The organism is Breznakia sp. PFB1-19 (assembly GCF_029893935.1).
GTDB classification, from domain to species: Bacteria; Bacillota_I; Bacilli_A; order Erysipelotrichales; family Erysipelotrichaceae; genus Breznakia; species Breznakia blatticola.
On record NZ_JARXXJ010000014.1, the window covers coordinates 1 to 57,671 of the forward strand.

The window sequence follows — 57,671 nt, forward strand, 5'->3', positions numbered from 1 at the left end:
TCAAAACAAAGTAAAAGCCTGATTACTAATGTGTAACCAAGCTATATAGAATTCTTTATTTATTTCGCCTGTCTACTTGACAGGGGGTACATCATAATACCCGTTGCTTTTTAGTTGGAAATTGAAACCCTCTATATAAATAATATCCAAGTACAGCATTAAAAAAAGTCGCTGATAAAACGCTGAACCGTTCAGGAATTCCAAAGAATTCTGAAGGGACAATACCTACTCCGATTGCTCCAAACGTCATAAATAGTAGCGAAGTAGCAGCCCATCTAGATAAATTGATATAGGTTTTATCTTTATATCCACCTATGATAATACATATCAACGACGTAATAGACAATAAAACAACAAGTAGTGTAACTACATATGTATGCATGAAGTCCGTAAATGTACCTGCATATCCTTTTTGTGATAATGGAAATAATTGATAGCCTATACAAGAAATCCAATTCATTAAAGTGAATAATCCGATACCTAATTGAATCCATTGATTTAACTTATTTTCTATATACACATAAACAAGTGTGATACTAACAATTCCACTTGCCATATATACAATGGTTAGTTGATTCCACAAACCAAGAGCAGGAGAATCTAATGCAAATAAATCGCTTACTGCTTGTGACATCCAATTATAATTAGGATAAGCAAAAGTTGAACATGTAATTGTCATAACATACGCTATAAAACTCACAATACCCATAAGCCCAAAATATTGAATTCTTCTACGTTTCATAATTGATGCTCCTCTACTCTATATAACGCATTGAACTGTTGTAAGTGTTGTTCTAGTAATACAAGCGCTTCATTTTCAAATTGAGCATCTGAATCGCATAGATCAATTAACTGTTTTATAGGTGCATAAAAATGCATAGCAATAATTTTTGCATTATATACATGCATTTGATTGTTATCCATCATTGATGAAAATAATGACTCCAAATAATTAAGTGGATCCTTGAAATACTGATTCGTATAATGCTGTGCAATATCTCTATTATGAAACTGTTCCAAAACAAGTAACTTTCGATACTGTTGTATCCACTCATCATGTATAAAGAACGAAAAGAGGTATTTCCCGATATTTGTAAGTTGTTCATTGGAAATGATAGATAATTTTGAAACATCCATTAAAGCATCACTTCCACTGATATTTAGTTTATGCATAGTTTTTATGTAACGACAATTCATTTCATCAACAATCGCATCAAGTATTGCTTGTTTTCCTTTGAAATGTTTATAAAGTGATGGAGCTTTAATACCCACATTTTTTGCAATTTCTTCAACACTTACAGCACTATATCCTCTTTTAGAAAATAGTTGTAATGCACATTCAACAATTCGATCTTTTGTATTCATACATCCTCCAAGCTAATTATCATTAGCTACATCCATTATAGGCTAACAATCATTAGCCGTCAATAAAATATAAAAGTCACAGAGTATTCTGCAACTTTATATAATCGATTTACTTAGTCAGCTTACAATACTTAGTTGTTTGCACTTGTTTTACATGAGTAGCCTTTATATGTTAAATATTCTTCAAGTTCATGTAAATCAAGATCAGTAGCTCCTTGATATTCAGGAAGAAATCATATAATCTTAACTTGCAAGCACTTATTTCCTTCGTGATTTCATTGCTAAGAAGTACATATATTAAAAAGGTTTTCCATTACGCAATGCGTGTTTAGAAAACCTTTTATTATGTTTTGTTATACAAATTGATTAAGAATATCTCCTAGTTTTGTAAGACCTTCTACTATACGGTCTTCACTCATATTTGAGAAATTGATTCGAAACGTATTTTCATGTCCACCGTTTGGAAAGAATGAGCCACCAGGTACAAATGCAATATTTGATGCTAAACAAGTATCTAACACATCACGTGCATTAATATGTTCTGGTAACTCTACCCATGCAAACAATCCACCTTCAGGTTCTGTAAAATGTACATTCTTTGGAAATGCTTGATGCATTGTTTGAACCGCTAAATCACGTCGTCTTTTATATACTTTAGTGATGGTTTGAATATGCGCATCAAGATCATATAATTCAACAAACTTTGCAATCGCTAATTGGGACATCGTATTACACTGTAAATCTGAGCCTTGTTTGACAAGCACATATTGCTTAATTAAATCACTATTTGCTGCAACCCATCCAATTCGATATCCTGGACAGTATGTTTTTGAAAATGTTCCAGTTACAATACATGTTCCCTTTTTATCAAATGATGCAATCGAAGGTAAATATTCACCTTCAAATCGTAACTCACCGTATGGATTATCTTCGATAATCGGAACATCATACATATTAGATAGTTGGGCAATACGTTTACGCTTTTCTAGACTCCAAGTTCTTCCTGTTGGATTTTGAAAATCTGGGATGACATATATATACTTAATCTTTTGGTTTTGTTTTAACTGCTCTTCTAGGGCGTTCATATTCATTCCTGTATCATCACAGTCAATTTCTATGAACTTGGCACCATACATCTTAAATGCACTGATTGCAGCTAAATATGTAGGACTCTCACAAACTACATAATCACCTTCATCTAAGAATACTTTACCACTTAAATCAAGTGCTTGTTGCGAACCATGTGTAATCAGTATCTGATCTGCATCAAAACTGGTTTGTAAACGTTTTTTCATACGGTTTGCTATCCAAGCTCGTAGTGGTTGATATCCTTCAGTCGTTGTATATTGCAGTGCTTTTTGCCCATCTTCTTCTAAAACAATTTCATTAATTCGTTTAATTTCTTCAATTGGAAATAATTCAGGTGCTGGAAGTCCACCCGCAAACGAAATAACTTCAGGATTTTCAGTTATTTTCAATATTTCACGTATTTCTGATGCCTTTATATGATTCATTCGTTTTGCGTATTTCATAATGTATCCCCCAAAATATTTTTCTAATTATATCACCCAACGAGTGAAGATACTAGAAATATTTAGCGTGAAAAAACTTTGTCGTATATTTCATTTTGATCTTCATCGTGTATTACATAGCCAATAGCTATTTCGCCAGTTGTTGCTTCTATAACCTTTTTTGCACCTTTTTGTGTAAATGCGCCACATAGTTCAATACAACTAATTCCTTCTTTTTGTAGACGTTTAGCGACTATACACGCTTCTTCAATTGTTTTTACACCAATGATTTGTGCTTTTTCATTGTGAATAGATGCACGATCCACATCACTTTGAAAAGGTCCCATAATAATATATGCAAATTTCATAATCTTGTACCTCCTACATCTTCAATTTCATTATAGTAAAAAGTTACAGGAATGTCAGAAATTCCTGTAACTTATATTTTATCCTCTTAACTCTGCATTGAATTTTTGTTTTACTACATCTCTTGCTTGGTTATACAAGTTTGTAATTTCTTCATCGGTTAATGTGTGGTCTTTTGCTTGGAATGTAATCGAAATCGCTAATGATTTCTTTCCAGCTTCCACATGTTCTCCACGATAGTCATCAAACACTTCAACATCTTGGATTACATTTTTACCTGTGGTTTTAATTGCTTTGATAATTTCTCCAGCAGGTGTTTCTACATCAACTACAAATGCTAAGTCACGAACTACATTTGGATATTTTGAAATCGCTTCGAATTTAACTTTACTTGTTTTATTTTTTAGAATTACTTCAAGTTTTAATTCTGCCATTACGGTTGTATCTACACCATATGCTTTTGCCATCGTTGGATGAATGACTCCAATAATACCTAATAAGTCACGACCAATGTATACAGCAGCACTTTGGTATGGGTGGAAATGTGTTGTATCTACATCATTTTCTTTGATCATGACACGACTTGCATTATAACCAAGTTTATCTAGTAATGCTTCAATTAAACCCTTCATTGTATAGAAATCAGGTTTGATTTCATAATGTAAGTGACGGTTTTGTTGAAGATCTCCTTGAATTGCAAGTGCTAGACGTTCTTCACTATCTTCATTTGAATATACTTCAGAGATTTCAAAGAATGCTACATTTTTTACACTACGCGCTTTATTATACGCAATACAGTGTAACATGCTTGGTAAAATGCTACCACGAATAATTTTGCGGTCTTCACTCATTGGTGAAGCAACTGCAACATTTGTAGCTTGTGGCATAATTGCATCACGATTCATATCATCACTAATTAATGTATAAGTAACGACTTCTTGTAGTCCTTGTGCACATAAGGTATTACGTAATAAACGACGAAGTTGTTGGCGTTTATTTAACTTTCCTTCTGTTTCCGGCATTAATGGAAGTGTAGATGGTAAGTCATCAAAACCAATTAAACGTACAAGTTCTTCAGCAATATCTGCTTCAATTTTAATATCTGTACGGTAACTTGGAATGACAACATGAATCATATCTCCATTTTTTGTTGGTGCAAAATCTAAGCGTGTAAGTACTTCCATAGCTTTTTCTACGCTGATTTCTAATCCTAACAATTCATTGATAGCATGTAAATTTACATCAAATGCCGTATCTTCATAAGCTATATCTGCAGAATATTTTGTTTCTTCAATACCTTTTGCATCTGCGTATTCAACAAGTAGTTGAACTGCACGATCCATTGCTTTATATGGAGCTAATGGTTCAATACCTTTTTGGTAACGAATACTTGCATCTGTATTTAGATTTAAACGACGTGCTGTATTTCGAATACTTACATGATCAAAACTTGCTGTCTCGATTAAGATTGCAGTTGTATCATCATCAATTTTTGAATCATCACCACCCATGACTCCACCAATTGCTACTGGCTTATCATTGATCGTAATCACAATATCTTCTGGTTCTAATTGGTATGTAATTCCATCAAGCGCAGTATATGTTTCATGCAATCCATCTTTAACGATAATTTCTTGTTTTTCTAGTTTTGATAAGTCAAAGAAATGTAGTGGTTGTCCTGTTTCTAGCATAACTAAGTTTGAAATATCAACTACATTATTAATCGATTTAATTCCACTTGAATGCAAAAGTTCTTGCATCCATTTTGGACTTTCTTTAATTGTTAGTGAATTGATAATTTTTCCTGAATATAATGGACATTTTTCTGTTTCACTTTTAACTACAAGTTGTGATGCATCTCCACCATTTGCTGCCCCTTCATAAGAAGGCAACATAACTGGAGTATCTAGGATTGCTCCTGCTTCTTTTGCCATTGAAAATGCTGCTAAACAATCATTACGGTTAGGTGTAAGTCCAATATCTAATACTTCGTCATCAAGACCTAAATAGGCAAGTACATCTGTTTGACCAACTATAGCATCGCTATCTAATTCTTCAATTCCAGCTTTTTGTTGTTCCGTTAAACTTTTTGCATCTACTCCAAGTTCAAGTAAACTACAAAGCATTCCATTACTTTCGACACCACGGATATTTCCTTTTTTGATTTCGATTTCTGGAAGTTTTGCCCCTACTTTAGCAACGATTACTTTTAAACCTTTGCGCACATTAGGTGCTCCACAAACAATTTGTAACACTTCATCTTTTACATCGACTTTTGTAACAGATAAATGATCACTATCTGGGTGAGGATTACATTCAATAACTTCCCCTATTACTAAATTTGTTCCACTTGCAAGGACTTCAATTCCTTCGACTTCAAGACCTGCAGCAGTAATTTTATCAGCCAACTCTTCAATGGTATATGCTTGAATATCCATATATTGGCTTAACCATTTTCTACTTATTAACATGAATCCTCCTACTCAAAACGACTGAACGTTTTTAAGAAACGAACATCGTTTGTATATAAATGACGGATGTCATCAATTCCATATTTCAGTAATGCAACACGTTCCATTCCAATTCCAAAGGCAAATCCACTTGCTGTTTTTGGATCATATCCTGCCATAGATAATACATTTGGATGTACCATACCTGCTCCAAGTATTTCAATCCATCCGGTTCCTTTACATGTTGGACATCCTTTACCACCACAGATATGACAACTTACATCGACTTCTACACTTGGTTCTGTGAATTGGAAATATGATGGACGGAAACGAATCTTTTTATCATCACCAAACATCTTTTTAGCAACAAGTTCAAGTGTTCCTTTTAAATCCGATAAACGAATCTTTTCACCAACTACCAATCCTTCAAGTTGCGTAAATTGGTGAGAATGCGTAGCATCGTCATCATCACGACGATACACTTTACCTGGACAAACAACTTTAATTGGCAAACTTGGTGCTTTCTCTTCTAAAACACGCATTTGTACAGCTGTTGTATGCGTACGTAATAAACGATCTGCATCAATATAGAATGTATCTTGCATATCACGTGCAGGGTGTCCTTTTGGAATGTTGGCACGTTCAAAGTTATATAGATCAAGTTCTACTTCTGGACCTTCAGCAATTTCATATCCCAATCCAATAAATAAGTCTTCTAATTCTTGTTGGACCATAATAAGTGGGTGTAAATTTCCTAGATTTGGTTTTAATCCACTTAATGTAATATCAATTTTCTCATTGATCAGTTTTTCGTTAACCTCTTTTTCTTCAAGAATTACTTTTTTCTCTTCAATTTTTGATGCCAACAACTGTTTAATTTCATTTACTTGTTGTCCAAACTTTGGTTTTTCTTCAGGACTTAAATCCTTCATCATTTTCATTACTTCTTGTATTGGACCTTTTTTTCCTAGATACAATACACGTACATCTTGAAGTTCTTTTGTTGATGTACAAGCTTCAATTTTCGCTATACCTTCTTGGCGTAACGTTTCTAATTTTTCCATGATTCTTTCCTTTCTGCATAAAAAAAACAAGTTGATATAGGAACGCTATTGCGCGGTACCATCCTATTTCATCTTGCGACACACTTAATTAACCAATAACCGTGGTAACGGGAGAGTATTAATCTCACTCCTAGGTGAATTCCTATTTACTTTCTTAAGTTGCTTACAGTCAAGGCAACTATTCCCTATCAAGAAAGCGTACAATAGTACTAGTCCTAATCAACGTTTTACCACGTTATTATAATACAAAGCATACACTTAATCAAGGATACAAAAAAAGATGACCTAGTCTTCTAAGTCATCAAATCATAATACGTTTGTAAAAACTCATGAACAATAAATTCATAGATATGCAAGTTGCTATAGAAACGTCCTCGCTCTGCTCGAAATTCCAAAATACAAAAGGAAGGATCATTAATACCAAGTTTAAAATATTCATCATCTTGGCTTTCATAATATTGAATGGATTCTTCATGTCCCAATACACGCATAGACCCTTGTAACATTAAAGTACGTACAAAGTTTGCATCATAAAAATGAATTGCTGCTTTTGGATTGTTCAAGTAATTCAATGTACGAAGTGCATTTCTAGTTGTCGCAAAATAAAATGTTTGAATGCAATCATGACAACGTGCTGGACGCATCGTTTTAATGGTAGGATATCCATCGTTGCCAACAGATGAAATGGTTGTTTCATCTGCATGATCAATTAAGTAATTCATTGTCTTCATTGCCCGTTTTACATCGCTAAAGTGTTCTTGTGTAAACATAGTTCCCTTTCCTATTCCCTGCTTTAGTGACTAAATTCGTACATGCAAATACCAGCTGCAACTGCAACATTCAATGATTCAAATTGCTTCATTTCAATCATCACTTTTGTATTTGCTTGTGCCAGAATTTCTGGACAAACCCCACTTCCTTCATTTCCAAAGACTAATGCAAATGGTGTCGACACTGCAATACTTGATAACATTTTTGCCTGTTTATCCAATGCGGTTGCATACACATGCACACCATGCTCTTGGTGTATTGACATCATCTCAAGTAAATTGCCTCGTATAATCGGCATATGAAAGAGCGCCCCTTGGGTTGCCCGTATCACTTTTTCATTGTAGAGATCCACACTTGTATCACTCATATAAATCGCATCATATCCTAGTGCATACGCAGTACGAATGATTGTTCCAACATTTCCTGGATCTTGTATATTGTCCAAATAAACAATGCGTTCTAAAGACTGCGCTTTATGTGTAAGTTGTTTACATATCCCAATCATCGATACACTTGAAACATGAGTAGATAGTTTATCAAGGACTTGTTGACTTACTTCAATATACTCTACTCCTTGATTACATGGTACTTCTTTTCCCTGTAAAACAAGTAATGTTTCTAATACATTTGCTTGTAATGCCTCTTCAATCAAATGTGCTTCTTCAACCAAAAAGCGTTGATCTTGATCGCGATATTTCTTTTTTTCATATTTCTTCCACTGCTTCACGCGTGGATTATTTACTGATAATATTTCCATGTAGATAGTATACCATAAAGTAGTATATCTTTCTATATCATTATGAATTAATAACTATGTAATATCAATTCATATAAATGAAAAATGTAAAAAGAAAACGATGAATAATCCACCGTTTGCTTGAATTCTATATTGTGTATACCTTAAATAAGTGAGGTTGATAGATCATGATTTACTAAAGCATTTGAATGTTCATCTAGTAACTGACGAGCATAATATCTAATATCATCATAAATTAATTCCCATGATGTTTCATCTATTAGTGCACCCTTTGCGAAGAATTTATCTATTAGTGCATCGATTAGTACTTTATTTGCATACCCATGTGGATGATTTGGATCACTACTTTGTTGTTTTACGAAAGTTAATAAGCGTGTTTCATCTGTACCATAAATAAGTTCTACTAGTTTTGCACGATATTCCAAATCTGTACTTTTCATATCTGGATACATTTGTAAATCATAGTAATGTTGTCCTTCATGCTTCAATAAACTAACTTGAAACTCTTCAGATTCTATATCATACATATCTTTAAAATAGTATGCACCATCATCACTAACCCAGCCTGCGGTTCCACCATGTTTTAATGCTAGATAGTGATACCAACCATGACTAAGTATATCATCCATCTCATATACTTGCATTTCTACATTTCCATAAGGCAAAGAAACATTTTCTGTACGTTGTCTTTGGGTTTTCCATGCATATAAATCAGGAAATGGTGGGGTTATCCCCAAAAGTGCATAATAGCCTCTATCTTTGAAAAACTGAACAACCTGTTCTTCTAGTTGTTCCCAAGAAGAAGCATTTGGAAATTGTGATTGTAACTTATCAAACAGAAACGCTTTTCTTTGTTCAATGCTTTCATGATGTGTAAATGCATGCCATAAGTATGTTTCATAGCTATGTAAAAACGTGTTGATTTCTACATCATCATGTTGCCAAACATACTGATGTTTTTGAAAGATATCATCATATTGTTTCTTTATATCATCAGCATCACTTACATCTTGTAAGTATGTACTGATTTCATTATAAGACCCGCTATGACATACACTTTTAAATACTGTTTTATCAAATGTCTTCATACATCCCTCTTTTGTTGAGCTATGACTATTTCGCTAATTGTTGTAATTCTGTTGTTGTCAGTCGATATGTACTCCAAGTATCCATCGCTTTAGCACCTAGAGAAAGGTAGAAATCAATACTTGGCTGATTCCAATTCAAACAGCACCATTCCATGCGTCCACATCCTCTATCTAAAGCAATCGTTGCAAGTTGTTGAAATAAATACTTTCCAATTCCCTGTCCACGATATGCTTCAAGGACAAACAGATCTTCTAAGTATAATCCTGCTTTTCCCACAAATGTTGAAAAGTTATGAAAAAACAAGGCAAATCCAACTTCTTTATTATCCACCACTGCAAAGATAACTTCTGCTGTCTTTTTTTCAAATAGCCAGTATTCAAGTTCATTCTCAGTTGCAACTACTTCATCAAGCATTTTTTCATATATAGCAAGCTCACGAATAAAGTATAGAACTTTGCTTATGTCCTCACGCGTCGCAAAACGGTAAGAAACCTTACATTTACTTGTCATAAGTCTTTAAATCTGCCACAACTTCCAGTAAACGTTCGTCACGAACTTCACTTTCAAGTACATGTTGCATGTTTTGTGGATATTCTCTCATCGTTCTACGACCTTGCAAGCCAAGGTTGATAAGAACCATAATCGCAATTAAACCTAAGACATAAAGAATTGGTAATTTAAGTAAAAATAGCATCACTACAAACAATACGATACTCATTACAACATTTACCATAACCAATTTCTTAAACAAGCTTTTCTTATTGCGTTCAACAAATGCAGAATGTTCTACCGCGTGGTCACTCAATACTTCATCATCATAAAAATATGCACTATTGCGTAGTGCTAGAAAACAAAAACCTGCTTGTTTCTTATCTTCTAAATGTTCAAAGTGCAAACCATACGCATATACGATATACGGTTGATCTTGTTTACTGTGTTCTCCATGTAATAAATCATAAGCAAGAGAATAAATCTCTTGCTTGTATGCATAATTATTTGCTTCAATTAGTTGTTTTAGTTCCATGATTATACCTTCAATGTAAGTTCTTCAAACTCTCTATCTTCGCTTACTCCACTATATGGGTGATCTTGCACTTCATACAACCCTTTCATTAAGTAGAAATGTGGTTGTAATTTGATTGAATTTGAGAAACTTGATTCACGATTCATAATACTAATTTCTGTGCTTTCGATGTGTTGTACATCATCATCAACAAACGTTAATGATTCACTTGCATCTAAAATGCGCATGTAGCGTATATAGTTTGGATTACTTTTCACTTGCTTGTGTAATAGCAATCCTTTTACTGGACGATTCATAAGTGATATTTCATCCAATTTAATTCGTTTTGTGGCTCCTGCAGTGGTTACTAGAAGTAAGTATTTAGAATGCATATTGGCAATTTGACCGCCTACAATTAAATCATCATTTAGATTCATCGCTTTTACACCTTTTGATTTTGGTGCACTTGCTGGAACTTGGTCTAATTTATAGTGTGCTCCATATCCATTGTAAGTTGCTACATATACTTCATCATCTGCATAAGCAAGTACTCCACTAACAAGTTCATCTTCTTTATGAAGGTTCATACATGTCATTGTCTTATTGTTTCTACTTACTTCAAAGTCAACAATCGCAGTTTTCTTCATCATTCCATGTTTACTTGTGAAAACAAAGTATCCATCTTGTTTAAAGTTAGGAAGAATGTAGGCATTTACTAGCTTTTCATCACCCTTCATCTTAATCTTAGTATTTAAATGTGTACCGATATCTTTCCACTTATGTTCTTCAAGTTCATACACTGGTAAATATCCGTACGTTCCTTTATTTGTGAAGAAAATTAATGTATCAAGGTTGTTACATTCGTGGTAGCCAATAATATGGTCACCTTCTTTACAACCTGTGAAGATATTTTCACTTGCTCCATAAGAACGTAAACTTACACGTTTTGCATATCCATCTTTTGAAACTGTAATCACATAACGATCATTGCTAATCATTTGTACTTTATCAATTTTAATTTCTTCAATTTCATTTTCGATTTTACTCTTACGTGGAGTAGCAAACTCTTGTTTTACTTCTTTTAATTCTTTAATCATTAAACGACGTAAGCTACGTGGATTATCAATAATATCACGAAGTTCTTCCATTTCATTTAATAATTGTGCGAATTCTTCACGTAATTGTGTAACATCTGTATTTGATAAACGATACAAACGTAAAGTTACAATATCCTCAGCTTGTGCATCGCTAAATTGGAATGCTTCAATCAATCCGCGTTTTGCATCAGCTTTATCTTTTGAACTACGAATAATTGCAATTACTTCATCAAGTACCGAAATAGCTTTAATTAGACCTTCTAAAATATGACATCTAGCTTCTTTTTTCTCTAAGTCATATTTTGAGCGACGCATAATTACTTCATCACGGTGTGCAATAAATGCATCAAGTGCTTGTGCTAAGCCAAGTTGCACAGGACGTTTATTTACGATTGCTACCATGTTGTAGTTGAATGACACTTGTAGATCTGTATGTTTATAGAAGTAATTTAAGATTAGATTTGCATCTGCATCTTTCTTTACATCAACCACAATACGTAATCCATTACGGTCAGATTCATCACGAACATCAATGATTCCATCAATGTCTTTATTGATACGTATTTCATCCATTTTACGAACTAAGTTACACTTAATTACATCATATGGAATTTCTGTAATAACAATTTTTTGAATGGTCTTAGTTGGTTCAATATCTGCTTTTGCACGAACCATGACACGACCTTTCCCACTAGAAAAGGCATCTTTAATTCCTTGTAACCCTTGAACAATCGCTCCTGTTGGAAAATCTGGACCTTGAATGTATTCCATTAATTCATCAAGAGTACAATGTCCATTTTGAATACGATAAATTGTTGCATCGATAACTTCTCCAAGGTTGTGAGTTGGAATATTGGTTGCATAACCTGCAGCAATCCCACTAATTCCATTTACAAGCAAGTTTGGATAACGTGCAGGTAATACCGTTGGTTCCTTTTCTGTATCATCAAAGTTAGGTGCAAACTCCACGGTATCTTTGTCGATATCTTCAAGCATCATCTGCGCAATTTTTGATAATCTAGCCTCTGTATAACGCATTGCGGCAGCTGGATCATCATCAATCGAACCATTGTTTCCTTGCATATCAATCAATGGTACTCGTGTCTTCCAATCTTGTGACATACGTACCATAGCATCATAAATACTACTATCCCCATGCGGGTGATAGTTCCCCATAATCAAACCAACTGATTTTGCTGATTTACGATATTTATTTTTATGTGTGTTTCCTTCTTCATTCATACAGAATAAAATCCGGCGTTGTACTGGTTTTAATCCATCACGAGCATCTGGTAAAGCACGCTCTTGAATAATATATTTTGAATAACGACCAAAACGGTCCCCAAAGATTTCTTCTAAAGGTGCAACAATTATTCCACTTTTATTTTCGAGTGTTTCTTTTTGTTTAGAGTCTCGACTCATCTTGTACCTCTCTTTCAAAATCATCTTCCATGGTAAAAGATACATTCTCTTCTATCCAATCACGTCTTGGTTCTGCTTTATCTCCCATTAAAATACTAACTCTTCTTTCCGCAACCATCGCATCATCAATACTTACTTGTATTAAGGTACGTGTTTCCGGGTTCATCGTCGTATCCCAAAGTTGATCCGCATTCATTTCCCCAAGTCCTTTATAACGTTGAAGTGCATACCCTTTATATTGGCTTGCTTTCTCACTTAATTCTTTTTCATCCCAAATGTATACTTGTTCCTTACCACGCTCTAGTTTATATAGTGGTGGAAGTGCAATATACACCATTCCTTCTTCGATTAATTCACGCATGTAACGATAGAAGAATGTTAATAATAATACTTGAATGTGCGCACCATCCGTATCGGCATCGGTCATGATAATAACTTTATTGTAGTTTGAATCACCTACAGTAAAGTTCGCACCAACACCAGCACCAATTGCATGAATGATCGTATTTAACTCTTCATTTTTTTCAATACTTTGAATACTTGCTTTTTCTGTGTTCAGTACTTTACCTCTAAGTGGCAAAATCGCTTGATATTTACTGTCACGCCCTTGTTTTGCACTTCCTCCGGCACTATCCCCTTCGACTAAATATAATTCTTTTTTACGAGAATCTTTACTTTGCGCATTGGCAAGTTTTCCAGATAGAATCTTTTCTGTTTTTCCTTTATTCTTTCCGTTACGTGCTTCATTTCTTGCTTTTCTTGCAGCTTCACGAGCTTGAGCAGCACGTTGCATTTTCTTTACCAAAGAGATTGCTAAGTCTTTATTTTCTTCTAAGAAGAATGTCAATTTCTCACTTACAATAGCATCCACTACTCCACGCGCTTCTGGTGTTCCTAGTTTTCCTTTGGTTTGCCCTTCAAATTGAAGTAAATTCTCTGGAATTCCTACAGATAGAATAATTGTTAGTCCTTCACGAACATCACTTCCATCAAAGTTTTTATCTTTTTCTTTTAATAATCCATTACGTCTTGCATACTCATTAAATACTTTTGTGAATGCAGAACGTGCACCAACTTCGTGTGTTCCACCATCTTTTGTTCGTACTAAGTTAACAAAACTAAAGATATTTTCTTGATATTCATCTATATATTGGAATGAACAATCTACGGTAATTCCATTGCTAGATGCACCAGCAAAGGATACCGGTTTATGGAATACTTGTTTATCTTCATGAAGATAATTCATGAAGTCTTCCAATCCTTTTTCAAAATGATATGTTTCTTTTTTGTCCTTACGCTCATCTTCAATGTTAATCGTAATTCCTTTTAGTAAAAATGCACTTTCTCTAGCACGCTCACAAATTTGTGAGAACGAGAAATCAACAGTTGAGAAAATCGTATCGTCTGGTAAGAATGTTACTTTACTTCCTGTTTGTTTTGTTGTTCCGATTTGTTTTAATTTCGTGACTTTACTTCCTCCATCACTGAAATTCATTTCATAACGTTTACCACCTACGCATACTTCTACATGGACCCAGCGACTCAATGCATTTACAACGCTCGCCCCTACTCCATGAAGTCCACCAGAGGTTTTGTATCCACCTTCTTCAGAGAATTTCCCTCCGGCATGTAAAATGGTAAATATTACTTCTAATGCGGATTTTCCAGAGGCATGTTTATCTACTGGCATACCACGACCGAAGTCTTCAACACAAATAGAACCATCTTTATAGATGGTTATGTTGATGAGATTCCCATATCCGTTAATTGCTTCATCAATTGCATTATCGAAGATTTCCCATACTAAATGATGAAGTCCCCTTGCATCGGTCGATCCAATATACATCCCTGGACGTTTCCGTACTGCATCCAAACCTTCCAATATTTGAATACTACTTCCGTCGTATGTTTTACTTGCTTTATCAGCCATTATTTACACCCTTTCTACTGCTTCTTGTCTTTAACTTTACTTATGATACCAATTTTATCACGCTTTTTCAATTTATGAATGAACGAATAAAAAATTTGTTTTTTTATGTGTTTAACTGTTTCTTTACTACTAAGTCGTTTATAATACGTTACATGAAAAAGAATCATATCATAAACAAAAACGAAAGCCTACCTACTATCTTACTCATCTTTGCTTTTTGTATTTTAGCTACTGATATATTTTGGTACCTGCAAAAACCAAACAGTGCAAATATAATGGTTATCCTTCAGTGTATATCAGGTATATTTCTAATCTTTGTTCCAATGCTTATCACGAAGCTATTTAAAATCCAACTTCCAAGAATTGTAAAAAACTATTACTGGTTTTTCCTTAGTATTTCAATATTTATGGGAACTTGTTTACATTTTGTGAATCTATTTGTATGGTGGGATAAACTACTTCATTTCTTAAGTCCTACCTTATTAAGTATGATTGGATATATACTTGCGATGCAACTTAGTAAGGAAAAAGAAATTTCAGTTTCTTTAGTTATTCTATTTGGATTTTGTTTTGCTGCATTTTGTGGAATCATCTGGGAATTCTGGGAATTTAGTTGGGATGGACTGTTGGATATGAACTTACAACGCTATCGATCTGGTGCAACTTTACTTCAAGGACGTACTGCACTATACGATACAATGCTCGATTTGCTTACAAATACACTAGGTGCGATTGTTTGTCTTATCTATACATATAGCAAAGCAAAAAAGAATACGAACTATATAAATCAATATGAACTAACAAACCACAATACGTAGTATGCGTATGCACTTCTCATTTTACAGTCTATTATTTTTTTAGATTTACTATACGCAATGATTTTGTTTTATGTTACAATAATCTTCTTGTTAGGAGGCATGTTATGGATATACTAAACAATTTACATCCGATGTATATAGGAATTATCGTTTCTTCTATTATTGGATATTTATTAGGATCAATCCCCTTTGCCTTAGTCATTGGTAAAGTATTCTATGGTACAGATGTGAGAGAACATGGAAGTGGAAATCTTGGTGGAAGTAATGCCGGTCGTGTACTTGGTAAAAAAGCAGCGATTTCAGTTATCGCTTTAGATGTCTTAAAAGTCGTTGCCGCTTCAGGTATTAGTGCTCTACTATTTGATTCTATGGTATCGATTTGGGCAGGACTATTTGCAGCAATCGGACACTGTTATCCTATCTTTGCAGGGTTTAGAGGTGGTAAAGCAGTTGCCACAATGTTTGGTTTCTTACTATCATGTGCAATCTTTACATTCCAAGATCCTTGGATGTTATTAATTCCACTAGCAGTATTCTTAGTAATTTTAGTAATTTTTCAAATGGTATCACTTGCATCAATCTTTGCATCTATTACCCAAGCGATCTATATCTACTTTATTACAAGTGCGGAAAGTATTCATGTTGCAAGTATCTTACTTGCAGTGCTAGTTATATTTAGACACCGTAGTAATATGAAACGTATCATTGATGGAAATGAAAATAAAGTCAGTTGGCTTAGAAAAAACAAGTAAACCTCAATCGAGGTTTTTTTATTCGTTTATATTGTAGGAAATCATATCGTATATAGTGTATAATCGGATAGCAAATACATTTAAAAACCTATATACAAGCCAATTGTATTTGTATATACTTACAACAAGCATATATTTTTTGTTAAGAGCAGCAACAAAAGCACATAATATGCACACTAATTACAAAAAAATGATGAAATACCTATGTATTCCTATTGATTCATTATGAATTAATCAGTATAGTAAGTATAAGGAATATGGTTTACATAGTAATCTATAATTATAAAGGGGACATTATATGGATAAAAAAGTAATACAAGAAGTAGAAGAACTGACAATGCGTCTTCAAGAAGACGGATTAAAATGGATGGTTCCATTTTATGAAGAACATGAGATTTCATTCAACGAATTGCGTATCTTACGTATTATTGATGAAAGTGGACGTTTGACACTAAACCAACTTGCTCAACATATGCGTAAAGCAGCAACAAACCTTTCTATTGCGGTTAGCAAACTTGAAAAACGCGGTTTATTAATTCGTGAAACATCAAAAACGGATAAACGTATCATTTTCATTGAAGTAAGTGAAAAAGGACACGAACTTTCTAAAGGAAGTTATGACTACTTTTTAAAACTAATCGAAGATAACGTTGAAGATGAGATGGTTGCTTTACATAAAGCATTAAAAGACTACTCAGATAAAATGGCATCTTTAAATCTCGGATAAAAAGCAAAACAACGTCGAACCATTATGGTATTGACGTTGTTTTTTTCTTATTGTGCCCCACTTTTTTGTAGTTGATACATCGCATAATACACGCCATGTTTTTCAATCAAACTCTCGTGGTTTCCTGCTTCAATAATTCGACCATTATCCAACACAAGAATTTTATTTGCATCTTTGATTGTAGATAAACGGTGTGCAATTGCAATACTTGTTCGACCTTGTTTAATTCTTGAAAGTCCTTCTTGAATTAAACTTTCAGTTTCTGTATCAATGTTTGCAGTTGCCTCATCTAAAATTAATATCTTTGGATTTGTGACTATCGTACGAGCAAATGCGAGTAACTGTTTTTGTCCAGTTGAAAAACTAGCTCCTCTTTCACTCACTTGATACTGATATGTGTCTGTTAGTTTATCAATAAATTGATCAGCTTGGACAAATTTACAAGCTTCTTTAATTTCCTCATCACTAATCTCTTTATTTTTCAAGCGAATGTTATCTGCAATCGTTCCATAATACATAAATGGATCTTGTAGCACCAATCCAATACGTTTGCGTAATTCATCCATTGGGTATTCTTTGATGGAAATGCCATCAATGAGGATTTCTCCTTTGGTGAACTCATAAAAACGCATCATAACATTAATAATACTACTTTTCCCACTACCTGTGTGTCCAACTAATGCAAGTGTTTCTCCTGGTTCAATCACAAAGCTAATATCTTTTAATACTTCATGCTTTCCATCATAAGAGAAAGAAACATTTTTGAATTCAATTCTTCCTTCTGTGATTTTTGCATCCTCTTTTTCATCTTGCATCGGTGCAACTTCTTGATGATCCAAAATAAAGAATACACGATACGCTGCAACGATTGCTTGTTGGTAAATACTTAATCGATCCATAATTTGAAACATTGGATCAAAGAAACGATAGATATACTCAATAAAAGCAACTACCATCCCAACGGATGCTAAACCAGCAAATGATTGAAATCCCATGTATGTTAACATCAGTGCTAACGCCAAGGCAATTAGTAAGTGAATTGTTGGTGATAATAACAATCCATCCAATCGCACATTTTTCATACTTGCTTCATAGTACTCATTATTTGTATTTGCAAATTCACTAGCAATTCGTTTTTCTTGATTGAATATTTGGATGATATTCATTCCTGAAATCGATTCTGCAAGTCGCGTATTTAACTGTGATAGTTTTTCTCTAGCAGTTAAGTAGTAACGCGTTGATAGTTTTTGGTAGTAAAACATAATTAGAACAGCCACAGGCACAAAGCATAAGCAAAATAGTGCCAAACGCCATTCCATAAAACTCATCGCAACGACACAACCAATAATCATTACGACACTTGAAACAATCACCGATAAAACTTCATTTACCATCTCTTGAATCGCTTCTGTATCATTAGTAACACGTGAGACCAAACTACCTGCTGGTGTTTGATCAAAGTAACGCATTCCCATCCCTTCTAACTTCGCAAAGAGTGTATCACGTAAGTCTTTACATAATTTAAACCCCAAACGTTTTAGTTGGATTAATTGAAAGAAACGTAAAATCGCATATAGCGAACACATCAAAGCATATAACAATGCTCCTTGGATAATAATATCCATATGTACAGTATTTCCGGTAAGTCCATTATCTACTAACCAACGCATAATAAGTGGTGCAATTACAAAACATGTAGTGGCAAGCACTGTCGTAAGTAATGCGATAATCAGTGGTTTTGTATATGGTTTTAAATACGACAATAAGCGTTTTAAAATCACTTTTTGTTCGCTACTGGTGAAGGTTTCTTTATAAAAATCATTCTTATGATTCATAAGATGTACCTCCTTGATAGGTTTCTTGTAATTTGTAGATTTCCGCATACCAACCATTTCCAGCAGCCAATTGATCATGAATACCACGTTCTGTGATTTTCCCTTGATCCATAACAATGATTTGATTTGCATGTTTAATTGCACTAAATCGATGTGCAACAATAATTGTAGTTTTGTTGTTTCGTACTTCTTTTAGTGAAGCCAAAATTCGCTCTTCTGTTTTTGCATCAACTGCACTTAACGAGTCATCTAGAATAAGCACTTCAGGATCCAATAATAAAGCTCTTGCAATTGCAATTCTTTGCTTTTGTCCTCCAGATAAAGAAACACCACGTTCCCCTACCATCGTTTCATATCCCTCTGCAAATCCTTCAATATCGTCGTGTACATTTGCAAGTTTTGCAGCTTGTTTTACTTCTTCCATGGTAGCATCACTTTTTCCAAAACGGATATTGTCTGCAATACTCATAGAAAACAGAAATTGATCTTGTGGAACATAACCAAAGGCTTGATGATACATACCTAAATCATAGCGATATGTCTCATAATCACCAAAATGTATACTTCCTTTAAAACTGTCACTTTCACGTAGAAGCAGTTTAATTAACGTGGTTTTTCCTGCTCCTGTTTTCCCAACAATCCCAAGTGTTTCTTTTGGTTTTACACTAAACTGGACATGATCAATCACTGGAGCTGTACTATCTTCATAGCGAAAATCTTGTACATCAAATGTGATATCACCAGTTGGTACTTGTTGAATCGCGTTTTTTACATTACGCACTTCAGGTGTTACATCAAACAGTTTTTGAATTCGATCATAACTTACATTTCCACGTTCTACATTATTGTATAAAAATCCTAATGCTAGCATTGGCCAAATCAATAAGTTCATATAACTTACCATCGCTGTCAATTGCCCCACACTCACTTGATGATTTTCAATCATATTCGCCCCTGTAATAAATAACAGGATATAACAAATCACCACAATGATTTCAATTAATGGGTCAAACCCAGCATCCCAAGGCACATATGCCATATTCTTTTTGTAGACATCTTGTGTTTCTTCTTTAAATGATGCTACTTCTTCTTTTTCTTGTCCAAATGTTTTTGTGACTTTAATTCCATTAATACTTTCTAAAGTTCTATTATTTAGATTTGAGAATGCATCTTGTGCTTTATGGAATGTCGTATGTAATTTCTTACTTAACATTTGTGCACCAATGATCATAAATGGCATTGGTATTAGTGTAATCAACGTCAACTTTAAATCAACGAAGAAAATCATCGCAACTAGTGTAGATAGTCCTGAAATAAGTGCATCTGCACCTTGTAAAACTCCTATACCAGCAACTCTTTGTACGCTTTTTAAATCATTGGTTGCATGAGCCATTAAGTCTCCGACACGGTTTTCTTTAAAGAAACTTGGTGACATCTTCGCAAAATGTTCAAATAAACGTAAGCGCAATAACCTTTCTAAACGAAAGGATGCACCAAAAATACAAATACGCCAAACATAGCGCATTGCAAAAATGATTGCAGCATTTATGAAAAGACCAACGACTAGAAGCAATAAGGTTTGCACCGTTAATGTTCCATTTGTCATTTCATCAATAATCGTAGCTGTAATCATCGGTGGTATTAAATTAAGCACAGCTATTACTGCAAGAGAAAGTATCCCCCAGATATAACTAGCCTTTTCTTGTTTCATAAACCAAGAAAGCTTGATAAATATTTTCATAATCCCCTCATACATGTACGATGGCAGATTTATATGCTGTTTATCACTGCCTCGTACTCACTTTGATTAATATATTTATAATCCAACATCGCTTTAAGCACCATTCTTTGGCGTTCTTGCGTTTGTGGATTATGGTTACTTAGTGCATACACACTTGGTGCCTGTGGAAGACCCGCTAGCACACTTGCTTGCGCTAAGTTTAATTCACTTGGTAACACATCATAATAACCCGTACTTGCTTCATAGATTCCATAATGATTATCACCATAATATACGATGTTTACATACATCTCTAAAATTTCATCCTTACTGTAGTTTTCTTCAAGAGCTTTTGCAACATAGGCTTCACTTATTTTCCGCAAACTTGTGTTATCTTCCATAAAATAGAAGTTCTTAGCAAGTTGTTGCGTAAGTGTACTTCCCCCTTGATTACCTGTTCCGCTTAGATTTACTACAACGCTACGCATAAGCGCATAATAATCAATTCCACCATGGTCATAAAAACGATGATCTTCAATTGCAACCACTGCATCTTGCATTGGTTGTGAAATCTCATCAAGTGTGACATACGTGTCTTGACTACGTAATTGATTTACTTTTTCTAGGATACTCACCTTATCTACAACATCTTTATAACCAACATATCCGATAAGAGCAAAAGCTCCAACAACTAAGATGGCGATGATGATAAGTGTAAGTATGACTCTTCTTATAAATTTCAACATAGGTTTATTATACGTTAGGATACTAGCCAAGTAAAATAGGCAAATGGCATCCTTGCAAACATGAAATAGCGAGGCAACAAGTAACGGTTGTCTTCTCGTATCATCTTGCGGTTTTGATTATAGCCAAAGGCTAATTTTACATCATAGCTTTGAAGTATTTCTTCGATACCAGATTTTGTTCTCCCATATGGAAAAGCAAAATAACTTTGATCAATCACACCTTGATTTGATTGGAAATCATCTGCAATATCGGCTAAAGATATTGCATCAATCTTTTTACGATCAAAGCCACTGGCTTTATGATGTAAATCAAAAGAGTGCGAATAAAATTGCATAGTTTCATCATTTTGGATATCACTTAGTTTTAAATATCCATCTAGATTTGATGTTACTTTTTTTCCAATAAGAAAGGTTGTTGCTTGCAAGTTATATTTTTTTAAGATTGGATATGCATTCGTAAGTACATTTTCATATCCATCATCAAAAGTAATGACAACACTTTTCTTTGGTAGTTGAACATTTTTATCTTCAACATATCGATACAATTCATCCATTGATAAACTATGATATCCATTTTTTGCTAGATATGACATTTGTTCATCAAATTCACTAACACTCATTTTGTAAGGATCGTTTGTGTAGATGGTTTTCTTTTGTTCATCACTAACAACTCCGTGATACCCTAAAATCGCAACACCATCAGTACGCGTGTAATGTAGAATTACTGTTTTGAAAGTAATTAGACTGAATAGGCTAAGACATACGACAAGTAAACTTTTAAGAAAACGGATCACATGTTTCATATAAAAAAAGAAAGAGGAATCACGTTATTGGATTCCTCGTTTTTAATATGAAGTGTAATGTAAATCCTAACGATTCGCATTTACAGATTTCATAATCTGTTTAATTTGTGCTTCAGATGGTTTTCTACCCATTTGAAGGAACATGGCACGGATCATTTTTTCATTAATTGGTGGATTTTCTTTTAATTCTTTTTCGAATTTTCTTTTAGTGAAATAAAAACCTAAAAATCCTCCAATAAGTAAACCTGCGATTAAACTTCCAATTGAATACCAAAAGTTCATAGTTTTGCCTCCTACATACTATATCATTATACAAATTTCATGCATATATTACAACACATTTGTTTTACTGAGCTAAAGTTTCGTTATCATTCATGTGTCGTTTCACAATTAAGCCAATATACTGTGCAGCTAGTTCAGGATCATCATTACAAACTACATATTTATAGTCTTTGATAAGTTCCATTTCCTTCTCTGCTTTTGCTAAACGTTCTTGTACAACTTCTTCCGCTTCACTTTTGCGTCCACGAATACGTTTTGCAAGTTCTTCCATCGTTGGTGGAATCATAAAGATACTAATTGCATCAGGAACTTTATCTGCAACTTGTTTTGCGCCTTGTACTTCAATTTCAAGCAGTACATTTTTCCCTTCGTTACGAAGTTTTTCTACTTGCGACATCGGTGTCCCATAATAGTTTCCAACAAACTCTGCCCATTCGAGCAATTCCCCATTTTCAATTGCTTTTTCGAAGTCTTCTTTCTCAACAAAAAGATAATCCACTCCGTCTTGCTCACCTGCTCTAGGTTTTCTTGTTGTCATTGACAACGAGTATGCTAAATTAAGTTCTGAATCTTGCATAAAGTACTTACGTACTGTACCTTTTCCGACACCACTTGGGCCACTTAGTATAATCAACAAACCTTTTTTCATATTACTCTCCCACGATATTGTTATCATTATAGCATTTTTATCGTACTTGTGAATAAGAAACTTATATAGATTATGCTATAATAACTAGAGTTTGAAAACTTTGCGGATTCGTAATCGCAAAAGCATGAATAATTAGTCAATGGAGGGCATTATATATGGCATTAGATGGATTAGTCTTACATAGAATATTACATAAGCTACAAACACTTACACCTGCTAAAGTAAATAAAATCCAACAAATTTCAAATGATGAGATTTTAATCAACTTACGCAGTGAAAGAACCAATCATAAATTGATGATTTCTTGTCATAGTGCATACAATCGAATCCATATAACAAATCGTGATTACCAAACGATGGAAAGTCCGAATAATTTTGTGATGGTCCTACGTAAATATATTGATCGCAGTATTGTAAAAAGCATCGAACAAGCAGGATTAGATCGTGTCATTTGTTTTACTATCGAAGTAAAAGATGATCTAGGTGACTACAAAGAATATAAGCTTTATATCGAACTTATGGGTAAATATGCAAATATGATTTTAGTAAATGAGGAAAATAAAATCATTGATGCTTTAAAACGCATTCCAGCATTTGAAAACAACGCAAGAACCATTCACCCTGGAGCAATGTATACACCAGTAAGACCGCATGAAGGAAAAATTGATCCATTTGTTGCGACAACATTTGATCGTGACCAGTCTCTTGTAAAACAATTTCATGGGTTTTCTCCTTTATTAAGTGATGAAGTTTTATATCGCACCAATGCAGGAGAAAGTTTTGTGGATATAATGAAGGAGATCGCAAATGCAAATACTCTATATGTACATGAAAAAGGTAAAGATACCTACTACCACCTGATTGAGCTCAAACACTTGGATGCACCATTTCATGTATACCCAATCATGGATGCGATGGATGAACTGTATTATCAAAAAGAAGAGAAAGTTCGTATTAAACAACAGTCTGGAGATATTGAACGCCTAGTAAAACAAGAATTAAAGAAGAATGTTCGTAAACTTGATAAGCTTGAAAAAACAATCAAAGCTGCTGAAGAATTAGATACCTATCGTATGTATGGAGACTTGCTATATGCATATCCTGAAAACTACGAAAAACATCTACAACAGATTCAACTACCTTCTTTTGAAGATGAAACGCTTATCGATATTCCATTGGACGCAAAAATTTCAGTAAAACAAAATGCAAAAAAATACTATCAAAAATACAACAAAAGTAAAACTGCACTTGTGGAAGTAGCTAAACAGATTGATAAAACACAAACTATGATTCGCTACTTTGAAAATCTTGAAGTACAATTACAAGATATACGTGTACAAGATGCATTAGAAATCAAAGAAGAACTAGCAAATCTAGGTTTTACAAAGCAAATTCACTATAAAATCCGCAAAAAGAAAAAACAGGCCAAACCAAACTTTTTAACACTACATATTGATGGAACGTATATTTATGTTGGGAAAAATAACATACAAAATGATTACATCACATTCGAACAAGCACGACGTGATGATACGTGGTTCCATGTTAAAGATATGCACGGAAGTCATGTTGTAGTCAGTGGAAATGATTTAAGTGAATCAATTATTCGTACAGCGGCGATGCTTGCTGCCTATTACTCTCAAGCAAAGCAATCAAGCAGTGTACCAGTAAACTACTGTCTTGTGCGACAATTAAAACGTCCAAATAAAGCTGCGATGGGATTTGTGACACTAACAAATTATAAAACGATATATATCGACCCTGAAAAAGAAGCTATTGAAGAAATCCTAGCAACATATGAAGTCTAGCATGTAGAAATTCTACATGCTCTTTTTATTACGTGCTATAATAAAATCTATGAAACATACATATACAAAAGAAATCGCGGTTTGCCAAGAAGATCTTGTGGCGTGTAATCGCCCAATTATATTATTAGGTACACTTAAAGTACTTACATTCTTTGCGATCCCAATAACCTACTTTATTGGTTATGCACAAGGAATTACCCTTTTACCAACAACTTTAATAGCTCTTGTTTGGCTTATCCTATTTTTATATGGAAGTAAAAAACAAGAACAATATAAAATTAGAGAACGAAAAAACAAAGGTTTAATTGCGATTCATGAAGCAAACCTAAAGAGATTAGATGGTTCATGGAATCAATTTATCGATACTGGAGCAGAGTTTATTGATTATGAGCATCCATATGCAATGGACTTAGATATCGTTGGTGAATCAAGTTTATTTCAGTATTGCAATAGTACACATAGCTATTTTGGTCGTAAACAACTTGCACATGATTTACTAGATGCAAACTATGACAAAGATGCAATCAAATTACGTCAACAAGCAATTGCAGAAATCTCTGATATGTATCAGTACACTTCTACGGTTGAATATGCATGTTCAAGTATTCAAAATAGTGATGTCTTTGCACAACTTACTAACCAACTGCAACAACAAGAGCCGTTTTTCAAACAAAAGAAAACCTATAGTTTCTTACGCATCTTATGTGTAACAACAATTATCGTATGCTTTATTGCTGCATTCACTGAAATTAATTATTTGATTTTGTTAAGTGCCTTACTATTAACACTTCAACTAGGTATCTGGTTTGTTCTACATAAGAAAGCTGAATCCTATGTACATGTCGTAAAGGAAGTTAGTAGTTCCATAGAAGCATATGTTCCTGTAATAGATGCAATTCTTGGTACAAGTGTGAAAAGTGAGAGTCTGCATAACATTCACACACAACTTATCAAATCAAAAGAGATAGTTAGTAAACTAGCTAACATTGCAAGTAACATTAACCAAACACAAAATGCTATGGCGAGTTTTATCCTTAATTTATTCTGGCTCTGGGATATTAAGAATGCACATGATTTAGCAATGTGGAAACAATTAAACAGTAAGCAGATGGCTTTGTGTTTTGATGCAGTAGCAACTTATGAAACCTATGTAAGTTTTGCGAATATTAAACGAAATGTTGATCACACTTGTCTACCAACAATAGAAATAAACAGTAAGAAAATGAATGCTACACAAATTGGTCACCCACTAATTCTTAATGAGAAACGTGTATCAAACGATTTCCATTTAGATGATGAAATTATGATTATTTCAGGATCCAACATGTCTGGTAAGACAACTTTCTTACGTACCGTTGGAATTAATATGGTTCTAGCAAAAGCAGGTAGTTATGTAGTAGCTGAACGCATGAACTGCCCACTTGTCCAAATACTTACTTCCATGCGGATACGCGATGATTTAAATGCAGGTGTCTCAACCTTCTATGCAGAATTACAACGAATCAAAATGATTATTGATGCAAGTAGTAAAGAAGTGAATACATGTTTCTTTATTGATGAAATATTTAAGGGCACAAATAGCGTAGATCGCTTATATGGGGCAAAAGCTGTATTGAAGCAACTAAATCAAGATGGCGTTATCGGATTTATCAGTACACATGATTTAGAGGTTTGCAGTTATGAAAAACACTACCCTCGCATCATCAACTACAGTTTCAATGAAACTTACACAAAGGATACGATGTCCTTTGATTACACTATAAAACCTGGCATTTCAAAAAGCACCAATGCACAATTTTTACTCAAAAAAGTAGGTATTGTAAAAGAACCCGTAATGACGTAATACCGGTTCTTTATTTTGTAAGCTAATCTTCATTATAGACAAGTACAACTTCTTTACAACTATATGTAAAATTTGCATACTTTAAAGCATGTTGCATAGGGATATTGTGAATATCTGTATCAGCAATTAGTAAGTCATATCCATGTTCTACACAGTAATTTGATGCTATAAGTAAAAGCATGGTTGCATAATGCTTTCCACGATATTCTGGGAAGACACAAATATAAGATATTCCAGCTTGTGTACGTGTCAATTGACTAACAATTACAAAACCAACACAGTGTCCATCCACTTGCGCACAAAGCCATGCAGCTTCATCTGGTTGATTTTCTAGCAACACTTCATAAAGTATTTCACTTGCACGTTCTATACCATATCGGTCTATATCTCTTTGCATACTTACATCAAGATGATTACTGCCCACTCGAATAAATGCATCTACCCATGTTTGCTTATTGTGATTGGAACATGGATACGCTAAAAGAGTATGTGAATTGATTGTTGGATGCAACGTGTAGCTGTACTTTTCTTGTTGTACTTTAAACCCTGCAGAAATTAATGCATCAAAAGTAAATTGATAATTTTGCTTATCACTATATAAATGCAATTCAATTTCTTTTTGTTCTACTTTGCTTATACATGCTTGTAAGAAACATACTGCATCATCATATTGTATTTCATCTTCAAATGTCAAAAGGTACATTCCATGTTTCATACATAATGCACGAGCTACTACCTTATTATGTAACACAGCAATCATAACTTGATCCAAAGCAATCGTATGATTTTTTAGTTGTTCTACTAAAAACTGATTTTGATCCTCACTACTTGCTTTCATATGCGTTACTTGTTCAATTTCTTGTTTTGTTTCAATGTGTTTAATTCTCATTTGACCTTTCTGCCCACTTGAGTGTTACACTGATTTTATGTTGATTTGGATGTGGACTTCATAAAAACAGCTTTTCTTATTTTTCATCGTATATTTCATGAAACCACCTCCTTCATTGTGTAAATTGTATCAAAAAAAACTGCATTTTGCAGTTTATTTTAATAATTGAGCAATTTTAGGTACGATTTGCTTCTTACGTGAAACTAAACCTTCCATGTATCCACCTTCTTCATGACCAATCATAAAGGCAGTATCAATCGCATTACTAAGCTTTCCAGTATACATGAATTTACTTCCCTTACCTTCGACATTTGAAAATGCCATCATCAATAAATCATATTTTAAGATTTCATTTTCTTGGTCTAAGAATTTTTGGAAGTCTTCTTCAACCGTACTTAATGTAGACATATCATAGATATATGCTTGTCCGATTGCAATTTGCTTACCAGCAAGATCATATTCTTTAAAGTCTGTATATAGTATATCGCGATTACTTTTATCATCAATATTTGCACTTGCTTTAAACATAGATGTAGCTAGTTCAGGCAAATCGATTTCGTGTAAAGTTGCAAGTTCATTTGCAATATCAATATCTGTTTGTGTACAAGTTGGTGAATTAAAGTTCATCGTATCTGAAATGATTGCACATAACAAGGCTCCAGCAATTGCTTTTGATGGTTGCTTTCCCTTTTCTTTATACATTTGTGCAACAATCGTACATGTACTACCTACTGTTTGTGCACGGAAGCTAATTGGTTGACTTGTTTCAATATCACCAATTCTATGGTGATCTACAATCTCCAAAATATTCCCGTATTCAATATCATCAATACTTTGACTGCGTTCGTTGTGATCCACAAGAATCAATTTCTTGCGATTGTATTTTAGTACGTGGTAACGTCCCATACTACCAACTAGCACTCCATTCATGAATACTGGATAATTACGGTAACGTTTTTGAAGCATCATTTTCGCGACATCTTCAACGTACTCATTTCCATTGAATTTCTGAATGGCATCTGCAGGAGTCATAATCATTCCTACTGGAATCGCACGATAAATCATTTGTAAGATTTTCATGATGTTGTACTGTGTACGAATTAAAGTAACACCTAATTCCATTGCTTTATTGATAATCTTATCTGTTGGAATGTAGCTTTCTGCAATTGCGATAACCGCACATCCTTTTTCCATACATGTCATCATAATATCTTCATTATCGCTTAATACCATAATGTTTCCAGTGATATCACGTTCCATTAACTTCTTATCAGCGATACGAACAAACCCACTACGTTCAAGTGTTCCTTTATAAATAAAGTCACCCTTCAATGATTGAACAAGGTTTTCTAATGGTGTTTCTTTCAGTAAATCTTTTGTAATATTCAAATCCTGCATTTGAATTTTCGATATATCCGATAATGTAGTCAATCCTAACATTTGATTGTTTTCATCAACAACATATACCGTATGTGTGTTGTATTCCAAACACAAGTCCCATGCGCGACGTAGTGTTGTATGTAAATCAACGCGTACGGCACAATCTAAATCAATATCTCGTAATGCAGCTTTTGCACTAATCATTAAATCAGGTTCATCAAGTTGAAACTTCTCAAGTATGAATTTTGTTTCGTTATTAATCTTACCTAATCTTGTCGCTCTTGCTTGTATGCCACATTGATTCTTTAAATCAGCATACGCAATCGCCGCACAAATAGAGTCACTGTCTGGATTTTTATGACCTGTGATGTATACGATATCTTTCATTTACGTTTCCCTCTTTTTCACTTCTTTTGCTGGTATTCCAACAACGCTTGTATATGGTGCAACGTCCTTTGTAACTACGGCGTTTGAACCAACTTTTGCATGACTTCCGATAGTGATATTTCCAAGAACCTTAGCTCCTGCTCCAACCATGACATGATCTTCAAGTGTTGGATGACGTTTGCAGTGTTCTTTTCCAGTTCCCCCAAGTGTTACTTGATGATAGATGGTGCAGTAGTCTCCTACTACGGCCGTTTCCCCAATGACAACTCCCATTCCATGATCAATAAGCAATCCTTTTCCAATTGTTGCACCTGGATGGATTTCAATTCCTACCCACCAACGAGCAATATTAGATGTAAGTCTTGCTAGAAAATACAAATGTATTTTATAAAAGAAATGCGCGATTCGATAGAAAAACAAAGCTTTCATATGTGGATATAAAACAATGATTTCAAATGCACTACGTGCAGCTGGATCGGCTTCTTTTGTATGTCGAATTTGTGCTCTTATTCCTTCAAACATATTTTCTCCTGACTATACTTAAACTATTATGCCATAAGACATAGATATATTATAGCAAAAAACACGCCTTATTTCTTAAAAAAAGAGGATTTGGATTTAAAATCCCAAATCTTCTTTCACTAGTAATAAACAAATACGATCTTTGTTTTTTGGATTTTGTTGGCGTGTTAATACATAATGTGAACACATGCGTCCGCTACTTGCACAGTCATTGCAATTTCCTGTAATTGCGCATGGTGTTTCTTTTTCTAAACGCACTCCGTTCATTGGCGTTGCTACATTACGTAAACGATCAATCGCAGCTTCAACATTAGATACAATCTTATTTTCTCCAACGATAACATAGACCTTATCTGGTCCATAAATTAAGGCAGCTAGACGGTTTCCATTTCCATCAATATTAAACAGTTCACCATTCTCAGTTACTGCATTACTACTCATTAAATAGTAATCACAAGTAAATGCTTGTTTATATACATTTTCAATTTCTTCTCTAGATAATCCAGGTGCATAACGATCAAATAATTCAATATCTTTATTACGCAACATATCGAGTGCACCAATTTGTTTGATTGTTTCTGAACCACCAAAGCTTACACGACTACCATCAGCAATACTTTCATCTAAAAATGTTAATACATCTTCTTTACATTCAAAGATACGTGCTTCCATGTTGTTTTTTTCAGCATTCTTTTTTACTTTGTTTAATTTAATATCCATGATTTTTCTTACATTTGCATCCATGACATCACCTCTACTATGTATATTTATTATACACAACTCGTAATGATATTTCTTTATATAAAGCAAAAAAGTGGATTTCTCCACTTTATGCCAATAGATTTGCTTGTCGAATCTCTGCAGTGTATGCATCACTTTCTTTATCGTAATCTAAATAAATTACATCATCTTGATTCACACCGTTTGCTAACATCTCTTTAGCAATAAGTGTTTCAATATTTCTTTGAATGTAACGACGCATTGGACGTGCACCATATACTGGATCTACACCTTGCGCAACAATTGCATTGTATACATTTTGTGTAGCTTCCAAGTGAATATCTTTTTTAAGTAAACGTGCTTGCAATTCGTGCATGAATTTTGCAGCAACTTTCACTAACATATCATGATCTAATGCATTAAATACCACAATTTCATCAATACGGTTAATAAACTCAGGTTTGAAATAGTTTTTAACTTCACCCATGTATTTGTTTTTCATATCATGTGTATCTGTATCAAATGCATATTGACTACCAATATTACTTGTCATAATCAAGATTGTATTTTTAAAGTCCACAGTGACACCTTTTGAATCTGTAATACGTCCATCATCCAGTACTTGTAAAAGTACGTTAAATACATCAGGATGTGCTTTTTCTACTTCATCAAAGAGTACAATTGAATATGGATTACGACGCACAGCTTCACTTAACTGTCCACCTTCTTCATATCCTACATATCCTGGAGGAGCTCCGATTAAACGTGAGACACTATGTTTTTCCATATATTCAGACATATCAATACGAATAATATGATCTTCACTATCGAAAAGCTGTTCCGCTAATGCTTTGGCAACTTCTGTTTTCCCAACACCTGTAGGACCTAAAAATAAGAAACTACCAATTGGCCGATTTTCATCTTGAATTTGCGCTTTACTACGCAAGATCGCATCAGTAACTAAAGTTAAGGCTTCGTCTTGTCCAACAACACGTTGTTCCAAGATATCTTTTAAAGCAAGTAATTTCTTACGTTCGCTTTCTACCAATCGACTTACTTCAACACCACTCCATTTACTAACAATAACTGCAACATCTTCTTCAGTTACTGTTTCTGAAATAAGTGAATCATTTTTCACTCGACTTTCTTCTTCTTTGATTTGTTTTTCTAAATTTGGAATCGTTTCATATTGCAGTTTTGCTGCTTCTTCGTATCGTCCATCACTTTGTGCTTGTTCCAAATCAAGACGAGCCTTTTCTAATAGAACTTTTGCTTTCTTAGATTCTTCTAGGACTGCTTTTTCATCATTCCATTTTGTATAAAGTTCATCCTTCTTTGCTTTCAATTGCTTTAATTCTTCACGAATGATTGATAAACGATCCATACTTTTTGTATCATCTTCATTTTTCAATGCCGTTTCTTCGATTTCAAGTTGCATTATTTTACGCATTAGTTCATCAATTTCTTCAGGCATGGAATCCATTTCAACTCGAAGATGTGCACATGCTTCATCAATTAAATCAATCGCTTTATCTGGTAAGAATCGATCTGTAATATATCGATTTGATAATGTAGCAGCACTGATAATTGCTTCATCTAAAATACGAACTCCATGATAAGATTCAAAGCGGTCTTTTAATCCACGTAAAATTGCAATGGTATCTTCTAGAGTTGGTTCATTTACTTGAACTCTTTGGAATCGTCTTTCTAAAGCAGCATCCTTTTCAATGTATTGACGATATTCGTTAAATGTAGTTGCACCAATACAACGTAATTCTCCACGTGCTAACAATGGTTTTAGTAAGTTTGCAGCATCCATAGATCCCTCTGTTTTTCCTGCACCTACAAGATTATGAATTTCATCAATAAATAAAATGATGTTTCCATCTGCTTTTTGCACTTCTTCTAGTACTGCTTTTAAACGTTCTTCAAATTCCCCACGATATTTCGCACCTGCGATTAGTGAACCCATGTCCAACTCAATTAATTTCTTTTCACGTAAGCCAAAAGGTACATCTCCTTTAAAAATACGCCATGCAATTCCTTCAACAATCGCAGTTTTCCCAACTCCTGGTTCCCCAATTAGAATTGGGTTGTTTTTTGTCTTACGTGATAAAATTTGAATTACTCGTCGAATTTCATCATCACGACCAATTACTGGGTCAATCTTTCCATTTTTTACATCTTCTACTAGATCTCGCCCATATTTACTAAGCGCTTCTAGGTTATTTTCTGCGTTCGGTGTATCCATTACTTTATCACCTCTTCTCTCTAATTCTTGTGTATATGCTTCTTTTTCAGTAAAGCCTGTTTGCTTTCTCAATAATTTAGAAATGTATGATTTATTTGACATCAGTGCAATCCAAAAAGATGCACATCCCAAATATTCCTCATTGTGTTGTTTCGACCATGCTTCAGCTTTACTATAAGCATCTGTTACTTCCTTACTTAAAACTGGTTCTCCAGAACTTTGGGCAATTTTACCCATTTCATCATCAATTAAAACAAGCGCATTTTGCTTGTTGATATGTAATCGTTTATATAATCCGTCTAGGACTTCACTTTCAAAAAGGATTTTTAATAAGTGAATGGTATCAATTGTTGCATGATGTTCACTTTTCGCTAACTCAACAGCCTTCATAAATACTTCTTGAAGACTTGATGACATTTTCTCAAAATTCATATCGTATCCTCCTCATTAGCACTCTACTATACCAAGTGCTAATTGTATTATACACCATCTTTTAGCACTGTCAAGTGTTAAGTGCTAATTTTATTATATATTTTTATGATATACTAAAGTTATGAATACATACAATTTTAATGCACCATTTAGCAGTGATGCATTACACCTTTTACAACTTTTTAAAAATGAAGGCTATCAAATTTTTCTAGTTGGTGGTTGTGTTCGTGATGCCATTTTGGAAAATGTAATCCATGATTATGATTTATGCACAGATGCCCTACCCGAGCAGATGATTGCTCTTGCTAGTAAGTATAATATTCTTAGCATACCAACAGGAATTGCACATGGGACAATTACTTGGATGTATCACAAGCAACCATATGAGATTACAACATTTAGAAGTGACCATGAGTATAAAGACTTTCGTCGTCCTGAACATGTAAGCTTTTCAAGTAGCTTTGCTGATGATGTTGCAAGACGTGATTTTACGATGAATGCTTTAGGTTATGATGGAACTCATATTGTCGATTATGTTGGTGGTATGCATGATATCAAACATAGACAAATTCGCACAGTTGGAAATCCTTCTTTACGATTTCAAGAAGATGCATTACGGATACTTAGAGCTTTACGATTTCAAGCAACACTTGCTTTTTCCATTGAAAATGAAACATTTCTTGCAATCCAGAAATATGCATATCTACTTCAACATATCTCAAAAGAGCGATTACAAGTTGAATTCGTAAAGATCTTACAAAGTAAACAAGTAGATACCTTACGCATACTTCGTAATGCAAATGTATTAGATACTCTGTTTCCCGTATTTAAAGAAACATATGATGTAGCGCAACACAATACATATCATATTTATGATGTATTTGAACATATGAATGCAGTAGTCAATGCCAGTATTGGCTATCCCCTAGATATTCGACTTGCCTTATTCTTTCATGACATAAAAAAGAAAGCGTGCAAACAAGTAGATGCTAATGGGATAACACATTTTAAAGGGCATGCTGCATTAAGTGCAACATACGCAAAAAAGATTTTAAAAGAGTATCGTTTTTCAAAAGCATGTTATCAACATGTGTATCAACTAATTTATTATCATGATCGTTATGTCACAAATGATATTGATGATATTCGTCAATTCATGTATGAACTACACGGTAATTATGCACTTGCTCATGAAGTACTAACGATTCAAAAGTTAGATAATATGGGTAAATCAAAAGCGACACAAATCGAAAAAAATGCAACGATTGATGAAGTAATAAAAAAACTACATATCATGGAAGAAGCAAACGAAGTATTCTCTATCAAAGAACTAGCAGTAAATGGAGAAGATATTAAAAAACTAGGATATCAACATAAAGAGATTGGTAATGTACTTAATTATTTAGTAAAATATGTAGTGCATCATCAAGAAAAAAACAATAAAAAAGACTTATTAGAAGTCGCAGGAGGAGTAAAGGATGAAATATCTAATAGCAAGTGATATTCATGGTAGTGCATACTATGCAAAAATAATCGTTGAAGCGTTTTATAAACATGAAGCAGATGCGCTTATACTTTTAGGTGATATTTTATATCACGGACCACGCAATGACTTACCAAAAGATTATGCACCAAAAGAAGTTATCGCATTATTCAACCCACTTAAAGATAAAATCATTGCATGCCGTGGAAATTGTGATAGTGAAGTTGATCAAATGGTACTAGATTTTCCATTACTCTCAACCTCACAAACACTTTTCTTAGGAAATCGCAAACTTATCATGAGCCATGGACATGTGTTTGGACCAGATAATTTACCTAAAAACTTAGTTGAGGGTGATATTTTCATGAGTGGACATACCCATATTCCAGTAATGAAAAAAAGCGATGGAATTGTTGTAATTAACCCTGGTAGTATTTCATTGCCAAAAGAAAACAATCCACATACATACGGTTTACTATGTACAAATTCATACAATTGGTATGATGACTTACACACGAAACTGGCATCAATGGAACTATAAGATGGTATATCCATCTTTTTCTTTTACATTTCCTTCATTTTCACATAGCAAAAGTGAGTACCTTTATGTATAATAACTTGGTATGAAAGAAAATAAATTATTACCAGTAACCAAACAAGAAATGTTAGATCGTGGATGGGATGAAGTGGATTTCGTCTACGTGAGTGGTGATGCATACCTAGATCACCCTTCTTTTGGAGCTGCCATTATTACTCGTCAACTTGAACATTATGGTTACAAAGTTGCATTTTTAAGTCAACCGAACTGGCGTTCTGTTGATGATTTTAAACGTTTTGGAAAACCAAGACTTGGTTTTTTAGTGTCCTCTGGAAATATTGATTCCATGGTAAATCACTATTCAGTCGCAAAAAAACGTCGCCGGAAAGACTATTACACACCGAATGGCGAAATGGGTAAACGTCCAGATCGTGCCGTTATTGTATACTCACAAATGGTGCGACAAGCATATCCAGATACAACAATTATCCTTGGTGGAATTGAAGCTAGTTTACGTAGAACAGCACACTATGATTACTGGGATAATAAAGTAAGAAAATCAATTATCATTGATGCAAATGCAGACTTACTTCTATATGGAATGGGTGAAAACAGTATTATTGAAGTTGCAGAAGCACTTGATAGTGGACTGGATATTAAAGATATTACATATCTTGATGGAACCGTCTATAAAACAAAGGATATTACCAATGCTTTTGAACCAATCATTCTACCAAGCTATGAAGAGATTGTTAGGGATAAGAAAACCTATGCAAAATCATTTATGATTCAAAATAAGAATACCGATCACTTTGTGGCAAAAACATTAGTAGAGCCTTACAAAGGTTGGTATGTTGTACAAAATCGCCCAAATCGTCCGCTTACACAAGCTGAATTTGATGATGCATATGCTTTACCTTATACACGAGACTATCATCCAATGTATAAAAAAATCGGTCATGTTCCAGCTATTGATGAAGTAAAATTCTCACTAATCAGTAATCGTGGGTGCTTTGGTGGATGTAACTTTTGTGCACTTACCTATCACCAAGGTCGTGTCATTCAAGCACGATCACACGAATCACTAGTAGAAGAAGCAAAAAAGATGATTGCAGAACCTGACTTTAAAGGATACATTCATGATGTAGGTGGTCCAACTGCAAACTTTAGACAACCCTCATGTGAAAAACAAGTGGAACATGGTGTATGTCCATCAAAACAGTGTTTGTGGCCAAAACCATGTAAACAATTAGAAGTAAATCATGAAGACTATTTACAACTACTACAAAAGCTTAGAGAATTACCAAAAGTAAAGAAGGTCTTTGTGCGTAGTGGAATTCGCTATGACTATATTATGTATGACCGTGATGATCGCTTCTTTAGAGAACTCGTTCAACATCATATTAGTGGTCAATTAAAAGTTGCTCCCGAGCATATTAGCGATAAAGTCTTAGATAAAATGGGAAAACCTAGACGTAAACTATATGAATTGTTTGTGGATGAATATTATCGCTTAAATGAAGAATACAATAAAAAGCAATTCTTAGTTCCCTATTTAATGTCAAGTCATCCAGGTAGTGATTTAGATGCAGCAATTGAACTTGCGCAGTATCTACATAAAATTCATCATCAACCAGAACAAGTACAGGATTTTTATCCAACACCTGGTACGCTATCAACTACGATGTACTATACAGGACTTGATCCACGCGATATGAAACCTGTGTATGTGGCTAAAACCAGCAAAGAAAAATCAATGCAAAGAGCCTTGCTGCAATATCGTAATCCAAAACACTATAACTTAGTGTATGATGCATTAATGGAAGCGGGACGCGCGGATTTAATTGGACAAGGAAAACATTGCTTAATCAAAGACAAAAGCCATCAATATGCAACTAAACACAAAAGTAAAAATGCATATGGTAAAGCATACTATTCAACTAAACAACCAAACCGTCAAAAAAGAAATAAATCAAGATAACTTAAAAGAGCGCGAATTGATGCGCTCTTTCTATTTATAAATGGTTATTGCGTTTTGTCCATTGTTATTGTTAACATCATCCAAAATATAAGAGACATCATAATTCACATCATATAAATAATACGCATGCTCTCCTAAATAGATATTGAATTCTTTGCCATTTGAATTTTCTACATAAAAGCAATCATCCCCACGATCAATCAAATTTCTTGGCAAATACGTTGCTTGTCCATTATGCATTTCTTCACCACCCATCATGATTGATGTCGTTTGTGAAGTTGTATCAAAATACTCACGATACATGTGTCCTTTACTGTCACTTTTCATAGTGGAATAGAGACGTTTAGGAACAATCGGTCCACTTGGATTAACAACTTGAATTTCATCAGTATCAGTTTCAGTTAAGCCATCAGATGCTTCAGAAAGTGCCTCTTGTTGTTGAACTGCTTCCTCTTTTTCCAGTTCAACTTGTAATGCTTCTAACTGTTCAAATGCAATTTCGAAAGATCTATTTCTACTAATCTTCTCATATGATACATAATAGTCTTGTAAATTAGTTATTAAGACGATTCGATTTATCGTTTTAATTTTTTCTTTCATGTCATAAACGCTTAAAGACACGATACTGATAACTGCAAGTATAAAAGCAATAAGACTGTATTTTTGTTGCTTATTTTTCATGGACACCTCTTTACTAGTATACGCTGTAGTTATCAAATAGAAAAGAAAAAAGTAAACCCGAGAGTTTACTTAAATGCTTTCTTAAATTTTTCAAATGGTGATTCATATTTCGCAGACTTGCGAAGTTTTTCATATAGATCTTTTTGTTGTTTGCTTAATTTCTTAGGCATTTCAACTTTTACATCAACATATTGATCTCCAATATATCCTTTTGGAGACTTCACACCTTTTCCTTTTAGTCTGAATTTCGTTCCTGATTGTGTACCTGCTGGAATTTTTAAACTTACATCACCATATACTGTTGGTACATCAATACTTGTTCCTAAAACTGCATCTACATCAGAGATTGGAACTTGTATACGGATATCGTTTCCTTCACGAATGAAGTTTTTATGTGGTGCTACAAGGATTTCAATATATAAGTCACCATTTGGACCTCCATTTACTCCTTTTTCACCTTTTCCAGTTACACGAATTTGTTGACCAGATTGAATTCCTGCTGGAATTTTAATATCTAACTTCATATGTTTGTGTTCATATCCACTTCCATGACATTTACTACATTTATTTTTAATAATTGTACCTGTTCCATTACATGTTGGACATACACTTTCACTTTGGAAAACACCAAAAGCTGTTTGTTGTTGAGTAACAACACGCCCTGACCCATTACATGTTGGACAAGTTTGTACATCGTCTTTACTTTTTGCTCCTGTTCCTGAACATTCGCTACAAGTTTCATCTACTTCAAGTGAAACTTCTTCACTTTTACCAAAGATGGCATCCATGAAATCCACACGCATTTGCATAAAGCGGTCTTGTCCTTTTTGTGGACCATTTCTTCTTCTAGAACTTCCAGAGAATCCGCCACCAAAGAATGAACCAAATATATCTTCAAAACCACCGAAATCAGAGAATCCTTGTCCTCCAAACCCTTGTGCACCATCCATACCGGCATGCCCAAATTGATCGTATGTGGCTTTCTTTTGTTTATCGCTTAATACTTCATATGCTTCATTTACTTCTTTAAATTTATCTTCAGCGTCTGCAGCTTTATTAACGTCTGGATGGTATTTTTTTGCTAACTTACGATATGCTTTTTTGATATCAGCGTCACTTGCACCTTTGTCTAGGCCTAACACCTCATAATAATCTCTTTTATTTGCCATCACAAACCTCCTACTTTATATTCCCTATGTATTATACACAAGAGAAGTTCTAGTTGCCTAGAACTTCTTTTACATTTTTAGTTTTTTTCTTCGAATTCAGCATCTACAACATCATCATCAGGGTTTGATTCTGGTTGAGGTTGTCCTTGTTCACCTGGTTGTTGGTACATTGAAGCACTTGCAGCTTGTGCTGCTTTTTCTAATGCATCAAGTTGTGTACGTACTTTATCCATGTCATTTTCATCTAATGCTTTTTGAAGTTCGTCACGCAATTTTTGAGTTTCTTCTTTTTGGTTAGCATCCATTTTATCTCCAGCTTCTTCCATTGATTGGTCGATTTGGTTAATGAATGCTTCTGCTTTATTTCTAAGTTCTACTTCTTCTTTACGTTTTTCATCAGCTTCTTTGTTTGCTTCAGCTTCTTTTACCATTTTTTCGATTTCATCGTCTGATAAACCTGTAGAGTTTTGGATAACAATACTTTGTTCTTTTCCAGTTCCCTTGTCAGTTGCTGATACGTTAACAATACCGTTTACGTCAATATCGAATTTAACTTCAATTTGAGGTACTCCACGACGAGCTGGTGCAATTCCATCAAGTTTGAACATTCCTAATGTTTTGTTATCAGCAGCCATTGGACGTTCCCCTTGTAGTACGTGAATATCTACAGCAGGTTGGTTATCTGCAGCTGTTGAGAAAACTTGTGATTTACTAGTTGGGATTGTTGTATTACGTTCGATAAGAACAGTCATAACTCCACCCATTGTTTCGATACCAAGACTTAATGGTGTAACATCTAGTAATAATACATCTTTAACATCTCCAGTAATAACTCCACCTTGGATAGCAGCACCCATTGCTACTACTTCATCAGGGTTTACTGAACGGTTTGGTTCTTTTCCTAATTCTTTTTTAACTGCTTCTTGAACAGCTAAGATACGAGTTGATCCACCAACAAGTAATACTTGGTGAATATCGTTTTTCGTAACACCAGCATCTTGTAATGCTTGACGAACTGGTCCAATTGTTCTTTCAACTAATGAACGAGTCATATCGTCAAATTTTGCTCTTGTTAATGTATTTTCATAGTTCAATGGACCATTTGCTCCATTTGAAAGGTATGGTAATAAGATTTGTGTTTGTGCCATACTTGATAAGTCTTTTTTCGCTTTTTCTGCAGCATCTTTTAAACGTTGCATTGCAAGTTGGTCACCTGATAAGTCAACTCCATTTTGTTTCTTGAAGTCTTCTAACATCCATTTAACGATCACATCATCAAAGTCATCTCCACCAAGCTTGTTGTCCCCAGCAGTTGATAATACTTCGAATGTTCCATCAGCCAATTCAAGGATTGATACGTCAAATGTACCTCCTCCTAAGTCATATACTAATACTTTTTGTTCTGTATCTGTTTTGTCGATACCGTAAGCAAGTGCTGCTGCTGTTGGTTCGTTGATAATACGTTCAACTTCTAATCCAGCAATTTTACCAGCATCTTTCGTTGCTTGACGTTGTGCATCATTGAAGTATGCAGGTACTGTAATAACTGCTTTTGTTACTTTTTCACCAAGGTAGTCTTCTGCATATCCTTTTAAGTATTGAAGGATCATTGCTGATACTTCTTGTGGTGTGTAATCTTTACCGTTTGCATGTTCTTTTTCATTTGTTCCCATCAAACGCTTAACACTTGAAATCGTGTCTTTATTTGTAACTACTTGACGTTTTGCAGCATCCCCAACAATTGTTTCACCATCTTTAAATGCTACTACTGAAGGTGTTGTTCTATTACCTTCTGGGTTTGTAATTACTTTAACATCGCTACCGTCCATTACGGCAACACATGAATTTGTCGTTCCTAAGTCAATTCCAATAATTTTACTCATAGTTCCTCCTATTGTTACTCACTAACTTTTACTAAACTTGCGCGAATTACGCGATCTTTTAACATATAACCTTTTTGAATTTCTTCAAGTACAATTCCAGGTTCTGCACCTTCTGCTTTTTCTGTTACTAAAGCTTGGTGTATATTTGGATCGAAAGGTTTATCTAAACATTCAATAGCTTTTACACCTTCATTTTCTAAAGCAATTTTGATTTGTTGATATACCATGTTAATACCATTCACATAGTTTTTAACATCTTCATCTTTTGCTTCAAATCCGATTGCCCTTTCAAGATTATCCATAACTGGTAAAATCTCTTGGGCAAAGCTTTGAATGCGATACTTTCTTAATGTGTCAGCATCATTTTGTAATCGTTTCTTTAGGTTTTCCGTGTCTGCATACGCTTTATAATACATATTTTGCGTTTTTGCAAGTTCTTCGCGTAACCCAATAATTTCTTCTTCTAATGCTTCTTCTTTTGATTTCTTTTTCTTAAAGAAACCTTTCTTTTCTTTCTTTTCGCCTTCTTCAAGTTCTTCATGCTCTTGAGTTTCTACTGCTTCTTCGTTATCTAACATTTCTTCTTGTTCGTTAGCTTCCGTCTCAAGAACTTCTTCTTCTTGAAGAGTTGCTTCCTCTTTGTTTAACTCTTCACTCATCGTTCCACTCCTATCTATCATTACGATATAAATCTCCGATTGCTTTTGCCATATATTCCATTAATGCAACAACTTTGTTGTATGGCATTCTTGTTGGACCTACAACCATAAGTTTTCCTTCTTCTTCATCATTAATTCGAATCGTACTTGAGACAACAGATACGTTCTCAAATGGAATGACTTGGTTATCATCATTCCCAATACGAATCGAAATATCTTCATTACTACTTCCCAGTTGACGCCAAACACTACTATCCTCTAAGAACTTCATCAGTTCACGAAGTTTTTCAATATCAGCAAATTCTGGTTGGTAAAGCATATTTGATGCACCTGAAGTATATACATTATCACTCGCAAATTTCACAAATGCGCTAACAAATGCTTGGAATAATACTTCATGACGAACCACTTGACTTGATAACAGTGGTCTAATTTCTTCTAGTTTACATGATAATTCATTAATTGGTGTTCCTGCTAAATGATCATTCAAAATATTGCAACATGTTTGAATATCATTTAAACTCACATTTTCATCAAAATGGAACATCTTATTTTCCGTGTGTCCTTGATCAGTAATAAATACACATACTGCACTTCTTTCATTAATTGGAAAAATTTGAATGTGTTGTAAGTTTTGTGAACTTGTTTCTGGACCAAGCACTACAGATGTTAAGTTAGTCATTTGCGAAAGTATATCACAACTTCGCTTTACGATTTCCTCAACACTATAATGACGTTCATGGAATACTTCACTTAATGCATTTTCAACATTACTATCTAATTCTTTTTCCATAAGATGCTCTACATAGAATCGATACCCTTTACTTGAAGGTACACGTCCACTTGATGTATGCGTCTTCTCTAATAATCCAAATTCTTCCAACGCAGCCATTTCATTACGAAGAGTTGCACTTGAAACTTTGATATTTAATAAGTTCATTAAATTTTTCGAACCAACCGGTTCTGCTGTCTTTGTGAACTCATCAACGATCGTTTTAAAGATTAATAATTGTCGATCTGTTAGTTGCATATGTACACCCTTTCTAGCACTCTTTACGAGCATCTGCTAATACTATATACCACCAAATTAGCACTGTCAAGTATAAAGTGCTAATTTTTTTGAATTATTTCATTTTCATCAATGTATACCCATTAGTAAAGATGATATGAGTGTATTCATATACGTAAAAATGGTAGAATATAGATATGAAAAAAAGAAAGAGGAAGACAAGTAGACAGCTGAAAATCATTCGCAGAAAACTATTACTGATAATGATTCTAAGTTGCTTAATTATTATTGGCTGTGTTGCAATTATCGCACTAAAAAACATCAGTGAAGACATGCTTGCACAATTTACAGAAGAGACTCGTACATCAACAAAAGGCGACGAATCACCAACCATAGAATCAAAAAGTGATTTACAAGAAAGTATCGCATATATTCTTGATGCATATGATTTTGATGACAAACAATTGTCGTATATATATTATGACCCTAAAGATGATGAGACCATTCAGGTCAACGAAGATGAAGAAATGCTAGCAGCAAGTACGTATAAGCTACCACTTGCTATGTACTATTACGACTTAATCGAGAAAGGTGTATATACAAAGGATACTGCCCTACCTTTTTATGAAGAAGCATATATGCCAGAGGAAGGCATTTCTACAATTTACACAATTGATGATCAAATTCCTTTATCCTATTTAATTAGACAAGCCATTGTGAATAGTGATAACTCCGCTTCATTAATTATGTTATATACAACTGGAGTCTTGGAAACCTATCAAGCTTTTTCTAACTATGGTGCAAAACAATACACACTTGAGGAAATCAACAACAATATAACTACTGCTAGAAGCAGTATGGAAGTACTAAAGTATCTTTATAGTCATCAAAATAAATATCAAGAGCTGATTGATTTATTAAAAATTGCCAGCCAAGGATATTTCTTACAAGCAGGAACTGCTGCTGAGCATTATGAAATCGCACACAAGTATGGAGAGTTTGCAGGTTATGTCAATGATTATGGAATCGTATATACAGAGGAACCATACTTGATTGCAATATTCACGGATGGTATAGTAGATTCACCAACGTTGATTGCCGATTTAAACGATGTCTTTTGCGCATATCATGAACAAAAATACAAATAAAGGAGTATATCATGCATATTAATTATTCACAGGTCAGCGAAGTGTACGCTGGAACTACCTTAAAAGATTCGAGTAAACTACAAGACAATAACCTTGCCTTACATACAACAGATGCTACAGATGAAGTAATTCAAAACCGTAAAGATTTTATGAAGGAAATCGATTTTGAATTAGAAAAATGTACATTTGCAAATCAAACACATAGTACAAATATTCATAAAGTTACTAAAGAAGATATCGGTGCTGGTGCTTACAGTGCAAAAGATGCCATTCCTGACTGTGATGCCTTGTATACAGATTTGCATAATGTTTTAATTGGTGTCTTTACCGCAGATTGTGTTCCTATTTTGATTCACGATCAAGACCAACATATCATTGCGGCTATTCATGCTGGATGGAAAGGTACTGTTGCAGGTATTACGAAAAAAATGTTACATACGCTTTTATATGAAGAAAACTGTGAAGCAAATGCATTACGTGTAATTATTGGACCATCAATTGATTTTACAAACTTTGAAGTTGGACAAGATGTTATTGATGAAGTACTTAAACTTGATTTTGATACATCTACTTATTACATGCCAAAAGGTAATGATAAATACTATTTAGATGTACGTGGTTTAAATTATCAAATGTTGCGAGATGCTGGTATCCCTGATACAAACATTATTATTCAACATGAAGATACATTTGAAGATAATGAAAATTTCTTTTCGTACCGTAGAAATAAGGATACTGGACGCAATTTAACCTTTATATTACAAAAGTAGGATCGTTTGACCCTACTTTTTCTTTATATCTTCATCTGCTTCTACTTCATAATCTTTCATTGGTGCATATGCACGATCCACATTTATCACTCCATAATTTGGAACTTCTCCTTGTGGTATTTTTGATTCTATTACGTCTATGATATCTTGACGCTTCATTTTACAATCAATTGGAACTTCAACATCAAATATAAAATTATTATGTGTCTTAGTTTTGACCACTCGAAAATCATGTAAGGAAAAGCGCGGATCAATATCATGCATAACTTTCTCCATCTCTTTACGCATTTGATTTGTATAAGGATCATCAATATCAATTGGATCCATGTGAATAACAAGATGAATGTTATCTTGTACAAGAAAGTCGTTTTCAATATCATCGATTGTAGAATGTGCTTCCATCATATCTTCTTTACTGCTAATTTCAACATGGATGGTCACAAAAGTTTGATCGGGTCCATAACTATGTACAATCATCTCATGTACGCCTAGTACGCCAGGATACGATAATATTTTTGCGGCAACTTTCTTTGTGAAATCAACGCTTGGTGCTTCCCCAATTAATTTTGTGAAGGTTTCACTTACAATTCCCCATCCAGCTTTTAAGACAAATAAAGCGACGATAACTCCTAAAAATCCATCCAATTGTATCGCAAAGACATGCGAGATAAGAAGTCCTATTAAGACAACACTTGTTCCTAATACATCACTAAAACTATCCACTGCAGTTGCTTGCATCACAGTTGAGTCAATGCGCTTTCCATATGCATGGTTATAAGCATACATATAAATTTTTACAACTATAGATATAATTAGTACAACAACCATCGGTATAGTTACAACAACATTCTTTGGATGAATAATATCTGTAACTGATGAGAATACAAGTTGCATCCCAAAAAACAAAATGATAAATGCAATAATCATAGAAAATATATATTCTAAACGTTCGTGACCAAAAGGATGTTCTTTATCTGCTGGCTGAGCAGCAAAGATAAAACTAATAAGCGATAGAATTGAACTACCTGCATCGCTTAAGTTATTAAACGCATCCGCTTGTATTGACACACTATGAAAAAGTAATCCAATGGTAAGTTTACTTGTAAATAAAATCATATTCCAAAATATACCATAGATACTTGCAAGTCGTCCATATGCAGAACGCACTTTTCCATCTTTGAAGTTTTTATAATCTTTAATAAATAATTTTGCTAATACACCCATAAGCGCTCCTTAATCATTTACCCATTATACTATGAATTCATTTCATTTCCTAGTCGCTAACAACATGGGTATCTATGTGTACAAACCTAGTAATGATTGATAAAATACAATTGTACTTATAAAACAGGAAAGGATTCATTTATGTATATAAAAGATCAAAAAGAAATTTGGGTAGCAAGCACGGATTCCCCTATTTACATGCTACCAAGTATGGCAAACCGTCATGGACTTATCGCAGGAGCAACAGGAACTGGAAAAACCGTAACGCTAAAAGTTCTTGCTGAAGCATTCAGTGATGCAGGAGTTCCTGTGTTTTTAGCAGATATCAAGGGGGATGTGTCTGGTCTTGCATCACCAGGAGTCAGTAATAAAAATGTCGATGAGCGCATTGCATCATTACACATTCAAGACTGGAGTTTTAGTGGATATCCAACACGATTCTACGATATTTACGGAGAAAAAGGTACTCCCGTTCGTACGACTATTTCTGATTTAGGACCTGATTTACTTGCACGCATCTTAGAATTGAATGATATTCAATCTTCCGTTCTAAAAGTTGTGTTCAAAATTGCAGATGAACAACAACTATTATTATTTGATATCAAGGATGTTAAGGCGATGTTACAGTTTGTGGATGCACAAAGAGAAGATCTACAAAAAGAATACGGAAATATCGCTTCAGCAACAATCGGTGCAATTATGCGTTCTCTTGTTGCTTTAGAAGCAAGTGATGGAAACACATTTGTCGGTGAACCAGAACTTGATATCAAAGATTGGCTAGTTTGCGATCCAAGTAGTGGACAAGGAATTATTAATATTTTACATGCCGTGAAGTTAGCACAAAATCCAGTCTTGTATTCTACATTCTTGTTATGGTTATTATCAGAAATTTATGAAACATTACCGGAAGCTGGAGATTTAGAAAAACCAAAGATGGTATTCTTCTTTGATGAAGCGCACTTATTATTCAATGATGCACCTAAGGCTTTATTAGATAAGATCGAACAAGTTGTTAAATTGATTCGTTCTAAAGGTGTTGGTGTATATTTCATTACACAACAACCAACCGATATTCCAAATCGTATACTAAGTCAACTTGGTAATAAAATTCAACATGCCTTGCGTGCATATACACCAGCTGAACAAAAATCTATCAAAGCAACTGCCGAGTCATTTCGCATCAATCCTGCCTTTAATACAGAACAAGTTTTACAAGAACTTGGAACTGGTGAAGCATTGGTATCATTTCTTGATGCAAAAGGAATTCCTACAATGGTAGAACGTGCAACAATCCTTCCACCAAGAAGTTATATGGGAGCTGCCGATAATGCAACCATCGAAAATTGTATTCGCAACAATCCTGTAGAAGCAAAATATCGCACACGTGTTGATAGTAAATCTGCATATGAAGAACTACAAGAAAAAACAGCAGAGTTAGAAGCGCAAGAAATTGCAGACAAGGAAGCAGAAAAACAAGCTAAAGAACAAGCAAAACTTGATGAGAAACAAGCCAAAGAACTTGCTAAACTGCAACAAAAAGAGCAAGCTCGACAAGAAAAAGCCGAACAAAAGAAAGCTGATCGAAGAAATAAGCAAATTGATCGTTTTGTCGGAAATGCACTAAGTTCGATTGGACGAAATGTTGGAAATAGCATTATTCGCGGTATCTTTGGTACACGCAAAAAATAAATCGAATTACCGAAACAAAGGGCATCGAACAAGTCGATACCCTTTTTATTTAGCCTATTTTGATTCTGCACGGATGGCAGCTTGTGCTGCAGCTAGACGTGCAATCGGAACTCTAAATGGACTACATGATACATATTGAAGTCCTACATTGTGGAAGAATTCAACACTTGAAGGATCTCCTCCGTGTTCCCCACAAATACCAAGTTTAATGTTTGGTCTCGTTTTCTTACCAAGATCAACTGCATTTTTCACAAGTTTTCCAACTCCTTTTTGATCCAAGCGTTGGAATGGGTCTTGTTCATAAATGTGTTTGTCATAGTAATCACTTAAGAAACCACCTGCATCATCTCTTGAGAAACCAAATGTCATTTGTGTTAAGTCATTTGTTCCAAATGAGAAGAACTCTGCTTCTTCGGCAATTTCATCAGCTGTTAATGCAGCACGAGGAATCTCAATCATTGTTCCTACCATGTAATCAAGTTTCTCACCTGATGCTTCAATGATTTCATCTGCAACTTTCTTCACAACTGCTTTTACATAACGTAACTCAGCAACATCACCTACTAGTGGAATCATAATTTCAGGAACTACATTGAAATCTGCATTGCGTTTATTAACAGCGATTGCAGCTTCAATAACTGCACGTGTTTGCATTTCTGCGATTTCTGGATATGAAATATCCAAACGTACACCACGGTGTCCCATCATTGGGTTAAATTCGTGTAATCCTTGAATGATTCCTTTTAACTCATCAACTTCCATTCCCATATCTAATGCAAGTTGTGTAATATCATATGAAGATGTTGGTAAGAATTCATGAAGTGGTGGATCTAAATAACGAATCGTTACTGGTCTACCTTGCATAGCTTCATAAATCGCTTCAAAGTCACCTTTTTGCATTGGTAATAATTTAGTAAGTGCACGTGAACGTTGCTCACTTGTTTTTGAAACAATCATCTCACGAATTGCTTTAATACGTTCTCCTTCAAAGAACATATGTTCAGTACGCACAAGCCCAATACCTTCTGCACCAAATGCTAATGCTTGTTTAGCATCTCGTGGTGTATCTGCATTTGTACGAACTTTTAATGTTCTGAATTCATCAGCCCAATTCATGAATGTTTCAAAGTCATCCTCGATTGCAGCTGGTACAGTTTTTAATTCTCTACCGTATACATTACCAGTTGAACCATCTAGAGAGATGTAGTCATATTCTTTATATGTTTTTCCGCATACGGTAAATGTTTTGTTTTCTTCATTAATTTTGATATCTCCAACACCTGATACACAGCAGATTCCCATACCACGTGCAACAACCGCTGCATGACTTGTCATACCACCACGTACAGTTAAGATACCTTTTGATGAGTTCATACCTTCGATATCTTCAGGAGACGTCTCTAGACGTACAAGAATCACTCTGTGACCCTTTTGCGCATAATTAGCAGCATCTTCTGCATTAAACACAACTTGTCCAGTAGCAGCTCCAGGACTCGCAGGAAGACCTGTTGCAATTGGTGTTTCACCTTTTATATCATCTTGATCAAATTGTGGGTGCAACAATGCATCTAATTGACTTGGATTTACCATTAAAATTGCTTCTTTTTTAGTTAATAAACCTTCACTTACTAAATCACATGCAATTTTCAGTGCTGCTTTAGCCGTACGTTTTCCATTACGTGTTTGCAACATATACAATTTTTTATTTTCAATTGTAAATTCCATATCTTGCATATCATGATAGTGTTCTTCTAAGCGTTTAGAAATTGCCACAAATTCATCATATACTTCAGGCATTACTTTTTGCAGTTCACTAATATGGTTAGGTGTACGGATACCAGCAACAACATCTTCACCTTGTGCATTCATTAAGAATTCACCAAATAATTGATTATCTCCAGTACTTGGACTTCTTGTGAAGGCAACACCTGTTCCAGATGTTTCACCCATATTTCCAAACACCATCATTTGAACGTTTACTGCAGTTCCCCAACTTGAAGGAATATCATTCATTTTACGATAGTAAATCGCTCTTGGATTATTCCAAGATTTAAATACTGCTTCGATTGCAAGAGCTAGTTGATCTTTTGGATCTAATGGGAAATCCGATTTCAACTCTGCATGGTAGAACGATTTAAATCGTCGTACCATTTCTTTTAAGTCATCTGTAGTTAAATCCGTATCTAACTCAACTTTTCGCTCAGCTTTAATATCATCAATCACTGTTTCGAATTTTGATTTTGATAATCCCATAACTACATCAGCGAACATTTGGATAAAACGTCGATATGAATCATATGCAAATCTTGGATTATTCGTTAGTTTTGCAAGACCTTCAACAACTTCATCATTTAGTCCTAAGTTTAGAATCGTATCCATCATACCTGGCATACTTGCACGTGAACCACTGCGCACAGAAACAAGTAATGGATTATTTGGATCACCAAATACCTTACCTGAACTCTTTTCTAACTCAGTTAAATGTGTAAAAATTTCATCGATGATTTTTTTATCAATTGTTTCACCATCATCGTAGTACTTGTTACAAGCTTCCGTTGTAACCGTAAAACCATCAGGAACTGGCATTCCTAAATTGATCATCTCTGCTAAGTTTGCTCCCTTACCACCAAGTAAGTTACGCATCGTCTCATTTCCCTCATGAAATGAATAAACAAATTTATCCCCCATAATAGGACCTCCTTCTCTCTATAACTGTGTAATCGCTTTCACAAGTATTATTATATCGAAAGTCCTAACGTAATGCTACTCCTAGACATGTTTGCTGGTTGGAAATGGTATATATTTGGAAATTTTGGTCCATGCAAATAAGAAAAAAGAGGAAGTATTCCCATGTCGTTTGAAAACAACCTTTTAGGAAATGTTCCTCTAATTAAATTAAGCCAATTCTGCTAATCGTTTTACAACGATTTCATATTGATTTTTATAGTTTTCTAGTTTTTCTTTTTCTGCATTTACTTTTGCTTCTGGAGCTTTATTTGTGAAGTTTGGATTTGCTAACATCCCCTCTGCACGTTTAATTTCTCCTTCTAGTTTTTTCTTATCCTGTTCAAGTTTTTTCTTTTCCTCTTCGATATCAATTAACGAAGCTAAAGGAATCGAGATTGAACCTTGATATACAGGACGTACAACCATTTCCTCATCACCAACACTTGAAACCCAGGTTGCTTTACACATTTGCTCAAGGAATGCATTGATGAATACATTTGTATCTTCAACTTGTTCATTTGTATCTTTAACAAGAATATCTACTGGTGCACTTGGTTTTAATTTATACGTTGCTTTTACTTCACGTACAGCTTCAACCATTGAAATTAAACGTTTCACTTCTTCCATCTCAATATCCATGATATCTGTAGAAATTACGGTTGGCCAAGTTTCTTCATTCATTGAATCTTTAAGATGTGGAAGTGCAAGATAGATTTCTTCAGTCACAAATGGCATAAATGGAGATAACATTTTTAGAATTCCTTCTAATACCAATAGTAATGTTGATTTTGCGGCAGTTTTAATTCCCTCATCATCACTTTGAAGACTTGCTTTACTTAATTCGATGTACCAGTTACAGAAATCATCCCAAATAAATGAGTACAATTCATTGCCAACTAGTGCAAACTCAAAACGGTCCATATTCTCACTAACATTTTTTAATGTTTCATTGAATCGTTTAATAATCCATTTATCAATTGTTGTTGCTTTACGTAAATCAATTTGTTCGTGATCAAAATCATCTGCAATATGCATTAATACAAATTTTGAAGCATTGTATATTTTATTGATGAAGTTACTTGAACTATCAACTTTCTCATCAATATAACGAAGGTCTTGTCCTGGTGTAGAATTCGTTGTTAAAAAGAAGCGCATCGCATCACATCCATGATCAGCAATTACATCCATTGGATCCACACCATTTCCAAGTGATTTAGACATCTTACGTCCTTGTTCATCACGAACAAGTCCATGAATAAGAACATCCTTGAATGGACGACTGTGTGTCGCATAACGTGCTTGGAATGCCATTCTAGCAACCCAGAAGAAGATAATATCATATCCTGTAACTAATGTATCATTTGGATAGTAGCGTTCAAAATCAGCTGTTTCTTCAGGCCAACCAAGTGTTGAGAATGGCCATAATGCACTTGAGAACCATGTATCAAGCACATCTTCATCTTGTTGCCAATTATCAATATCTTTAGGTGCTTGTAATCCAACATAGATTTCACCCGTGTCTTTGTGATACCAAGCTGGGATTCTGTGTCCCCACCATAATTGGCGTGAAATACACCAGTCTTCAATTTTTTCTAACCATTGGTTAAATGTATGTTCGAAACGTTTTGGTGTAAAGTTAATTTTTTGATCTTCAATATTTTGATTTTTAATTACTTCATCTGCTAGTGGACGCATTTTAACAAACCATTGTTTAGATAAATATGGTTCAACAATTGCATCTGTTCTTTCTGAGTGACCAACTTGGTGCATATGTTTTTCAATTTTAATAAGTGTTCCTGCAACTTTTGCATCTTCAACAAGTGCTTTACGGCAAGCAAAACGGTCCATATTTTCATATTTACCAGCTAATTCATTCATCGTTCCATCTGGATGCATACAAATTGGCATTGGTAAATGATATTTTTGTCCAATCACAAAGTCATTTGGATCATGCGCAGGTGTACATTTCATAACTCCAGTTCCAAATTCAACATCGATATAATCATCAGTAATGATTGGCAATTCTTGTCCATTTGCTGGGTTGATGACATGCATTCCAACTACGTCCTTGTAGCGTGCATCATCTGGGTGAACAACTACACAAACATCTCCAAACATTGTTTCTGGTCGTGTTGTGGCAACTTGTAATTCTTGACCCGTTTCCACTACTTTATAATTGAATGTGTACATTGCACCTTCAATTTCCTTATGGATAACTTCAATGTTTGATAATGCTGTTTTTGCTTCAGGATCCCAGTTAATAATACGTTCTCCTTGATAAATCAAGCCATCGTTGTATAAATCAACGAAGATTTTATTAACTGCTTGATTTAGTCCAGAATCAAGTGTAAAACGTTCTCTAGTATAATCAAGCGATAAACCTAGTGTTGCCCATTGTTCACGAATATGACTTGCATATTCCTCTTTCCAGTTCCATGCATGTTCCAAGAATTTCTCACGACCAATATCGTATCGTGAAACATCTTGTGCTTTTAAACGCTCATCAACTTTTGCTTGTGTTGCAATTCCTGCATGGTCCATTCCAGCAAGCCATAGTACATCAAAACCTTGAAGTCGTTTATATCTAGCTACAATATCTTGTAACGTTGTATCCCATGCATGACCTAAGTGTAACTTACCTGTTACGTTTGGTGGTGGTATCACCATTGCGTATGGAGTTTTACTTGTATCTCCTGCAGTGAAATATCCTTTTTTCACCCAATGATCGTAATACTTACTTTCGATTTTACTATGATCATATTTTGCTTCTAATGTGTTTCTCATCTGATTCTCCTTCTTTGTTAATTTATATGTAACGTGTCGCATAGTTACACCACGATAGTGTTTATCAAAGCTACGTTCACTTACTTCTTTCATCCCCAGCGCTTTTGCCACACGGATACTGGCTTGATTGGTATCGCGTATTAAAGCGTACACCGTGTCGACGTTTAGTTTTGTAAAAGCATAAGTAACACAAGCACGCGCCGCTTCACTTGCATACCCACGATTCCAATACGCATAGGCAAATTGATAGCCAACTTCTAATACGGTCTCCCATGGTGTTTGCTGATAAGTTAAACCACAGTTTCCTATCATCTTCCCTGTCTGTTTAAGCACAACTGCCCACAAACCAAAACCATCGTTTTGATAGCGCTCTTGTTGCTTTTCAAACCACTGTTGAATTTCAGTATCGCTAAAGCCACCTTCATAAGCATACATCACTTTTGGATCAGCCAATATGTCCTTTAGATCATCGTAATCTGAAGCATTCATTTGTCGTAAAAGTAAACGATCTGTTTCGATTTGAAAAGTTTTCTTCATATGTGCTCCTTGTTGAAAATAAAAAGCACTCATCCCAAAGGACGAATGCTCGTGGTACCACCTTAATTTGCATACAATGTATGCCTTAAACAGATAACGGCTGTAACCGGATATTCTTACTAAACTCAGAATATCTACTCCTAGACTACCTTCCATACATTCATTTATTGTTTTTCACCAATCAACAACTCTCTATAAAACGTTTGTATGTACTCCTTCTATTCACTGTATTTATTTTCTTACTTATTATACCAAGTTTTTCACTTTAATCAATAAGCGCTTGTGCAAAGTTTTTCGCATATGCACGGATTTCTTCTTTTTGTGTATCACTTGGTTTAAATTTAATACGTAATCCTTCATCTACAAGTTTCATTTTTTGTTGCTTCAAACGGACCATCATATTTGGTACAGCCTCACCAGACCACCCATAACTACCAAAAGCACTAGCAACTTTAATTCCATCATATGGCGTTAGAATTCGATTCATCATATGCCATACTGGAGGTAATGCATCTCCGACAATTGTACATGAACCATAAAGCACTCCATTGGCTTGTTTAATTGCTTCATATACTTCTTCTTGGTCTGCATCTACTAAATCATACAACTTCACTTCTAAATGATGATTCTCTAATTCATCTTTAATAATTTCTGCCATTTCGCGCGTATAACCATATGCAGTTACATAAGCAATTGCTACTTTTTTCACATCGTTAGTTTTCACTTTCGCAAAGTCTGTATAACGTTGAATGAAATCATCAATTTCTTGATCAATCAAACATCCATGCCCAGTTGCAATATAACGAATTGGTAAATCACGAATTTTATCCATCGCCTTAGCAACAAATGGTTTAAATGGACCCATAATCATTTCTGTATAATATGCGAATGCTTTTTCATAGTTTTCACGATTTGCGACCTGTGATAATAACACCTCATTTGTGGCATAATGTGCACCAAATGAATCGCAAGTAACAAGAATTTCTTCATCAACAATGTATGTATACATCGTGTCTGGCCAATGTAAATTTGGTGCCATAATAAAACGTAGCGTTTTATTTCCAACAACAACTTCTTCTTGGTCTTTTACAACACGTCCATTAAACGGTTTATTTACAATTTCTTTTAAATTGTTTTGTGCGGCAATGGTTGAAAGTATCTCAATATTTGGATTTAATTCAAGAAACTTCTCTAATGAGCCAGAATGATCTGGTTCTGTATGATTACAAATAATGTATTTGATATCTTCTACTTTTACTAATTCTCTAACTTTTTCGATATATTCATCAAAGAATTTATCTTTTACTGTTTCAAACAATACAACCCCTTGACTTGTTTTTAGTAAGTATGAATTGTATGTTGTTCCAAACTCAGTTTCCATAATAATATCAAAACGTCGTAAATTTGGATTTTCTACCCCAATCCAATAAAAATCTTTTGTGATTTGTAAGTATTTCATAATTATCTACTCCTATCTTTACCTTTAAGTATAGGCAATAATAAGGTGCAATTCAACCATATTGCACCTTTTCACAGCTGATTTACCAAAAGAAAAGAAAGTGCTATGCAACACTTTCCAATAATTCATCAATTTTTTTCCAGACAGCTTCTCTTCCCTTTGATGTTTCACTTGAAAATTGAACAATTTCCGTTTCAGGGATTTCAAGCGTACTAGCAATTTTACCCATATTTTTACTAATTTCACTACGTTTAAGTTTGTCAATTTTTGTTGCTACAACAACTACAGGTAAATGATGATATCTCGCATATTCCATCATGGTAATATCATCCTCACTCGGCTTATGACGTGCATCAACAAGTAGAACCAGTCCAATCTTTTGTTCACGAGTACCAAAGTAGTCTTCCATCATTTGACCAAAGGCTTGCAATTGTCGTTTGCTTATATTGGCATATCCATAACCTGGAACATCAACAAATAAAAATGTGTCGTCGATGTTAAAGAAATTTAGTAAGCGTGTCTTACCAGGTGTATTTCCAACATAGGCAAGTTTTTTACGATTGACCATCGTATTGATAAAACTACTCTTTCCTACATTACTACGCCCTGCTAAGACGATTTCTGGAAGTTGTGACTCAGGCCAAAAACTTTTGTCTGGAGCCGAAGTCACAAGTTCACAGTATTGTATCGTTCTCATTATTTCACGAGTGCAGCATTAAGCACTTGCGAAACATGATCAACTGGAATAAATTTAATTGATTCTTTAACTGTTTCTGGTAAATCATCAAGATCTTTCACATTATCTTTAGGCATAACGATTGTTGTAATACCTGAGCGATGTGCAGCCATTGATTTTTCTTTCAATCCACCAATTGGCAATACATTTCCACGCAAAGTAACCTCTCCAGTCATCGCTAAATCACTCTTTACTGGTTGATTTGACAAAGAAGAAATAAGTGCAGTGGTTAATGTCACACCAGCACTTGGTCCATCTTTAGGGACTGCACCTTCAGGAACATGAATATGTACATCTTGTGTTTTAAATATTTCAGAATCAATGTGATATTTTTTTGCGTTCGCTTTTACATAGTCATATGCAATACTAGCACTTTCTTTCATCACATCACCAAGTTGTCCAGTCACAACAAGTTTACCAGTACCATCAAAATGGTTTACTTCTACTTGAAGAATATCTCCACCAAATGAAGTATATGCTAATCCTGTTACTGTACCTACTTGGTCTTTTTTCTCTTTACGTCCATAGTCAAAGATTTCTTTACCTAAGAACTCTTGGATTTTCTTTTTCGTCATAGATAGTGATTTCTTTTCATCTTTTAAAATCACAAGAACCGTTTTACGGATTAACTTAGCAATCACACGTTCCAATTGACGCACTCCACTTTCTCTAGTGTAGTGTTTAATTACATACATAAGCATTTCATCAGAGATTTTAAATTGCTTATCTGTTAAACCATTTTCTTTTAATTGTTTTGGTACCAAGTGACGTTTTGCAATTTCTAGTTTCTCAATTTCTGTATAACTTGATAATTGAATAATTTCCAAACGGTCTTGTAAAGCGTGTGGAATATTATCCAAGTAGTTTGCAGTTGCAATAAACATAACTTTGCTTAAGTCATATGGTTCTTCTAAATAGTGATCTGAGAACAATGAATTTTGTTCTGGATCAAGTACTTCTAACATCGCACTTGCAGGATCACCTTTATAATCAGCACCCATCTTATCAATTTCATCAATTAAGAATACAGGGTTTACGGTACCTGCTTTTTTCATACCTTGAATAAAGCGACCTGGCATAGAACCTAAGTATGTACGACGGTGTCCACGAATTTCCGATTCGTCTTTTACCCCACCAAGTGAGATTTTAACGAATTCACGATTCAATGCACGCGCTACAGATTTAGATAAAGAAGTCTTCCCAACTCCTGGAGGACCTACTAAACAAATAATTGGTGCTTTTAAAGAATTTGTCATGGTTTTTACCGCAAGGTATTCCATGATACGTTCTTTTACTTTTTCTAGTCCATAGTGATCATCATCTAACACTTGTTGTGCAACATTTAAATCCTCATTATCTTGACTTTCTTGCCACCAAGGAAGTTTCAATAACCAATCTAAATACGTTTTTACAACTCCACTTTCTCCTGATGCACTTGGTAACATTTCATAACGTGAAAGTTCTTCCAATGCTTTTTCTTTAATATTTTCAGGGTATGGATTTTCATTAATCATCTTACGGTATTCTTCTGTATCGCTATCGCGATCAGCAACATCACCTAATTCTTCTTTAATTGCACGAAGTTTTTCTCGTAAATAGTATTCACGTTGATTTTCATCAAGACGTTGTTTTACCTTATCGTTGATTAAGTTATCTAAATCACTAATTTGTTTTTCATTTTCCATTTCTTGAATAATGTAAAGTAAACGATCATTTACTTTTTCAGCTTCAAGAATACGTTGCTTTGCTTCTACAGAGAATGGGAATACTTGTGCAACTTGGTCAGCAAGCTGATTTGCACTCAA

Annotated in this window: 46 protein-coding genes and 1 other annotated feature (1 of these 47 running past the window's edge); of the genes, 11 read left to right on the top strand and 35 right to left on the bottom strand. The window is 34.5% G+C overall.

Annotated features, from left to right (window positions below; all coding sequences use genetic code 11):
- Positions 1–91: 91 nt before the first annotated feature.
- The 13 genes from M2098_RS07655 to parE form a co-directional block, all read right to left on the bottom strand.
- A complete protein-coding gene (locus M2098_RS07655) occupies positions 92–742 on the bottom strand; it encodes a DUF998 domain-containing protein (RefSeq protein WP_134168870.1) in 651 nt (216 codons plus the stop codon).
- Entirely contained in the window at positions 739–1,365 is a 627-nt protein-coding gene (locus M2098_RS07660) for a TetR/AcrR family transcriptional regulator (RefSeq protein ID WP_134168868.1), read from the bottom strand. The genes M2098_RS07655 and M2098_RS07660 overlap by 4 nt, the downstream gene beginning before the upstream one ends.
- Before the next feature lie 353 nt (positions 1,366–1,718).
- Positions 1,719–2,897: a PLP-dependent aminotransferase family protein gene (locus tag M2098_RS07665; protein ID WP_280683326.1), complete on the bottom strand. Its 1,179-nt coding sequence runs from the start codon at positions 2,895–2,897 to the stop codon at positions 1,719–1,721.
- Between the two features lie 62 nt (positions 2,898–2,959).
- On the bottom strand, positions 2,960–3,244 hold the full coding sequence (locus M2098_RS07670; RefSeq protein WP_280683327.1) for a DUF6506 family protein: 285 nt from the start codon (positions 3,242–3,244) through the stop codon (positions 2,960–2,962).
- A 78-nt stretch (positions 3,245–3,322) separates the two neighbouring features.
- On the bottom strand, positions 3,323–5,713 hold the full coding sequence (gene pheT, locus M2098_RS07675) for a phenylalanine--tRNA ligase subunit beta (protein ID WP_280683329.1): 2,391 nt from the start codon (positions 5,711–5,713) through the stop codon (positions 3,323–3,325).
- 8 nt (positions 5,714–5,721) lie between these two features.
- Entirely contained in the window at positions 5,722–6,756 is a 1,035-nt protein-coding gene (gene pheS / locus M2098_RS07680; protein ID WP_280683330.1) for a phenylalanine--tRNA ligase subunit alpha, read from the bottom strand.
- 293 nt (positions 6,757–7,049) lie between these two features.
- Positions 7,050–7,526, bottom strand: coding sequence for a pyridoxamine 5'-phosphate oxidase family protein (locus M2098_RS07685; protein ID WP_280683331.1), 477 nt, complete (start codon positions 7,524–7,526; stop codon positions 7,050–7,052).
- Positions 7,527–7,549: 23 nt separating this feature from the next.
- Entirely contained in the window at positions 7,550–8,284 is a 735-nt protein-coding gene (locus tag M2098_RS07690; protein ID WP_280683332.1) for an RNA methyltransferase, read from the bottom strand.
- A gap of 143 nt (positions 8,285–8,427) precedes the next feature.
- Positions 8,428–9,372 (bottom strand): hypothetical protein, encoded by a 945-nt coding sequence (locus M2098_RS07695; RefSeq protein WP_280683333.1) that lies wholly within the window; start codon positions 9,370–9,372, stop codon positions 8,428–8,430.
- Between the two features lie 25 nt (positions 9,373–9,397).
- A complete protein-coding gene (locus M2098_RS07700) occupies positions 9,398–9,883 on the bottom strand; it encodes a GNAT family N-acetyltransferase (RefSeq protein WP_280683334.1) in 486 nt (161 codons plus the stop codon).
- Entirely contained in the window at positions 9,873–10,397 is a 525-nt protein-coding gene (locus M2098_RS07705) for a hypothetical protein (RefSeq protein WP_280683335.1), read from the bottom strand. Before M2098_RS07705 ends, M2098_RS07700 begins: the two co-directional genes overlap by 11 nt.
- A gap of 2 nt (positions 10,398–10,399) precedes the next feature.
- Positions 10,400–12,895, bottom strand: coding sequence for a DNA topoisomerase IV subunit A (gene parC, locus M2098_RS07710; protein ID WP_280683336.1), 2,496 nt, complete (start codon positions 12,893–12,895; stop codon positions 10,400–10,402).
- The gene (gene parE / locus M2098_RS07715) at positions 12,879–14,825 is read right to left on the bottom strand and encodes a DNA topoisomerase IV subunit B (protein ID WP_280683337.1); all 1,947 of its coding nucleotides are present in this window, start codon (positions 14,823–14,825) and stop codon (positions 12,879–12,881) included. The genes parC and parE overlap by 17 nt, the downstream gene beginning before the upstream one ends.
- A gap of 407 nt (positions 14,826–15,232) precedes the next feature.
- Here parE and M2098_RS07720 point away from each other — a divergent pair, with 407 nt between their 5' ends.
- From M2098_RS07720 to M2098_RS07730, 3 genes are all read left to right on the top strand, one after another.
- A complete protein-coding gene (locus M2098_RS07720) occupies positions 15,233–15,643 on the top strand; it encodes a hypothetical protein (RefSeq protein WP_280683338.1) in 411 nt (136 codons plus the stop codon).
- 104 nt (positions 15,644–15,747) lie between these two features.
- A complete protein-coding gene (plsY, locus tag M2098_RS07725; protein WP_280683339.1) occupies positions 15,748–16,395 on the top strand; it encodes a glycerol-3-phosphate 1-O-acyltransferase PlsY in 648 nt (215 codons plus the stop codon).
- Between the two features lie 298 nt (positions 16,396–16,693).
- Complete coding sequence (locus M2098_RS07730) at positions 16,694–17,122, top strand: MarR family transcriptional regulator (RefSeq protein ID WP_280683340.1); 429 nt, start codon at positions 16,694–16,696, stop codon at positions 17,120–17,122.
- 47 nt (positions 17,123–17,169) lie between these two features.
- Here the strand turns inward: M2098_RS07730 and M2098_RS07735 are convergent, their stop codons facing one another.
- From M2098_RS07735 to gmk, 6 genes are all read right to left on the bottom strand, one after another.
- Positions 17,170–18,957, bottom strand: a complete 1,788-nt coding sequence (locus M2098_RS07735; protein ID WP_280683341.1) for an ABC transporter ATP-binding protein — start codon at positions 18,955–18,957, stop codon at positions 17,170–17,172.
- The gene (locus M2098_RS07740; RefSeq protein WP_280683342.1) at positions 18,947–20,698 is read right to left on the bottom strand and encodes an ABC transporter transmembrane domain-containing protein; all 1,752 of its coding nucleotides are present in this window, start codon (positions 20,696–20,698) and stop codon (positions 18,947–18,949) included. Before M2098_RS07740 ends, M2098_RS07735 begins: the two co-directional genes overlap by 11 nt.
- Before the next feature lie 29 nt (positions 20,699–20,727).
- Positions 20,728–21,423, bottom strand: coding sequence for a biosynthetic peptidoglycan transglycosylase (locus M2098_RS07745; protein ID WP_280683343.1), 696 nt, complete (start codon positions 21,421–21,423; stop codon positions 20,728–20,730).
- A 14-nt stretch (positions 21,424–21,437) separates the two neighbouring features.
- A complete protein-coding gene (locus M2098_RS07750) occupies positions 21,438–22,217 on the bottom strand; it encodes a polysaccharide deacetylase family protein (RefSeq protein ID WP_280683344.1) in 780 nt (259 codons plus the stop codon).
- A gap of 75 nt (positions 22,218–22,292) precedes the next feature.
- A complete protein-coding gene (locus M2098_RS07755) occupies positions 22,293–22,508 on the bottom strand; it encodes a YneF family protein (RefSeq protein WP_280683345.1) in 216 nt (71 codons plus the stop codon).
- Between the two features lie 64 nt (positions 22,509–22,572).
- Positions 22,573–23,157 (bottom strand): guanylate kinase, encoded by a 585-nt coding sequence (gmk, locus tag M2098_RS07760; protein ID WP_280683346.1) that lies wholly within the window; start codon positions 23,155–23,157, stop codon positions 22,573–22,575.
- A gap of 155 nt (positions 23,158–23,312) precedes the next feature.
- On the opposite strand from gmk, the gene M2098_RS07765 reads away from it, so the two are divergent.
- Positions 23,313–24,965 carry an NFACT RNA binding domain-containing protein gene (locus M2098_RS07765; RefSeq protein WP_280683347.1) on the top strand — a complete coding sequence of 551 codons (1,653 nt, stop codon included), beginning with the start codon at positions 23,313–23,315 and terminating at the stop codon, positions 24,963–24,965.
- A gap of 49 nt (positions 24,966–25,014) precedes the next feature.
- Positions 25,015–26,808: a hypothetical protein gene (locus tag M2098_RS07770; protein WP_280683348.1), complete on the top strand. Its 1,794-nt coding sequence runs from the start codon at positions 25,015–25,017 to the stop codon at positions 26,806–26,808.
- 22 nt (positions 26,809–26,830) lie between these two features.
- Here the strand turns inward: M2098_RS07770 and M2098_RS07775 are convergent, their stop codons facing one another.
- The 5 genes from M2098_RS07775 to M2098_RS07795 form a co-directional block, all read right to left on the bottom strand.
- Complete coding sequence (locus M2098_RS07775) at positions 26,831–27,697, bottom strand: GNAT family N-acetyltransferase (protein WP_280683349.1); 867 nt, start codon at positions 27,695–27,697, stop codon at positions 26,831–26,833.
- Positions 27,698–27,850: 153 nt separating this feature from the next.
- Complete coding sequence (locus tag M2098_RS07780) at positions 27,851–29,464, bottom strand: putative manganese-dependent inorganic diphosphatase (protein WP_280683351.1); 1,614 nt, start codon at positions 29,462–29,464, stop codon at positions 27,851–27,853.
- Complete coding sequence (epsC, locus tag M2098_RS07785) at positions 29,465–29,986, bottom strand: serine O-acetyltransferase EpsC (RefSeq protein WP_280683353.1); 522 nt, start codon at positions 29,984–29,986, stop codon at positions 29,465–29,467.
- Positions 29,987–30,082: 96 nt separating this feature from the next.
- Positions 30,083–30,730 carry a lactate utilization protein gene (locus M2098_RS07790; protein WP_280683355.1) on the bottom strand — a complete coding sequence of 216 codons (648 nt, stop codon included), beginning with the start codon at positions 30,728–30,730 and terminating at the stop codon, positions 30,083–30,085.
- Between the two features lie 85 nt (positions 30,731–30,815).
- Entirely contained in the window at positions 30,816–33,389 is a 2,574-nt protein-coding gene (locus M2098_RS07795; protein ID WP_280683357.1) for an AAA family ATPase, read from the bottom strand.
- Between the two features lie 121 nt (positions 33,390–33,510).
- Between M2098_RS07795 and M2098_RS07800 the strand changes: the two genes are divergently transcribed.
- The 3 genes from M2098_RS07800 (at position 33,511) to M2098_RS07810 (ending at position 37,391) form a co-directional block, all read left to right on the top strand.
- Positions 33,511–34,890, top strand: a complete 1,380-nt coding sequence (locus M2098_RS07800) for a CCA tRNA nucleotidyltransferase (RefSeq protein ID WP_280683359.1) — start codon at positions 33,511–33,513, stop codon at positions 34,888–34,890.
- The gene (gene yfcE, locus M2098_RS07805; RefSeq protein WP_280683361.1) at positions 34,868–35,413 is read left to right on the top strand and encodes a phosphodiesterase; all 546 of its coding nucleotides are present in this window, start codon (positions 34,868–34,870) and stop codon (positions 35,411–35,413) included. The genes M2098_RS07800 and yfcE overlap by 23 nt, the downstream gene beginning before the upstream one ends.
- A gap of 82 nt (positions 35,414–35,495) precedes the next feature.
- A complete protein-coding gene (locus M2098_RS07810) occupies positions 35,496–37,391 on the top strand; it encodes a YgiQ family radical SAM protein (RefSeq protein ID WP_280683363.1) in 1,896 nt (631 codons plus the stop codon).
- A gap of 30 nt (positions 37,392–37,421) precedes the next feature.
- Here M2098_RS07810 and M2098_RS07815 read toward each other — a convergent pair whose 3' ends face one another.
- The 5 genes from M2098_RS07815 to hrcA form a co-directional block, all read right to left on the bottom strand.
- Entirely contained in the window at positions 37,422–38,072 is a 651-nt protein-coding gene (locus M2098_RS07815) for a hypothetical protein (RefSeq protein WP_280683365.1), read from the bottom strand.
- 65 nt (positions 38,073–38,137) lie between these two features.
- A complete protein-coding gene (dnaJ, locus tag M2098_RS07820; RefSeq protein ID WP_280683367.1) occupies positions 38,138–39,241 on the bottom strand; it encodes a molecular chaperone DnaJ in 1,104 nt (367 codons plus the stop codon).
- Positions 39,242–39,318: 77 nt separating this feature from the next.
- Entirely contained in the window at positions 39,319–41,124 is a 1,806-nt protein-coding gene (gene dnaK / locus M2098_RS07825; RefSeq protein ID WP_280683369.1) for a molecular chaperone DnaK, read from the bottom strand.
- 14 nt (positions 41,125–41,138) lie between these two features.
- A complete protein-coding gene (gene grpE, locus M2098_RS07830; protein ID WP_280683371.1) occupies positions 41,139–41,783 on the bottom strand; it encodes a nucleotide exchange factor GrpE in 645 nt (214 codons plus the stop codon).
- Positions 41,784–41,793: 10 nt separating this feature from the next.
- Positions 41,794–42,813, bottom strand: a complete 1,020-nt coding sequence (gene hrcA / locus M2098_RS07835; RefSeq protein WP_280683373.1) for a heat-inducible transcriptional repressor HrcA — start codon at positions 42,811–42,813, stop codon at positions 41,794–41,796.
- A gap of 176 nt (positions 42,814–42,989) precedes the next feature.
- Between hrcA and M2098_RS07840 the strand changes: the two genes are divergently transcribed.
- Together M2098_RS07840 and pgeF are read left to right on the top strand one after the other, a co-directional pair.
- Positions 42,990–43,940 (top strand): serine hydrolase, encoded by a 951-nt coding sequence (locus tag M2098_RS07840; RefSeq protein WP_280683375.1) that lies wholly within the window; start codon positions 42,990–42,992, stop codon positions 43,938–43,940.
- A gap of 11 nt (positions 43,941–43,951) precedes the next feature.
- Complete coding sequence (pgeF, locus tag M2098_RS07845; RefSeq protein WP_280683377.1) at positions 43,952–44,710, top strand: peptidoglycan editing factor PgeF; 759 nt, start codon at positions 43,952–43,954, stop codon at positions 44,708–44,710.
- A gap of 12 nt (positions 44,711–44,722) precedes the next feature.
- On the opposite strand, the gene M2098_RS07850 is transcribed toward pgeF, so the two are convergent.
- The gene (locus M2098_RS07850) at positions 44,723–45,934 is read right to left on the bottom strand and encodes a cation diffusion facilitator family transporter (RefSeq protein ID WP_280683379.1); all 1,212 of its coding nucleotides are present in this window, start codon (positions 45,932–45,934) and stop codon (positions 44,723–44,725) included.
- A gap of 141 nt (positions 45,935–46,075) precedes the next feature.
- On the opposite strand from M2098_RS07850, the gene M2098_RS07855 reads away from it, so the two are divergent.
- A complete protein-coding gene (locus M2098_RS07855; RefSeq protein ID WP_280683381.1) occupies positions 46,076–47,623 on the top strand; it encodes a helicase HerA-like domain-containing protein in 1,548 nt (515 codons plus the stop codon).
- Positions 47,624–47,677: 54 nt separating this feature from the next.
- Here the strand turns inward: M2098_RS07855 and ppdK are convergent, their stop codons facing one another.
- The 5 genes from ppdK to lon all read right to left on the bottom strand — a co-directional run.
- The gene (gene ppdK, locus M2098_RS07860; protein ID WP_280683383.1) at positions 47,678–50,311 is read right to left on the bottom strand and encodes a pyruvate, phosphate dikinase; all 2,634 of its coding nucleotides are present in this window, start codon (positions 50,309–50,311) and stop codon (positions 47,678–47,680) included.
- Between the two features lie 207 nt (positions 50,312–50,518).
- Complete coding sequence (locus M2098_RS07865) at positions 50,519–53,671, bottom strand: valine--tRNA ligase (protein WP_280683385.1); 3,153 nt, start codon at positions 53,669–53,671, stop codon at positions 50,519–50,521.
- Positions 53,672–53,705: 34 nt separating this feature from the next.
- Positions 53,706–53,906 (bottom strand) — a binding site (T-box leader).
- Positions 53,907–53,936: 30 nt separating this feature from the next.
- A complete protein-coding gene (locus M2098_RS07870) occupies positions 53,937–55,130 on the bottom strand; it encodes an FprA family A-type flavoprotein (protein WP_280683387.1) in 1,194 nt (397 codons plus the stop codon).
- A gap of 103 nt (positions 55,131–55,233) precedes the next feature.
- A complete protein-coding gene (gene yihA, locus M2098_RS07875; protein ID WP_280683389.1) occupies positions 55,234–55,827 on the bottom strand; it encodes a ribosome biogenesis GTP-binding protein YihA/YsxC in 594 nt (197 codons plus the stop codon).
- Positions 55,827–57,671, bottom strand: partial view of an endopeptidase La gene (gene lon, locus M2098_RS07880; RefSeq protein ID WP_134170347.1) — the 3' portion only. 468 nt of this gene lie beyond the right edge of the window; only the last 1,845 of its 2,313 coding nucleotides appear in the window; the start codon falls outside the window, past its right edge — the gene reads right to left on this strand; it ends in the stop codon at positions 55,827–55,829. Before lon ends, yihA begins: the two co-directional genes overlap by 1 nt.

Excerpts from the sequence above, each read along its gene's own strand:
- M2098_RS07665 (WP_280683326.1), bottom strand. The coding sequence starts at position 2,897 with ATGAAATACGCAAAACGAATGAATCATATAAAGGCATCAGAAATACGT.
- M2098_RS07850 (WP_280683379.1), bottom strand. The coding sequence starts at position 45,934 with ATGGGTGTATTAGCAAAATTATTTATTAAAGATTATAAAAACTTCAAA.
- M2098_RS07720 (WP_280683338.1), top strand. The coding sequence starts at position 15,233 with ATGGGAACTTGTTTACATTTTGTGAATCTATTTGTATGGTGGGATAAA.
- M2098_RS07685 (WP_280683331.1), bottom strand. The coding sequence starts at position 7,526 with ATGTTTACACAAGAACACTTTAGCGATGTAAAACGGGCAATGAAGACA.
- M2098_RS07780 (WP_280683351.1), bottom strand. The coding sequence starts at position 29,464 with ATGAAAGATATCGTATACATCACAGGTCATAAAAATCCAGACAGTGAC.
- M2098_RS07700 (WP_280683334.1), bottom strand. The coding sequence starts at position 9,883 with ATGACAAGTAAATGTAAGGTTTCTTACCGTTTTGCGACGCGTGAGGAC.
- M2098_RS07800 (WP_280683359.1), top strand. The coding sequence starts at position 33,511 with ATGAATACATACAATTTTAATGCACCATTTAGCAGTGATGCATTACAC.
- M2098_RS07795 (WP_280683357.1), bottom strand. The coding sequence starts at position 33,389 with ATGAATTTTGAGAAAATGTCATCAAGTCTTCAAGAAGTATTTATGAAG.
- yihA (WP_280683389.1), bottom strand. The coding sequence starts at position 55,827 with ATGAGAACGATACAATACTGTGAACTTGTGACTTCGGCTCCAGACAAA.
- M2098_RS07695 (WP_280683333.1), bottom strand. The coding sequence starts at position 9,372 with ATGAAGACATTTGATAAAACAGTATTTAAAAGTGTATGTCATAGCGGG.
- grpE (WP_280683371.1), bottom strand. The coding sequence starts at position 41,783 with ATGAGTGAAGAGTTAAACAAAGAGGAAGCAACTCTTCAAGAAGAAGAA.
- hrcA (WP_280683373.1), bottom strand. The coding sequence starts at position 42,813 with ATGCAACTAACAGATCGACAATTATTAATCTTTAAAACGATCGTTGAT.
- pheS (WP_280683330.1), bottom strand. The coding sequence starts at position 6,756 with ATGGAAAAATTAGAAACGTTACGCCAAGAAGGTATAGCGAAAATTGAA.
- M2098_RS07735 (WP_280683341.1), bottom strand. The coding sequence starts at position 18,957 with ATGAATCATAAGAATGATTTTTATAAAGAAACCTTCACCAGTAGCGAA.
- parC (WP_280683336.1), bottom strand. The coding sequence starts at position 12,895 with ATGAGTCGAGACTCTAAACAAAAAGAAACACTCGAAAATAAAAGTGGA.
- M2098_RS07815 (WP_280683365.1), bottom strand. The coding sequence starts at position 38,072 with ATGAAAAATAAGCAACAAAAATACAGTCTTATTGCTTTTATACTTGCA.
- M2098_RS07790 (WP_280683355.1), bottom strand. The coding sequence starts at position 30,730 with ATGGATGCAAATGTAAGAAAAATCATGGATATTAAATTAAACAAAGTA.
- plsY (WP_280683339.1), top strand. The coding sequence starts at position 15,748 with ATGGATATACTAAACAATTTACATCCGATGTATATAGGAATTATCGTT.
- parE (WP_280683337.1), bottom strand. The coding sequence starts at position 14,825 with ATGGCTGATAAAGCAAGTAAAACATACGACGGAAGTAGTATTCAAATA.
- M2098_RS07740 (WP_280683342.1), bottom strand. The coding sequence starts at position 20,698 with ATGAAAATATTTATCAAGCTTTCTTGGTTTATGAAACAAGAAAAGGCT.
- M2098_RS07730 (WP_280683340.1), top strand. The coding sequence starts at position 16,694 with ATGGATAAAAAAGTAATACAAGAAGTAGAAGAACTGACAATGCGTCTT.
- M2098_RS07755 (WP_280683345.1), bottom strand. The coding sequence starts at position 22,508 with ATGAACTTTTGGTATTCAATTGGAAGTTTAATCGCAGGTTTACTTATT.
- M2098_RS07810 (WP_280683363.1), top strand. The coding sequence starts at position 35,496 with ATGAAAGAAAATAAATTATTACCAGTAACCAAACAAGAAATGTTAGAT.
- M2098_RS07840 (WP_280683375.1), top strand. The coding sequence starts at position 42,990 with ATGAAAAAAAGAAAGAGGAAGACAAGTAGACAGCTGAAAATCATTCGC.
- M2098_RS07865 (WP_280683385.1), bottom strand. The coding sequence starts at position 53,671 with ATGAAGAAAACTTTTCAAATCGAAACAGATCGTTTACTTTTACGACAA.
- dnaK (WP_280683369.1), bottom strand. The coding sequence starts at position 41,124 with ATGAGTAAAATTATTGGAATTGACTTAGGAACGACAAATTCATGTGTT.
- dnaJ (WP_280683367.1), bottom strand. The coding sequence starts at position 39,241 with ATGGCAAATAAAAGAGATTATTATGAGGTGTTAGGCCTAGACAAAGGT.
- M2098_RS07855 (WP_280683381.1), top strand. The coding sequence starts at position 46,076 with ATGTATATAAAAGATCAAAAAGAAATTTGGGTAGCAAGCACGGATTCC.
- M2098_RS07660 (WP_134168868.1), bottom strand. The coding sequence starts at position 1,365 with ATGAATACAAAAGATCGAATTGTTGAATGTGCATTACAACTATTTTCT.
- gmk (WP_280683346.1), bottom strand. The coding sequence starts at position 23,157 with ATGAAAAAAGGTTTGTTGATTATACTAAGTGGCCCAAGTGGTGTCGGA.
- M2098_RS07870 (WP_280683387.1), bottom strand. The coding sequence starts at position 55,130 with ATGAAATACTTACAAATCACAAAAGATTTTTATTGGATTGGGGTAGAA.
- M2098_RS07670 (WP_280683327.1), bottom strand. The coding sequence starts at position 3,244 with ATGAAATTTGCATATATTATTATGGGACCTTTTCAAAGTGATGTGGAT.
- epsC (WP_280683353.1), bottom strand. The coding sequence starts at position 29,986 with ATGTTTGAAGGAATAAGAGCACAAATTCGACATACAAAAGAAGCCGAT.
- M2098_RS07705 (WP_280683335.1), bottom strand. The coding sequence starts at position 10,397 with ATGGAACTAAAACAACTAATTGAAGCAAATAATTATGCATACAAGCAA.
- M2098_RS07690 (WP_280683332.1), bottom strand. The coding sequence starts at position 8,284 with ATGGAAATATTATCAGTAAATAATCCACGCGTGAAGCAGTGGAAGAAA.
- yfcE (WP_280683361.1), top strand. The coding sequence starts at position 34,868 with ATGAAATATCTAATAGCAAGTGATATTCATGGTAGTGCATACTATGCA.
- M2098_RS07775 (WP_280683349.1), bottom strand. The coding sequence starts at position 27,697 with ATGAGAATTAAACACATTGAAACAAAACAAGAAATTGAACAAGTAACG.
- M2098_RS07765 (WP_280683347.1), top strand. The coding sequence starts at position 23,313 with ATGGCATTAGATGGATTAGTCTTACATAGAATATTACATAAGCTACAA.
- M2098_RS07745 (WP_280683343.1), bottom strand. The coding sequence starts at position 21,423 with ATGTTGAAATTTATAAGAAGAGTCATACTTACACTTATCATCATCGCC.
- M2098_RS07655 (WP_134168870.1), bottom strand. The coding sequence starts at position 742 with ATGAAACGTAGAAGAATTCAATATTTTGGGCTTATGGGTATTGTGAGT.
- pheT (WP_280683329.1), bottom strand. The coding sequence starts at position 5,713 with ATGTTAATAAGTAGAAAATGGTTAAGCCAATATATGGATATTCAAGCA.
- pgeF (WP_280683377.1), top strand. The coding sequence starts at position 43,952 with ATGCATATTAATTATTCACAGGTCAGCGAAGTGTACGCTGGAACTACC.
- ppdK (WP_280683383.1), bottom strand. The coding sequence starts at position 50,311 with ATGGGGGATAAATTTGTTTATTCATTTCATGAGGGAAATGAGACGATG.
- M2098_RS07770 (WP_280683348.1), top strand. The coding sequence starts at position 25,015 with ATGAAACATACATATACAAAAGAAATCGCGGTTTGCCAAGAAGATCTT.